The organism is Congregibacter sp., from assembly GCF_965660375.1.
Lineage (GTDB): Bacteria > Pseudomonadota > Gammaproteobacteria > Pseudomonadales > Halieaceae > Congregibacter.
The window spans coordinates 1-40,800 of sequence record NZ_CBFHZO010000011.1; the positions used below are offsets into that span (position 1 = coordinate 1).

General features: G+C 57.2%; 34 protein-coding genes. 19 read left to right on the plus strand and 15 right to left on the minus strand.

Annotated elements, in window-relative coordinates; all coding sequences use genetic code 11:
* Positions 1-492, minus strand: a 492-nt coding sequence (locus ACTG3T_RS00745; RefSeq protein WP_439100349.1) for a hypothetical protein, incomplete at its 3' end; no start/stop codon positions are given.
* A gap of 365 nt (positions 493-857) precedes the next feature.
* Here ACTG3T_RS00745 and ACTG3T_RS00750 point away from each other — a divergent pair.
* The 4 genes from ACTG3T_RS00750 to ACTG3T_RS00765 are packed head-to-tail and all read left to right on the plus strand — an operon-like array spanning position 858 to position 4,559.
* A complete protein-coding gene (locus ACTG3T_RS00750; protein WP_439100350.1) occupies positions 858-1,211 on the plus strand; it encodes a TIGR04076 family protein in 354 nt (117 codons plus the stop codon).
* On the plus strand, positions 1,199-2,242 hold the full coding sequence (locus ACTG3T_RS00755; RefSeq protein ID WP_439100351.1) for an aldo/keto reductase: 1,044 nt from the start codon (positions 1,199-1,201) through the stop codon (positions 2,240-2,242). The genes ACTG3T_RS00750 and ACTG3T_RS00755 overlap by 13 nt, the downstream gene beginning before the upstream one ends.
* Before the next feature lie 11 nt (positions 2,243-2,253).
* The gene (locus ACTG3T_RS00760; RefSeq protein ID WP_439100352.1) at positions 2,254-3,438 is read left to right on the plus strand and encodes a PrnB family protein; all 1,185 of its coding nucleotides are present in this window, start codon (positions 2,254-2,256) and stop codon (positions 3,436-3,438) included.
* A complete protein-coding gene (locus ACTG3T_RS00765; RefSeq protein WP_439100353.1) occupies positions 3,438-4,559 on the plus strand; it encodes an aminotransferase class V-fold PLP-dependent enzyme in 1,122 nt (373 codons plus the stop codon). Before ACTG3T_RS00760 ends, ACTG3T_RS00765 begins: the two co-directional genes overlap by 1 nt.
* Positions 4,560-4,563: 4 nt before the next feature.
* Here the strand turns inward: ACTG3T_RS00765 and ACTG3T_RS00770 are convergent, their stop codons facing one another.
* From ACTG3T_RS00770 to ACTG3T_RS00785, 4 genes are all read right to left on the minus strand, one after another.
* The gene (locus tag ACTG3T_RS00770; RefSeq protein ID WP_439100354.1) at positions 4,564-4,980 is read right to left on the minus strand and encodes a DUF4174 domain-containing protein; all 417 of its coding nucleotides are present in this window, start codon (positions 4,978-4,980) and stop codon (positions 4,564-4,566) included.
* A complete protein-coding gene (locus tag ACTG3T_RS00775) occupies positions 4,977-6,125 on the minus strand; it encodes a patatin-like phospholipase family protein (protein ID WP_439100355.1) in 1,149 nt (382 codons plus the stop codon). Before ACTG3T_RS00775 ends, ACTG3T_RS00770 begins: the two co-directional genes overlap by 4 nt.
* Before the next feature lie 103 nt (positions 6,126-6,228).
* On the minus strand, positions 6,229-8,196 hold the full coding sequence (locus tag ACTG3T_RS00780) for an acetoacetate--CoA ligase (protein ID WP_439100356.1): 1,968 nt from the start codon (positions 8,194-8,196) through the stop codon (positions 6,229-6,231).
* Positions 8,197-8,295: 99 nt separating this feature from the next.
* Positions 8,296-8,436: a hypothetical protein gene (locus tag ACTG3T_RS00785; protein ID WP_439100357.1), complete on the minus strand. Its 141-nt coding sequence runs from the start codon at positions 8,434-8,436 to the stop codon at positions 8,296-8,298.
* A 328-nt stretch (positions 8,437-8,764) separates the two neighbouring features.
* Between ACTG3T_RS00785 and ACTG3T_RS00790 the strand changes: the two genes are divergently transcribed.
* The 7 genes from ACTG3T_RS00790 to ACTG3T_RS00820 all read left to right on the plus strand — a co-directional run bounded on the left by ACTG3T_RS00790 (position 8,765) and on the right by ACTG3T_RS00820 (position 15,121).
* Positions 8,765-9,079 carry a high-potential iron-sulfur protein gene (locus tag ACTG3T_RS00790; RefSeq protein WP_439100358.1) on the plus strand — a complete coding sequence of 105 codons (315 nt, stop codon included), beginning with the start codon at positions 8,765-8,767 and terminating at the stop codon, positions 9,077-9,079.
* A 16-nt stretch (positions 9,080-9,095) separates the two neighbouring features.
* Positions 9,096-9,821, plus strand: a complete 726-nt coding sequence (locus ACTG3T_RS00795; RefSeq protein WP_439100359.1) for an HAD family hydrolase — start codon at positions 9,096-9,098, stop codon at positions 9,819-9,821.
* Between the two features lie 56 nt (positions 9,822-9,877).
* Positions 9,878-10,288: a DUF4149 domain-containing protein gene (locus ACTG3T_RS00800; protein ID WP_439100360.1), complete on the plus strand. Its 411-nt coding sequence runs from the start codon at positions 9,878-9,880 to the stop codon at positions 10,286-10,288.
* 160 nt (positions 10,289-10,448) lie between these two features.
* Positions 10,449-11,663 carry a cation:proton antiporter gene (locus tag ACTG3T_RS00805; RefSeq protein WP_439100361.1) on the plus strand — a complete coding sequence of 405 codons (1,215 nt, stop codon included), beginning with the start codon at positions 10,449-10,451 and terminating at the stop codon, positions 11,661-11,663.
* A 17-nt stretch (positions 11,664-11,680) separates the two neighbouring features.
* Positions 11,681-12,517 carry a ChaN family lipoprotein gene (locus tag ACTG3T_RS00810; protein ID WP_439100362.1) on the plus strand — a complete coding sequence of 279 codons (837 nt, stop codon included), beginning with the start codon at positions 11,681-11,683 and terminating at the stop codon, positions 12,515-12,517.
* On the plus strand, positions 12,514-13,776 hold the full coding sequence (locus ACTG3T_RS00815; protein WP_439100363.1) for an MFS transporter: 1,263 nt from the start codon (positions 12,514-12,516) through the stop codon (positions 13,774-13,776). The genes ACTG3T_RS00810 and ACTG3T_RS00815 overlap by 4 nt, the downstream gene beginning before the upstream one ends.
* 265 nt (positions 13,777-14,041) lie before the next feature.
* Complete coding sequence (locus ACTG3T_RS00820) at positions 14,042-15,121, plus strand: MFS transporter (RefSeq protein ID WP_439100364.1); 1,080 nt, start codon at positions 14,042-14,044, stop codon at positions 15,119-15,121.
* A 22-nt stretch (positions 15,122-15,143) separates the two neighbouring features.
* Here the strand turns inward: ACTG3T_RS00820 and ACTG3T_RS00825 are convergent, their stop codons facing one another.
* Both ACTG3T_RS00825 and ACTG3T_RS00830 read right to left on the minus strand, forming a co-directional pair.
* Positions 15,144-18,200 carry an efflux RND transporter permease subunit gene (locus ACTG3T_RS00825; RefSeq protein ID WP_439100365.1) on the minus strand — a complete coding sequence of 1,019 codons (3,057 nt, stop codon included), beginning with the start codon at positions 18,198-18,200 and terminating at the stop codon, positions 15,144-15,146.
* Positions 18,197-19,276 (minus strand): efflux RND transporter periplasmic adaptor subunit, encoded by a 1,080-nt coding sequence (locus ACTG3T_RS00830; RefSeq protein ID WP_439100366.1) that lies wholly within the window; start codon positions 19,274-19,276, stop codon positions 18,197-18,199. The genes ACTG3T_RS00825 and ACTG3T_RS00830 overlap by 4 nt, the downstream gene beginning before the upstream one ends.
* Before the next feature lie 163 nt (positions 19,277-19,439).
* Here ACTG3T_RS00830 and ACTG3T_RS00835 point away from each other — a divergent pair, with 163 nt between their 5' ends.
* Positions 19,440-22,718, plus strand: a complete 3,279-nt coding sequence (locus ACTG3T_RS00835) for a VPS10 domain-containing protein (RefSeq protein WP_439100367.1) — start codon at positions 19,440-19,442, stop codon at positions 22,716-22,718.
* A gap of 144 nt (positions 22,719-22,862) precedes the next feature.
* Positions 22,863-24,473 carry an AMP-binding protein gene (locus tag ACTG3T_RS00840; RefSeq protein ID WP_439100368.1) on the plus strand — a complete coding sequence of 537 codons (1,611 nt, stop codon included), beginning with the start codon at positions 22,863-22,865 and terminating at the stop codon, positions 24,471-24,473.
* A 58-nt stretch (positions 24,474-24,531) separates the two neighbouring features.
* On the opposite strand, the gene ACTG3T_RS00845 is transcribed toward ACTG3T_RS00840, so the two are convergent.
* The 6 genes from ACTG3T_RS00845 to bufA2 form a co-directional block, all read right to left on the minus strand.
* Positions 24,532-25,743 (minus strand): MFS transporter, encoded by a 1,212-nt coding sequence (locus tag ACTG3T_RS00845; protein WP_439100369.1) that lies wholly within the window; start codon positions 25,741-25,743, stop codon positions 24,532-24,534.
* Between the two features lie 100 nt (positions 25,744-25,843).
* Positions 25,844-26,767, minus strand: a complete 924-nt coding sequence (locus tag ACTG3T_RS00850; RefSeq protein WP_439100370.1) for a PEP-CTERM sorting domain-containing protein — start codon at positions 26,765-26,767, stop codon at positions 25,844-25,846.
* 40 nt (positions 26,768-26,807) lie between these two features.
* On the minus strand, positions 26,808-28,784 hold the full coding sequence (locus ACTG3T_RS00855; protein WP_439100371.1) for a TonB-dependent receptor: 1,977 nt from the start codon (positions 28,782-28,784) through the stop codon (positions 26,808-26,810).
* A gap of 101 nt (positions 28,785-28,885) precedes the next feature.
* Entirely contained in the window at positions 28,886-29,710 is an 825-nt protein-coding gene (locus ACTG3T_RS00860; RefSeq protein WP_439100372.1) for an HvfC/BufC family peptide modification chaperone, read from the minus strand.
* Complete coding sequence (gene bufB, locus ACTG3T_RS00865; protein WP_439100373.1) at positions 29,707-30,579, minus strand: MNIO family bufferin maturase; 873 nt, start codon at positions 30,577-30,579, stop codon at positions 29,707-29,709. Before bufB ends, ACTG3T_RS00860 begins: the two co-directional genes overlap by 4 nt.
* A 98-nt stretch (positions 30,580-30,677) precedes the next feature.
* The gene (gene bufA2 / locus ACTG3T_RS00870) at positions 30,678-30,962 is read right to left on the minus strand and encodes a BufA2 family periplasmic bufferin-type metallophore (protein ID WP_439100374.1); all 285 of its coding nucleotides are present in this window, start codon (positions 30,960-30,962) and stop codon (positions 30,678-30,680) included.
* 263 nt (positions 30,963-31,225) lie between these two features.
* On the opposite strand from bufA2, the gene ACTG3T_RS00875 reads away from it, so the two are divergent.
* From ACTG3T_RS00875 to ACTG3T_RS00895, 5 genes are all read left to right on the plus strand, one after another.
* Positions 31,226-31,522: a BufA1 family periplasmic bufferin-type metallophore gene (locus ACTG3T_RS00875; protein WP_439100375.1), complete on the plus strand. Its 297-nt coding sequence runs from the start codon at positions 31,226-31,228 to the stop codon at positions 31,520-31,522.
* Between the two features lie 26 nt (positions 31,523-31,548).
* Entirely contained in the window at positions 31,549-32,025 is a 477-nt protein-coding gene (locus ACTG3T_RS00880; RefSeq protein ID WP_439100376.1) for a DoxX family protein, read from the plus strand.
* The gene (locus ACTG3T_RS00885; protein ID WP_439100377.1) at positions 32,022-32,552 is read left to right on the plus strand and encodes a sigma-70 family RNA polymerase sigma factor; all 531 of its coding nucleotides are present in this window, start codon (positions 32,022-32,024) and stop codon (positions 32,550-32,552) included. Before ACTG3T_RS00880 ends, ACTG3T_RS00885 begins: the two co-directional genes overlap by 4 nt.
* Before the next feature lie 2 nt (positions 32,553-32,554).
* Entirely contained in the window at positions 32,555-33,196 is a 642-nt protein-coding gene (locus ACTG3T_RS00890) for an NrsF family protein (RefSeq protein WP_439100378.1), read from the plus strand.
* 394 nt (positions 33,197-33,590) lie between these two features.
* A complete protein-coding gene (locus ACTG3T_RS00895; RefSeq protein WP_439100379.1) occupies positions 33,591-35,777 on the plus strand; it encodes a TonB-dependent receptor in 2,187 nt (728 codons plus the stop codon).
* A 57-nt stretch (positions 35,778-35,834) separates the two neighbouring features.
* On the opposite strand, the gene ACTG3T_RS00900 is transcribed toward ACTG3T_RS00895, so the two are convergent.
* Both ACTG3T_RS00900 and ACTG3T_RS00905 read right to left on the minus strand, forming a co-directional pair.
* Positions 35,835-37,481 carry an alkaline phosphatase D family protein gene (locus tag ACTG3T_RS00900; RefSeq protein ID WP_439100380.1) on the minus strand — a complete coding sequence of 549 codons (1,647 nt, stop codon included), beginning with the start codon at positions 37,479-37,481 and terminating at the stop codon, positions 35,835-35,837.
* A 255-nt stretch (positions 37,482-37,736) separates the two neighbouring features.
* The gene (locus ACTG3T_RS00905) at positions 37,737-38,213 is read right to left on the minus strand and encodes a tetratricopeptide repeat protein (protein ID WP_439100381.1); all 477 of its coding nucleotides are present in this window, start codon (positions 38,211-38,213) and stop codon (positions 37,737-37,739) included.
* A 165-nt stretch (positions 38,214-38,378) separates the two neighbouring features.
* On the opposite strand from ACTG3T_RS00905, the gene ACTG3T_RS00910 reads away from it, so the two are divergent.
* A complete protein-coding gene (locus tag ACTG3T_RS00910; RefSeq protein WP_439100382.1) occupies positions 38,379-40,613 on the plus strand; it encodes a winged helix-turn-helix domain-containing protein in 2,235 nt (744 codons plus the stop codon).
* Positions 40,614-40,800: the final 187 nt, after the last annotated feature.

Here is a 40,800-nt window from a genome sequence, read left to right on the forward strand (position 1 = left end):
ATACCATTGGGGCTGCCGCGTGAGCGGCTCGTCTTCTCTCCAGGTCGCCAGTTCGTTCTGCACCTGCGCGAGGATCACCCGGGCGTCTACGTTTTGGTCGCCGAGCAGTACGCCCGTGGAGCCTGCAAGCGCAGTCCGCAAAGACTTTTCTGTGGCCCCGTTGAGCGCCAACCAGCTAGCCAGCTCTGCCTCGCTGAAATCCTCAAACGCGCCGGCGCTGGCGACATCGCCATAGCCAAAGGCGCGAGAGGGATAAAACTCGCGCCAGGCATCGATGTAAGATGAGGCTAAACGCGTAAAATCCAGGCTGGATTTGTTAGCAGGGGGTGCACTGTTCTGCCCTTCCTCCACAGCAGACGCACGCGGTGCTTCTGTTACTTCTAAACCCGCGCTTGCGCTCACCGATACGCAAACAGCAAAGCAGATGGCCCCAGCGAGGGACAGAGCCGATCTGAGCCGGAAAACACTCTTCACCTCTATTCGTATCTTCATGAAGCTATCTCCAATCACCTCGCGTCCGCTCTGCGATCACCATAGAAATTGCAACGCGCCCAAAGGCGAAAACCCGACCTCCAAAGCACACGACGACGATGGTATTCCTTTGCTCTGACCATGAACAGCTGCGGTAACAACGCGGCACCGACAGACTCTTTTGCGATCCGCTATCAACCCGTCGCATACATCCCTCATGCTAAGCTTCGATCTTGTTTTTGTGGCGCTGGGCTTGTCGCTGTAATGCGAACTTCCGCAACGGTGTTCCTCGCATTGCCTAGTTAACAGGAGAGCACTACCCGGCGTGGGGCATCAGTACGCGCGCGCTATCGAGGCCACAGCAAATAACGTGGAAAGGACTTCCCATGGACGACCCAACATTCACTCTCTACGACCTGCGAGTCGAAACCATCGAGGGCGACAAACCCTTTGTCTGTGGCCATGAGCTGGGCAGCGCCTTTGAAGTGCGTGGTGAGAACCTGTTTTTCGAAACAGACAAACCCTTCTCTCTCTATGCACTGTCGGCGCTACTGCCTTTACTGCCAAGCAAGCAACGCCCTCTGAATGAGTTTGACTGGATGGCCACCGATCACGTTATCGCCTGCCCGGACCCCCATTGTGGTGCACGGTTTCGCATCAGTCGCATCGGCAAACAGGTTTTTACCCGCTCCGATACCACCCTTGAACCACTGCCCGAGAACAATCCATGGAAGGAATGATCAAGCGTTACGCCCTGACGGAGTCCTACGAGATTTCCCGAGTCATCAAAGGAGGCTGGCAGCTGTCTGACGGACACAGCGACGAAATCTCCTCGGACCCCGTGGCAGACATGTTCGCCTTTGTGGAGAGGGGCATAAATACCTTTGACTGCGCCGACATCTATACGGGTGTGGAAGCGATGATCGGCGAGTTTGTCGCCGCCAATAACGCCAGAAGTGAACCGTTGCCAATTCGCGTCCATACAAAATATGTCCCGGACTACGACCAACTGGGAAAGCTAAAGAAAACGGATGTGGAGGCGATCATCGATCGCTCCCTGCAGCGCCTCAAGCTGGAACGACTGGACATGGTGCAGTTCCATTGGTGGAACTACGCGGTACCGGGTGCCGTGGAGACCGCCGCGTGGCTCGGAGAATTGCAGCAGGCAGGAAAAATTGAGCTTCTATCACTCACCAACTTCAATACCGCCAGGAGTTGGGAGATTCTGGACGCCGGGGTCACGCTGACCACTACCCAGGTTCAATACTCTCTCCTGGATCCCCGGCCTGAAAAGGCCCTTTTAGCTCTCTGCGCCGAACACAACATGCACCTTCTTTGCTACGGCACCCTCGCCGGGGGGTTTCTGAGTGACCGCTGGCTGGGTCAGCCCGAGCCCAGCTCCTTTGCGAATCGTTCATTGATTAAGTACAAACTGATGATTGATGAGATTGGGGGCTGGGATCTCTTCCAGACCCTGCTGGAGGCATTGGATCGCATTGGCAGGAAACATGACGTAAGTGTCGCAAGCGTAGCGTCGAACTGGGTTCTTGAACAGGCGCAGGTTGCCGCCGTGATCATCGGTTCCCGAAACGCCGATCACGTCGATCGCTACAAAGAGGTTTTTGCATTGGAGATGGATGAGGAGGATCGTAGCGCCATTCAGACCATCAAAGCGCAAATGCAGATACCGGCCGATGATGTTTTTGATTTGGAGCGCGACAAGAATGGCCCCCATGGCAGCATCATGAAATACAACCTCAACGCCGAATAGGAAGCGCCGGCATGAGCGTCAACGCCCAGCGGTACGACGACTGGATACGCACCAGCTTTATCGAGATCAACAGCGAGCTCGAGGAGCTGTACTTCGCCCAGGAGGACCCTGCCAACATCAGCGCAAGCGGAGAGCGGCTTCGGCAACAGCTTCATGATGAGGGCCGCGCGCACATTATCGGACTGCATAACGAGGGCAATACCGACGAGGGCTTTGAAGCGGCGTTTTCCTTACTCGGCAATGTGGGTCTATACATGGGGGCCTGTCGCCGCCACGAAATTACCGAACCCTCGCGGGAACAAAGCTCACCGCTCATCGAAGCCTCCGGTCTCGCGCTGCACATTGGGGCTTCCCTGGGCGTCGCCCCCCGCTTTGCTACCAGTCATCTATCGACGCATAACCTGGCGAGCAACGGCGTCTATCGCAGTTTTACCAAGCTCCCGGACGAGTTTCTCTTTCTCGATTACAACACCCGGGGGATCTTTGCCTTCAAACGCGCTGCGGATGCTTTGGTGCGAACGGTGCCCCTGGGAATCACTCACCCGGTAAGCGGTGATCTGCTGCTCGCTGCCCATCAGGCTCTGGAGGATGTCGTTCGCTATAACGAACAACTTTTTGAGCAACTGGATCCTGCGCGGTTCTTTTACTCGGTGAGACCCTATTACAAGCCCTACCGCGTGGGTAAGAGCGAGTATCGAGGCGCCAATGCCGGCGACTTTGCGGGCATTAATGAGATAGACCTGCTCCTGGGCTTATGTCGTGCGGAAGACCCGTCCTACTCCCAACTACTGGTGGATAAGTTTCTGTACATGATGCCCGAGGATCAGGCACGCCTGCGGGATTGCATGCGCCGGGAGAGCCTGATGGATCAGATTCTCGAAGGTCTCAAGTCACCGAAAGACTGTGGCCGCTATTTTGAGGAAAACGCACGACTGTTTCTCAGGGTTTGTGAGGCCCACGGCCAAACCGCAGCCCAGCATCACAATCAGCTGGTGGAGCGCTTTATCGAAAAACCCTCTTCGGAGCTGGATGAGAAACATCTGACCCATGTGACCGCCAGCGGACCGCCCCTTGAGGTGCTCATGGCCGCGCTGCAGAAACTCAGAGATCTGCGCACGGCGGCGCCGCGGGACGATATTCAAAGCCGCCACAATGACATCGCCTCGATCAGGGCGGCGCTGGGAGATGCTGGCTGATGACAGATGACGGGAAGCTGGGCAAAGGGTGGCCTGACGGACGGGGTTATTTGCTGAATCACTCGGCAGGCCTGCCTCCCCGGAATGCGGCCGCCGCGTTGTCAGAGGGATTGTTCGGCCCCTGGGTTGGCAGTGATGACCAGGTTTGGGGGCATTGGATGAAAGCCTTCGACCGCTTTCGTAAGGCCCTTGGCGAGGTCATCCATCACGACGCAGCCATGATTTGTCCCCAGCCGAGCGTCACCTCGGGACTGAGCCACGTGCTTAATGCCCTACCCGCAGACCCAGCGCGTAATCGACTGCTTATCGCCGAAAGAGCCTTTCCCTCGTTGGGCTTTGTGCTGGCCATCGCGGAGCGCCGGGGCTTTGAGCTCACGATTATCCCCAGAAGCGAGAACACTCTGGACCCGAACGTCTGGGACCGGTACATCGATGAGCGGGTACATTGCGTGGTATTCACGCACGTGCACTCGAACACCAGCGAATGCCATGACATAGCCGTGCTTGCCCGTCTAGCACGCGCAAGCGGCGCCATCAGCGTCGTGGACGTTGCGCAATCTATCGGTGTGCGCCCGGTGGATGCCCGCCGCTGGAATGCGGACTTTATTGTCGGCTCCTGCATCAAGTGGTTATGTGGCGGGCCGGGCGCGGGCTTTATGTGGGTCAACCCCGAGCGGCTGGCCGTCTGCGAACCCACGGAGGTGGGGTGGTTTTCTCACAGCGACCCCTTCGAATTCGACATCCATCATTTTGAATATGCCGGAGATGCCCTGCGCTTCTGGGGCGGCACACCCAGCGTAGCACCGGCCCTGGTGGCAGCCCATGCGATAGAGTCATTGCTGGATATCGGGCTTGGCCGAGTCGAAGATCACAACCGTCGCTTGCTTCAGGATATATGCTCTGAGGTAAATCCCCAGTGGTTAGTATCGCCGGTGGCTCCGGAAGAACGGGGCGGCACCGTGGTTCTTCAGTTAGGAGAGCGACAAGACCAGTTTGCAGACGCGTTACGCGAGGCGGGTTTGCAGTTTGATGTCCGCAGCGAGGGTATTCGCTTGTCACCGCATTTTTACAACGACCGTGAGGATATGGCTCGCGTTCTTGAGTGTCTGCCCCAGTCTTAAGACTTTATTTTCGCGCCTCGGCGCGCCGCATGGGCATGGCATCGATCGTGGCGTAAAGGGCATCAAGGTTTAGCTGCTGATCACGCACTTTGACCCTTCCATCCAATCCAATGAGCAGAACCTCCTGGTCTTCAGGATTTAACTGACGTCGTATGTTTTTCAGCAGGTCTGCGCCCACTCCCTGCTTAAGGTTGGTCTTTGTTTCGCCATTGAAAACCAGAAACCAAATGAGTCTGCGTTCATCGAAGGCCCTCTTACTTTCCTTAAGAAGGTCTTGCAGCCCATCAGCCGCCTCTGGCTCGTAGATCACCAGAATGCGATTCGTCCAGTGAAGCTCACTCAACTGACTAAGCAGTTTGGGCTCTTGAGCGTGCCCTACTGCGCAGACACAGGCCAGAAACAGCAAACATAGATATCTCATTCCCCTGGTACCCCGAGAAAACCGGCGATGTCATCCCGCTTCCACATCGCGTCCCGATAACCCAGGGCAATCAGCGACTCCACAAAGGGTTTGGCAAACAGGAGATAGGACGCCGCAGTAGAGCCGGCCCCACTCTCGGTGCCCCCCGTAGCGCGAAGCAAAAAGCGCACACTGGGATGGAGGGCGTCGATATTCTTTGCAGCAATCACGTCGAGTTCTTCTGAAGGCGAAATCACCTGGCGTTCAATGAAGCGAAGCTTTGAGGCTCCGCCCTGAGTGTCGGGCGGCAGGGAAGCAAGGAGGTTATTGATACGATCCAGTCGCTCGATGTCGCTCTCAAGACTGTCAATAAAGGCGCTGTTCAACAGGTGGCCAATGATCTGTGCCAGGGACGGAGAATGGGCGGCGCTTGTTCTGGGCACCGAATCGGCCGGGTGTCTTTCGCGATTGGCGCTGACACCCACAATAAACAGACGATGAGCCCCCAGATGCAGAGCGGGACTGAGAGGCGCAAGTTGCCGCACCGCACCATCACCAAAATATTCATACTCGATTCGGGTGGCGGGAAACATCGTGGGGATGGCCGATGACGCCATGAGGTGATCGACGTTGAGCAGGGTGCGTCGACCGCTACGCCGGTAGCGCGACCAGTCACTGATATCGGCGTTGGCCTGGTAAAAACACATGGACCGCGCCGACTGGTAACCCGTGGCCGTCACGCAGACCGCATCGAGATCACCCCGGGCGATAGCGCGGTCGATTTTCTCAAAGTTGATGGTGCCTTTGATGAGGTCCCGCAGCGGTGAGTTGTCCAGGAGCGCCACCGGTTTTCCCACGCCTACACCGCGATTCACCAGCGACAATGCGAGGCGACCACCGCTGCGTGCCATGGCGCCCCAGCCGCTGCGGTACACATCATCGGGCGTCAGCCCCATCCACACCGACTCGAGAATATTGACGGCTTCTGCAAAGCTGCCGTCATGGGCCGCCACGGTGACCGCGTTGATAGCCCCCGCCGACGTGCCACAAACCACCGAAAAAGGGTTTTTAGCGCCCACGGGCAACAGCTCGGCAATCGCCTTTAAAACACCCACCTGGTAAGCGGCGCGGGCGCCGCCGCCAGAGAGAATAAGCGCGTTTTTCATAGGGTCTCGCGGGTGCCAGTCGTGAAGCTAAGATACCGGCTGCGGCGAGGGGAAGCTACGTCAGACTACCGATATGGCTGAGAGCTTATGCAAATGCTGCTGGTCAGGATTCAAGCTCGGGACGATTTTTGAACTGACTCAATGACTCAGGGTTTGCCAGGGACTCGGTATTGTCGATGGTCTCCCCGTTCACCACTTTTCGCACGGGAATCTCTGCAATTTTCCCGGAGCGCGTTCGGGGGATATCCGTCACTGCGAGAATTTTTGCGGGAACGTGCCGTGGCGTATTTTCTTTTCGGATCGCCAGACGGATTTCCGTGGCCAGTTCTTCGGTAAGTGTCTCACCTTCTTTGAGCACCACGAACAGTACCACCCGCACATCATCATCCCAGTTCTGACCAATGCAGACGCTATCCATTACGGCATCAATCTTCTCGACCTGACGATAGATTTCGGCGGTACCAATGCGAACCCCACCGGGATTCAGCACAGCATCGGAGCGACCGTGAATAATCATGCCGCCGCTGGAGGTAATTTCAGCGTAATCGCCGTGGGCCCAGATGCCGTCGTAGGATGCGAAATAGGCATCGTGATAGCGCTTACCATCGGGGTCATTCCAAAAGCCGACCGGCGCCGAGGGAAATGGCTTTACGCAGACCATTTCGCCCTTGGCTCCGGTAACAGGCTTGCCCTGTTCGTCCCACACCTCAACGGCCATACCCAGGCCCGGGCACTGCAGCTCTCCCTCGTAGACCGGTAGACACTCGTTGCCTAAAACAAAACAGGAAATAATGTCCGTGCCACCGGAAATGGACGACAGGCAAACATCTTTTTTAACGTCTCGGTAGATATAGCGGAAGCTTTCGTGGGAAAGAGGCGAACCCGTGGAGAGCACTGTGCGCAGCGTTTTCAGCTTATGGGTTTTCGCGGGCTTGAGGCCCTGCTTTTCCAATGCCGAAATGTACTTCGCGCCCACGCCAAACACGTTGATTCCGTCCTCATCCGCAATGTCGAAGAGCGTCTCCGGACCGGGATAAAAAGGTGACCCATCGTAGAGGACCAGCGTCACACCACTTGCCAGCCCACCAACCATCCAGTTCCACATCATCCAACCGCAGGTTGTGAAATAGAAAAGAACATCGCCCGGTGCCAGTCCCCCGTGGAGCTGGTGCTCCTTAAGATGCTGTAAAAGCGTGCCTCCGGCGCTGTGCACAATGCATTTTGGGGCTCCCGTAGTGCCCGAGGAGTACATAATGAACAGGGGGTGGTCGAAGGGTAATTGCTCAAACTGCAACTCGGGCGCACTGCCCGACGGGGTTTGCTGTGCCTTAAGGTAAGCCGGCCAGCTGACGGTCTTGGCCACCGGTACGTCCAATAAAGGAACAACGACGGTCGCAGCGGGGGACAACCGCGACGCGACCTCCGCGATCTTGGCACTGCAGTCGATGGCTTTGCCGTTGTAGTAATAGCCATCGCAGGCAATCAAAACTTTGGGCTGAATCTGCCCAAAGCGATCCAGGACGCCGCTTACCCCGAAATCGGGAGAGCAGGAAGACCACAGCGCACCGATGCTGGCGGTGGCAAGCATTGCGATAACGGTCTCGGGAACATTGGGAAGCATACCTGCGACGCGATCGCCTTTCTGTACCCCGCTTTCGCGAAGTGCTGCGGCGGTAAGTGCTACCTGCCGATGGAGCTCCGACCAGCTGACCTCTCGGCGTTCGCCATTTTCGAGACGCCCGATGAGCGCGACGCCATCGAGCTGACGATCCAGAAGGTTCTCTGCGTAGTTAAGCCGTGCACCGTCAAACCACCGGGCACCGGGAAAACGATCTCCATCAGCCAGCACATTATCGGCATCACGGCTGGCTCGGACATCGGTGAAATCCCAAACGCACTGCCAGAATTCATCCGGTTCTGTGACCGACCAGCGATGAAGATCAAGATAACCTTCGAAGGGACGACCGGAAGGGTATCCGACGCGATCGCCAATGAAGGCTTCGAAGCGACTTAGGGGGCTGTTCGCGATTCTATCGGAGCTGGGCTGCCAAAGAGCTTGTTCCTGGTCCACGCGCCGGCCTTTTTAGCTATATAAAGCGCGCAGCTTATCAGCATTGTTTTAAGTCCCCAATTGTAACTCCCCGATGTCGGAGGCCTTGGCAAGGAGGCCTCAGGAGCGTCGGCTACGAATATCCTGCTCTTCTTCCACCCGGATAGCCTGAGTCTGCAATTTACCCAGCTCCCGAAAGCCAAATAAAAAGACGGATCCGAGAATAATGAGATTCAATATCGGCAATGATGCAACTTCCATTTTCGCAATCCTTCACAGTAAACCTGTGGTGTTGATATGACTTAAGTGCGTGGCGATGTGTGCCGCGGACAATAGTGAATACGCTGCTTTTTTTGTCTCCGGACTCCTGCGTTTACTTAGTGTCTATGTCACGAGTCACGACAAAAGCGCTACAAATATGAGATTTGGGAGAAAGAGAGGCCTGACCCATTCAATGAGATTTGAAACGCAAATGATTCTCATATGCACCAAATTGGTGCAAGGAAGCGTGACAAACCATGAACAATAGTGAGCCAAGCGCGACTCTGCTCACGTAACTCTCTTGAAATACACTTTCGGAGACTTCCCAATGAACAAGCTCAATCGTCGCAATTTTCTTAAGACCACCGCAGTAGCTGGGTCCGGCCTATTGATTGCGCGCTTCAGTCACGCGCAGGAAATTATTACAGAGGACGATGGAACAGCAGTAGCCATGGGTTACGCGGCTGATCACACTACCGTCGATACAGCCAAATGGAGCAAGAAAGCAGGTCCTGATGGCGCCAAGCAGCAGTGCACCACCTGCACGCTGTACCAAAAGATCGATGACGAGTATGGACTGTGCCCCATCTTCGCCGGCAAGCGCGTCCACGCTTCAGGCTGGTGCAACGGCTGGGTGGCCTAAGGTAGGAATAGCGGCCATGAAAGCCTGCCTATTGGGTTCGACCGGCGTTGTTGTCGAAACATCCCGCCTTCAGCGATTGGCCTATAACGCCGCTTTCGAGGAACTGGGGCTGGACCTCTACTGGAACGTGGCAGCCTACTGCTCATTGTTGCAACTGCCCGACGAGTTCCGTCGTTTGGAGCTTGCCCTGGGTGAGGGGGCGCCGATGGGACTGGCAGATGAAGTGCTCGCGCTGCAGCGTAGGCACTTTGCCCGAATCATCGACGGGGGTCTCAAGCCGCGGCAGGGCATCCTTGACGTGATTGGTTTTTGCCAGCGCAATGACATTCGACTCGGGTGGGTGACCACCGAGGACCCGACGCTGACCGCATTGCTTGCGAGCCAGGTGGAGGGCATTGAGTTAAGCAGCTTCGACTTTGTCTGCCATCGTAATGATGTCTCAAAAGAGAAACCGGATCCTGCGATCTACCGTTACGCGCTGCAGCAACTCGGGGAACAGCCTCAGGAGGTGATTGCCATCGAAGACACGGCAAGAGCTCAAGCATCTGCCCTCGAGGCCGATCTTCAATGCTATCTCTACGCCGGGGAATACGCGTTGTTGGAAAACAACGTGTTGGCCACACGGGATATTTACAGCACGGTCAAACGCGCTCACTCCCTTTGGTCCGATGATATGGAGTCTCTGCAGCCGAACCCCGCTCCTTTTTTTGGGGATACCCACGCTTCCAACACGCCGATCTAGGCGAAAACAGTTGGAAGTTGGAATGATCAGCAGCATCAGTCGGTGGCAGTAATGCAATGGCGTCGATAGCTTCGATACAGCTAGGTGCAGCGCAGCTGACAGCAGCGTTTCTCTTTGGAGGAACGCTGCTTTACTCCTCGTCCTTTGCCGCGTTTCTCTTTAAAACGCTCCCGCCCGACGAGGCAGGGGCTTTGCTGCGAAGAGCATTTGAGTCATTTTATCTCTGGCTCATTGCAACGGCTTCGGTTGCCGCTGTGTTGCTGGTGAACATCGACTTGATCGCTTGCGCGGTCCTGGCTGTCGTTGCGCTGTCAACGGTGCCCCTGCGGCAGCAACTTATGCCGGCCATCAATCGAGCGTCCGATGCAGAGGACCGCAAACAGTTCAACCGGCTACACATGTTGTCTGTCGTGGCGGGACTTACCCAGATCGCTGCCATGGCATATGTGCTACTACGCGTTTTTTAGCGTTTGGAAGCAGCTCGCATTCCGCGTCGGATACGTTGAAAAAAAATTCCAACCGGCCAACACTACCCCCTCTATTGCTCTGACATTCCTATAAAGCGGCGGGGTAACCATTATGGACAACTGTCCTGCGAGCGTCCCCAGTAGACAGGCGCTCTAGATCATGGATGCCTCCATGGTGTTTCTGCAGCTGGCGATTATTCTGGTGGCTGCTCGTGCCGCGTCCACCATCGCGGCGCGCTTCGGTGCGCCCAGCGTCATCGGCGAACTCGTCGCTGGCATCATCCTCGGACCAAGTTTGCTTGGGTGGCTTGAACCCACCGAGCTCATTCGCCTGCTCGCTGAAATCGGCATCATTCTCCTGCTCTTTGAAGTGGGCGTGGATACGGATCTGTCGCGCCTGGCCAAATCGGGCTGGCGCTCGGCGAGTGTTGCCGTCGGCGGGTTCTTTGTACCCTTCGCGCTGGGGTTTGGGGTCAGTCGCTATGTGTTTGGGCAGGAATTACTGCTCGCCATGTTTATTGGAGGCACCCTAACCGCCACGAGCATCGGGGTGACGGTGCGCATCCTTCGCGATGTGGGCCGCCAGGACAGTCGCGAGGGCCAGATCGTTCTGGGGGCCGCGGTCATAGACGACGTGTTGGGCGTGCTACTGCTGGCGTTTCTTTATGAGTTCGCGCAAACGGGAGACCTGAGTATTACCAATGTGGGGCGCCTTTCCCTGCTCGTGGGTCTGTTTTTTGTTCTCGCCCCGGTGCTGGCTAAAGTACTCTCGGCGTTGATCAGTCGCTTTGCCGTTAATGACGAAAGCACCGGCGTAGTCGCAACGCTGGTCGTCGCGCTGGTCCTGTTGTTTGCCTGGGCGGCGCATGCCTCAGGGGCCCCGGAGTTACTGGGAGGTTTTGCCGCCGGGCTGGCGCTCTCACGACGCTTCTTTCTCCCCTTTGGGGCGGCCCTGGGTCGGGACCCGAACTTTGCTGATCGGGTGCAGCGCGAGATGCGCCCCATCGTCTCTCTTTTTACACCCATTTTTTTCGTCACGGTGGGTTTGTCATTAGATCTTCGTGAAGTGGATTGGGCTTCTGCGTTCGTCTGGCTGTTTTCCATCAGCCTGACGATTGTCGCTATTCTTGGAAAGATCGCCGGCGGCTTTATGCTCCGCAGGGAACACTGGTTAATGAAGTTTGCCGTGGGTATGGCAATGGTTCCCCGGGGAGAGGTCGGCCTCATCTTTGCCGAACTGGGCCGCGTCGCCGGTATCTTTGATGGCCCGACCTATGCGGCTATCGTATTGGTCATTGCCTACACGACCCTGTTCTCGCCGTTCTGGATAAAAATGTTCTACCGCATCTATGGCGATCAACAGGAATTGCGCTGACACGCCGGGAACCCACCTTGACTGGAAAACTGCTGAAGAAAATAGTGTTGGGAGCGCTGCTGCCCAGCTTTGCTGCGTGCAGTGAGCTGTCTTTTCGGGAAGCGAGACTTCCGGCGGTGCCCGAATCCGCGCAGATCATTATTGTGGGCGAGGTTCACGACAACCCCCGGCATCACCTCACCCAATCAACATACATCCGGGCCCTGCAGCCCACCGCGGTAGCCTTCGAAATGCTCACCGCCGAGCAGGCAGAGATTGCCAACAGCATGTCCGATCGCGGGGATGCCTTGCGCGATGCCATTAACTGGCAAGACAGCGGCTGGCCAAGCTGGGACATGTATCAACCCGTTTTTGAAGCGACGGGGAATGCGTCAATCTATGGGATGGCTTTACCCAGAGATTTTGTGCGCCGCGCCGTCAGCGAAAACGCCAGCTCCGTCTTTACCGGCGACAGCAACGCTTTTCGCCTCAACAGCCCTCTACCCGAGAGCCAGCAGGCAGCCCGCGAGGCGCAGCAAAAGGCCGTGCACTGCAATATGCTGCCATCCGAGCTCCTCGGCGGCATGGTGGAAGCGCAGCGGCTCCGCGATGCCTCCTTTGCTTTGACTGCGTTGACAGCGCTGGAACAGACGGGCGGTCCGGTAGTGGTCATCACCGGCACAGGACACGCCCGTAAAGACTGGGGTATGCCCGCTGCGATCGCAGCGGCTTCGCCGGATACGGTGGTGGTGAGCATTGGTCAATTGGAGAAAACTCCAGCGATCACAGCTGTCAGCGATGTAACAATCTACGACCACAGGCTTCTCGCAGACCCAGTACCCAGAGAAGATCCCTGCCAGGGAATGATGCGGTGAATCGACGGAGTCAGAACTCACAACTATCGCGCTGGCTGTATATGGCCAGCCTCATCCTTGCCGGCGACAGCATTTATTTGCTGGTGTACATGCGCCAGGGCTTTCAGACGAGCATGCAGGAGGTCTTCGATATCAGCTACACGCAGCTCGGCATCATGAATTCGATGTACGGGCTGCTGGCCATTACCGCCTATTTTGCCGGTGGCTGGCTCTCGGACCGCGTAGCGACCCGCACGCTGCTGTCGTTCTCCCTTTTCACCACGGGTCTGGGTGGCTTTTACATGGCGACGATCCCCAGCTATCCCATGCTGCTGGCCCTCCATGCCTTCTGGGGAGTGTCAACGATCCTCACCTTCTGGGCGGCGCTGGTTAAGGCGGCACGCTTGTGGGGCGGATCCGACGATCAGGGACGAACCTTCGGCATTCTCGATGCCGGGCGCGGTTTGGTGGGCGCGGTAATGATGACGGCCAGCGCCTGGGTGTTTTCCCGGTCTGCTCTGGCCGCAGACGGACTGGTCAGCGTCATCCTGCTTTATGCGACGGCTTCAGTGGCTGCGGGGGTCTGCGTGCTTGCCTTTATTCCCGCCGATCATGCCCACGGTTCGCTCACGCACAGAGATGATAACGTCGCCCCCGAGGGACAGCTGAGCGTTGTTGCCAAGATGCCCGCCGTATGGCTTCAGGCACTGATCATTCTTATAGCGTACTGGCTCTATCTCGGTTCCTTCGAGTTCGCCACTTTTGCCGAAAAAGCTTTTGATCAGGATAAGGTCTTTGGTGCGAGCCTCAGCGCGTTCAGGGAATGGCTGCGTCCCATCTCTGCCATCGCGGCAGGGTTCCTGGCGGATCGAATCCGGGCCTCCCGAGCGGTATCCATCGCTTTCATTATTTCTGCACTGGGCTATGCCGCCCTCGCGGTTATTCCCGGCAGGGCTGATCTTCTGTGGATGCTGTGGATTCAGATCTCTGCGGTCGCCATCGCGGTTTTCGCTTTGCGCGGAATCTACTTTGCACTCATGGAAGAGAGCAAAGTACCGCTGCTGGTCACGGGTACCGCCGTGGGCCTGGTATCCACCATTGGATTCACCGCTGATATCTTTGCCTACCCCATGGTCGGGTGGCTCCTAGACACCTACGGCGCTGCAACCGGCTACTCATACTATTTCAGCATTCTCGCCGGCGCCTCGGTGTTTGGCCTACTCCTCACCCTTGCATTGGGCTGGCAAAATCAGCGAACAACTCCAGCGAACGGGTATTGACCCGTAGCGAATTCCGCACTGCAATGATAGACGAGGCGGCTATGGCGATCGCGGCCAACAAGACAGGCAACCAACCCTTCTCCCCTAAATGAGGGCTTATCAGGGTGCGAACATCACCCTATGATGGCATCCCTTTGGCAGATGGACATATCCCCTGAACGTCACTAGCGCCCGACAGCTCGGCACCCGTGAGGTCATTCTGCTCGCGGCAGCGGGCGCCATCGTCACGGCAAACGCCTACTACATACACCCGATTATCGGGCCCGTGGCCGACAGCTTTGCAGTGAGCTACGGACTGGTGGGCCTGGTGCCCGCGCTGAACCAGATAGCCCTGGCATTAGGGGTACTGTTTCTTCTGCCCCTGGGTGATCGCATGAGCAACCGTCGCCTGGCCGTTATGTGCATCGCCGCACAGGTGGTGGCTCTCACGTTAATGGCCACGGTAAAGGACTATTGGCTCTTCATCACAGCGTCGAGCCTGTTGGGGTTTTTTACCATCACGCCCTACCTCCTCCCCGCCTACACCTCAAAACGCGTGCCCATAGAACGCCTGGGCTTTGTCACTGCCGTATTGACGACCGGCGTTATCGCCGGTGTACAGCTCTCGCGGGTAACCTCGGGCGTCATGGGCGAACTGTTGGGATGGCGGAGTGTTTATTGGATGGCCGCAGGCCTGATGGCGCTTTCCATGATCGTGCTGCCAATGCTCATGGACAGGGAAGAGACCTCCGAGCAAAGCCCCGGGGAGAGCTATGGCAAACTATTGACGTCGCTCATTATGTTGGCCACGGAGCATCCCCGGGTCATGGTCTCAGGGATTATTCAGGGCCTCGGCTTCTCAGCATTTTTAAGCTGCTGGCTGGGTATCGGGCTGCATCTCACCAGCGACGAGCTGAATCTCGGTACAGATATTGTAGGTTACCTGGCAGCGTTCTCCGGAGTGGGCCTGCTGGTGACGCCGCGTCTGGGCCGCTGGGCGGATCGCTTTGGTGCCGAAAAGGCACGTTTGCGTGTGGCAAGCATCAACTTTTGCGGAATTTTGACCCTCAGCCTTGCCCAGATTCACTGGCTGTTCCTGCTGCTGCCCATCGGATTAATGAGCACCGTGGGACCCATGGTGGATGTGACCGGCCGCATGACCAGCCTCAACAAACCGCCCGAGGTCCGCACCCGACTCATGACCCTGTACATCACGCTTATGTTTTTGGGTGGCGGCATGGGCAGCTGGTCCGGCGCCCTCGCCTATGATCTAGGTGGCTGGTGGGGCACCGTGGGTCTCACCAGTTTCTACGCGGCCCTGGTATGCGTTTTGTCCTGGCAGCAGACACGCGGGCTCAGACCCTAGGCCCAACATCGCCGATCCCAAATCAGCTTTCGCCGGCGCGGCTTACAAGGCTGGAACCAAGGGCGATGCGATAGAAAACCGGCACCGCTATAAGCGTCAACAATGTGGCAAACAGCAGCCCACTCATAATGCACACCGCCATTTCTCGGAAAAAAGCATCGGTCAGCAGGGGCGACATACCCACAACTGTTGTCAGGGCGGCCAACATAACCGGTCGCAACCGACTGAGGCTGGCCAAGGCCATAGTGGCCAGGGAGCGCTCTCCCTCGTCCAGACGCTTGTCTATCTCATCGATAAGCACAATGCAGTTTTTGATTAACATGCCCGACAGGCTGAGCACGCCAAGGAAAGACGGAAACGTCAGAGGAAGGTCGGTTAACAGCAGTCCGAGGGCCACACCGCAAAGCACCATGGGCACAGTGAGCCAGATTACGATCGGCTGCTTTAGCGCGCCAAACATAAGCACGGTAATGACAAACATAATACCGAAGGCCAGGGGCATGCGTTTGCTCGTAGCCTCATTGGCCTGTTCGTTGGCCTCAAACTCACCGCCCCATTCGAACTGGTAGCCGGGCGGCATCACAATCGCTTCTACTTCCGGGCGCACGCGCTTAAACACCTCATTGACGTTAAAGCCGGGCTGAGGATTTGCCTGTGCCGTCAGCGTGCGTACGCGATCCCGCCGGAAAATAGTGGTATCTCTGGGTTCGATATTAAACGCGGGTACTATCTGCGACAGGGGAACGTATTGCCGCTGTGTGGGACTCCAGATTTGTTTCCCACTGAGTCCTGAGAGATCGGCTCTTTCGGCGGCCGTGGCTCTTGCGACGATAGGCACGAGTTTATCGTCGTCTCTCAACAATCCGATATTCACTCCGAGCATGTTGTAAGCGAGAGCTCGAGAGAGGTCATTACGCGATACCCCCGCAAGCTGCGCGTTGGAGTCATTAAATTCGGGAACCAGTTGCAGGGACTGATCTCTCCAGTCCGTTTTCAGACCCACCAGGTTCTGTTTCAGATACACAGCGCTGACTTCTTCCGCTAACTGCCGAAGCACAGTGGTATCGGGGCCTGACAGTCGCGCTTCGATTTTTGAGGAGCCGGCGGGCGAGAACTCCGCCCGTGTGACCTCTATCTCGGCGTCGGGTTTTTCTGCACTGACATATTCAGCGGCCGTGATCATCAGCTCGTTCAGCTCGCGTACATCAGCCACCCGCATCATCATGCGACCATAGGCGGGATTCGGTTGCTCCGGTCTCAGCGTCGACATATATCGAGGTGAGCCCCGACCAATAAAGCTGGTCACGGCCAAAATCCCATCAATCTCTGCCATTCCTTTTTCGAGAGAGGCTATGTCCCTGGAGGTCGTGAGTATGTCCGTGCCTTCCGGTAGCCGATAATCAACGTAAAAGAACGGTGAGTTGGTAGTGGGGAAGAAACTCGTCTTAACCAGAGTCATGGACCATAGACAGGCCCCGGTGATCGCAACGATGAAAAGTGTACACACCCATGGCCTGTGCAGCCCAAATCGCACCACCAGTGCATAGGGCCGGAAATACCAGGCGCTGTAGAGCTTGCTCTCGTCGACAGCATCAACGGGTTTCAGCAGGTAACTTCCAATGAGCGGTATCACGGTGATCGCCAGAAACCAGCTCAGCAGCAGTGATATCGCAATCACCTGAAACAGCGACAGCAAAAAATGTCCGCTGTTATCGTCCGAAAGACTGATGGGAGCAAAGGCCAGTATCCCAATAATGGTCGCGCCCAATAAGGCATATTGCGTGCGCACGACAGATTGCACCGCAGCGTCCTTGGGCTTGAGTCCTCGGCGCACCCCTACCACCATGCCTTCCGCTACTACAATGCCGTTGTCGACGAGCATGCCCATGGCAATCATGAGCGCGCCCAGAGAGATTCGCTGAAGCTCAATGCCAGCGAAGTTCATAATGGAGATTGTGCCCAGAACCGTGAGCAGGAGTACGAGTCCGACCACAGTGCCCGCACGCCATCCCATAAAGATACAGAGCGCAAAAATAACCGTGAGCACAGAAATTGCCAGATTTTTGAGGAAGGTGGAGATCGCTTCGTCGACTACCCGGTGTTGGCTGTAGACAGCGTCGACGCTAACGCCCAGGGGCAGATTAGCTATTACCTCTTGCATCTTTTTATCCACCGCTTCGCCGACTGCGACGACGTTCTGCCCTTTGGTAATAGATACGGCGACAATGAATACCGGCTTGCCATTGGACCGAATGATCTCCGGAGGCGTTTCGATGGATTCCCGACTGATGCTGACGATATCGCCCAGACGCAGGTTTTCCGTGGAGCCGGGTCTACCGATTCTCAGATTGTAAAGCGCGTCAACGCTGTCGATGGGTGTGGGCTGGGAGATACGCAGCCGGCGTCCATCAAAGACTGTCGATCCCGCGGAGACCACTTGGTTCTCAGACTGGATTCTCTGGCTCAAATCCTGAATCGACAAACCCAGACGAGTTAAGCGGCTATGGTCAATCTCCAGATAAACTGCCTCGTAGGGCACTCCGCGAGTATCGACCTTGGCGACGTTGGGTACACGCTTGAGCTGCGTCGATATGTCTCTTGCCATATCGTATAACTCACTGTCGCTGTAATCCGGCGCCGCAACGGTGTAGAGAATACCGAAAACATCCCCGAAATCGTCTTCGACCAGCGGCTGCCCAGCGCCTGGTGGCAGCCGCATTTCAGCTTCAGAGACCCGTCGCCTAAGTTCGTCAAATATTTGCGGAAGCTCCTCTGCGCCGTATTCCTCCAGCAGATCCACCTGCACCTCTGATCGTCCGGGTACCGACTTGGAGATGATCTTTTCTACATAGGGCAGCTCTTGCAGCGCAATCTCAACCCGATCGGTGACTTCCAGCTCTACCTCTTCAGCGGATGCACCGGGATAGTTCGTTATGACAAAGGCGGTCGCCATAGGAAATGCCGGGTCTTCGAGACGTCCTACGTTCTCGATACCGTGAAGGCCTCCAGCGAGACAAGCCAGTGTTACGAACCAGGCATAAATAGGCTTCTCGACAACATGCTGCGCAATGTTCTTCATGGGTTTTGCATAGGTCTGACGCGCATACCCGCCTGAAGCTGACCTGCGCCTACGGTCACAATTTGCTGCCCCTCTTCCAGACCCGAAAGCACCGGAACTCCAGCCTGACCCGGCGGCCCCGTTTCCACCACTCTGCGGGTCACACTCTGATCGCCCGGCTCGTAGACCCAAACAGCAATCTCATTATTAGGTGTGGCAACCAGAGCCGACGACGGCAGCAGGATCTGTGTATCGGTATTGGCCTGCTGCTGAAGCGTTACCGTCGCTGTCATACCCGGGAGCACTGTCCAGTTCTGCGGCCTCGGCATGGAGAAGGTCACTTCATAGGTTTGCGCCACATCAGAGGCCTCACCACGATTTTCGCGATACTCCACGGGAAATTTTTCACCCTCGGCAAAGGAAAACTCCACCCAGGACGCCACAATCTGCTCGCGCTTGATAGTCGCAACGAGGTTCTCGGGAACACTGATCACTACGAGGAGTTCGTTGAGATCAAGCAGCCTGGCGACGGGGTCGGAAGGCCTGATATTGACGCGATTATCGAGATAGCGACGCGCCACATACGCCTCGAAGGGCGCGTAGATCTTTGAATCCAGCAAGCCCTCCTGAGCACGACGCAAGCGCACGAGCTGCAGCTCATACTCAGACTGCGCATCATCCACTGTGGACTTGGCAATGCCGTTTTCAGCCAAAATCTGGCGTTTGCGGCTTAAATCCTGCTCTGACAGCTGCAGCTGCACCTCAGCTTCACGTACCGCCAGCTCGAAGTCCGTGGGGTCCAGCGCAGCTACCAGTGCGCCCTCTGCAATCGTCTGGCCTTCCTTTATAGGCAGCTCGACCAGGGGCCCTGAAACCTCGAAAGACACATCGATGGACTGCGCCGCCTCAATCCGACCTGCGAATTCATACTGTTGATTCACGATTCCCCCTTCCACAGTCATGATTCTGGCAGGACGGATGCTCTGATCAATCAGCGGAGGCTCACTGCGATCGCCACAGGCCACTATGCCCACTGTCATTGCCAGAAGGACAATCGGGCGCGACAGCGGTGAAGCTGTAGAACAAGGGTGTCGCATAATCAGGGAGGCTCCAGGAGTGGTATCGCTATACGTAAGGTAACAAACTGGCGAGTCAAATATTACAGTGGCTGTTAACCGATCACGAAAAACGCTTCGTAGCTCGGCCAAGAGTATTATGCGAATATTTCGTTCTACGCATTACCCAAACAGGTGACTCTATATGAGAATGTTTAGAAGCATCCTTTCCACAATTCCACTCACCCTTGGCCTCACCTTTGGTGGCGCTGTCGCGGCTGTAGACAATGATCAGACGGCACTCCTATCGGAGGCCACCTTCAAAGGCCTCACCCTGCGCAACATCGGCCCGGCGGTGCGTTCCGGGCGTATCGCGGACCTCGCCATTCATCCCCAGGACGAGAACACCTGGTACGTGGCAGTGGGCTCCGGCGGTGTGTGGAAAACAGTCAATGCCGGCACCACCTTCGAACCGGTTTTTGACGACGAGGGCTCCTACTCTATTGGCGCGGTGGCCCTGGATGCCAACAACAGCAACACGGTCTGGGTAGGCACCGGTGAACACGGCGGTGGCCGCCACTTCGCCTTCGGAGACGGCATCTACAAGTCCACCGATGGCGGCAAGAACTGGACGAATATGGGTCTTGAAGACTCACAGCACATTGGCGAGATCATCGTCCACCCGGAAAACCCGGATGTCATCTACGTCGCATCACAAGGGCCGCTATGGAGCCCGGGGGGCGATCGCGGATTCTTCAAGTCAACGGACGGGGGAACTACCTGGACTAAAACCCTCGGTGATGAGGCCTTCACCGGTGTTACCGATATTGCCATCGACCCCCGAAATCCCGAGCGAATCTATGCCGCCACCTGGCAACACCATCGCACCGTGGCCGCGGTAATGGACGGCGGCGCGAAATCCGCTATCTATCGCAGCGAAGACGGCGGCGATAGCTGGAAACAACTAACCGGGGGACTTCCCGCAGGCAAAATGGGCAAGATTGGCCTGGCGATATCTCCGCAGCATCCAGATGTTGTCTACGCTGCCATTGAGCTCAATCGGCGCAAAGGCGGCACCTGGAAGTCCCTGGATGGTGGCGAGTCCTGGACCCAGCAGTCGGAGGTCATCTCCGGCGGAACAGGCCCCCATTATTACGTGGAGCTTTACGCCTCACCGCACCGCTTTGATCATCTGTACATGATGGATGCTTCCATGAAGCAATCCCTCGATGGTGGTAAAACCTGGGGACCGGTGAACCGTGAGCATCGCCATGGCGACAACCATGCCCTGGCGTTCAAGCGCAGTGATCCGGAGTACCTGCTGCTGGGCACCGATGGCGGGGTCTACGAAAGCTTCGATCTGGCAGCGAACTGGCGCTACATGCCCAATCTGCCGGTTACCCAGTTCTACAAGCTGGCGGTAGATGATGCCGAGCCCTTTTACAACATATACAGCGGCACTCAGGATAACGGCACCCAGGGCGGCCCTTCACGCACCGACAGCGTCAACGGTATTCGCAATTCTGACTGGAGCCTGGTGCTCAATTGGGATGGGCATGCACCGGCCACGGAGCCAGGCAATCCGGATATCGTCTATGCCGAACGCCAGGAGGGCGCGCTGTCGCGCATCGATATGACCACCGGCGAAGTTGTGGATATTCAACCGCAGGCGGGCGAAGACGAAGCCTACGAACGCTTTAACTGGGATGCGCCCATTCATGTCAGCCCTCACGACCCGGCGCGCATTTACTTCGCCAGCCAGCGAGTCTGGCGCTCGGACAACCGCGGTGACAGCTGGCGGGCAATCTCCGGCGATCTCACCCGCAACGAAGAGCGCTTTGAGCTACCGATTATGGGGCGTCAACAGAGCTGGGACTCGTCCTGGGACGTGTTGGCCATGTCCAATTACAACTCCATCACCTCCTTGTCAGAATCTCCCCTGGAAGAGGGGCTGATCTATGCAGGCACGGACGATGGCCTGCTGCAGGTCACCGAGGATGGCGGTAAAAGCTGGCGAAGCGTCGAGGTCAGCCGCATGGGCGTACCCAAGCGCGCCTTCATCAACGATATCAAAGCGGATCTCCACGACCCGGACATCGTCTACGTGGCCCTTGATAATCACAAGTACGGGGACTACGCGCCCTATCTGGTCAAAAGCACCGACCGCGGACGGAGCTGGGAGTCCATCAGCGATGACCTGCCGGAGCGGCATCTGGTCTGGCGCATGGTGCAGGATCATGAGAAGCCCGAGCTGTTATTCGCCGCAACGGAGTTTGGTGTTTTCTTCTCCATTGACGCGGGTGAGCAGTGGATCGAGCTTGAAGGCGGCGTACCCACGATCAGCTTCAGGGACCTTGCCATCCAGCGGCGGGAGAACGACCTGGTAGGCGCATCCTTCGGCCGAGGATTTTTCATTCTGGATGATTACAGTGCCCTGCGCGAAGTCAGCGAAGCCTCCCTCAAACAGGAAGGCTCGCTCTACTCGACCCGCAACGCGTGGCTGTACATCCCACGCTCCGATCTCGATTTTGATGATCTCAAAGGCTCCCAGGGGGCCTCGCACTACGTGGCACCCAACCCAGACTTCGGTGCGGTCTTTACCTACCACCTGAATGAGGGACTGTCGACGCTGAGCGAAGCGCGCCAGGCCGCAGAAGAACCCATGGAGGCCGACGGCAAGAACATCCCGTTCCCAGGCTGGGATGCCTTGGGCAAAGAGGCGATGCAAGCAGAGCCCGCTGTTCTGGTCGTTGTCAGGGATGCACAGGGTAACGTAGTACGCCGCATCGAAGGCCCCAAAGACAAGGGCTTTCATCGCATAGCCTGGGATCTTCGCTACCCCGCTCCCGAGGTAATCACCCTCAACGCCAAGAATGACGATGAGCCCCCCATGGGACTCATGGCTGCCCCCGGCAGCTACACGGCTACGCTCTACAAGCGCGTGGACGGACAGGTGAGCCAGCTCGATGACCCCATCGAGTTCGACGTGGAACGTCTCTACGAAGGTGCCCTACCCGGGGCGTCTGATGAGGATGTCGCCGCATTCTGGCGCGCCTGGGAAGATGCCACGCGGGAAGCATCCAGGCTTGATCTGGAGCTTGCGAACGCCATTGACCGCGTTGACGCCATGGGCAAAGCATTGGCGCTCTCTCGTGCGGATACCGGTGGGCTTGATACGCGCGTACATCAGCTACGTGAGACGCTGCATACGCTGAACGCAGAGATCAACGGCAATCCGGCCAAACTGGAAGTGGGCGAAAAAACCCGCACCACCATCGCCCAGCGCCTCTTTGCCGTGGAGCGGACAGTTTATCGCTCCCTCTATGGACCCACAGAAACCAGCCAGCAGCAGTTGGCGCTTGCCAACAAGGCGATGGCGTCGCTGCGCAAGGAACTGGAAAGCGCGGAGTCATCTATCGAGGAACTCGGTGAGGCGCTGGTTGAAGCCGGCGCCCCCTACGTTGAGGGTGTTCGTCTTAACTAAACCTGGGTAACGGCAATCCGCACTTCATCAAACCCCGCTCTCGCGGGGTTTTTTGTCTCCCTTGAAAGCACTCAACGCTTGACGAACAGCACCCCCAGCAGTCATAACTCGCAGCACAATAACGACAAGACGGGAGCTGACATTATGGGTAACTGGAATTTTGCGGACATCTGGGAAGTCGCCGCCGATGAGCTGGGCGACACCACCTGCCTGATACACGGAGATACACGTCGAAGCTGGCAGGAGTTCGACAAGCGAGCCGATAGCCTTGCGCAATTCCTCATTGACGCCGGCCTCGAACGTCAGCAGGCAGTGGCGCAGTATCTTTACAACGGCAATGAATACCTGGAGTCCATGTACGCCGCTTTCAAAGGCGCTTTTGTACCGGTAAACACTAACTATCGTTACACCGCCGATGAGTTGCTGTATCTCTGGGACAACGCCGATGCTGGCGCAGTCGTTTTCCACGGGGGGTTTGCCGCCACCATCGAAGCGATCCGCGACCGACTCCCGAAGGTGCGCGTTTGGCTTTTCGTCGACGATGGCAGCGGCCCCTGCCCCGAGTGGGCAAGCGACTATGAAACCGTCGCCAGCAAAATCTGCGACCGCGTATTGCCAAGCTGGGGGCGAAGCGGTGACGATTTAAATTTTCTTTATACCGGCGGCACCACCGGGATGCCCAAGGGTGTGATGTGGCGACAGGACGATCTCGCCGTCAAACTGACCGCCACGCTCGGCAACCCTCTCGAAGATGCCGGCAACGCCAGCGATCTGCGCGGCAGCTTTACATCGCCGGGCAGTCGCTTCCTTCCCTCCTGCCCCCAAATGCACGGTACCGGGAACTTCCCCTGCCTGAGCACTTTGTGTGGCGGCGGCAGTATCGTCACTCTCACTAATCGCCACTTCGACCCGGCGGAACTCCTCGATACTATTGAAAGGGAGCAGGTGAATTCTCTGGCCATCGTCGGCGATGCTTTTGCCAAGCCCATCCTTCGCTCCCTCGATAACGAACCCGGTCGCTGGAACCTCAAATCACTGCAAGGAGTCGTTTCATCAGGCGTCATGTGGAGCCAGGAGAGCAAGGAACGTCTCTTGGAGCACCATCCGGGCATGATGCTCATGGACGCATTTTCATCATCGGAGGCGCTGGGCATGGGATCTTCAGTCTCTGCGGCAGGCGCCGCGGCGAGCACGGCACGTTTTGAGATGAGCCCTGAGACCATTGTTATCGACAATAACAACCAGCCGGTAAAGGCCGGTAGCGAAGAAGTGGGTCGTATCGCCGTAGGCGGTCGACAACCCCTTGGCTACTACAAGGATCCGGAAAAAAGCGCTCGTACCTTTCTGGAAATCGATGGCGAGCGCTATTCCTGCCCCGGTGACTTTGCCATGGTGGACGTCGATGGGCGTATTATCCTCCTTGGCCGCGGATCGGTCTGCATTAACAGCGGCGGCGAAAAAATCTTCCCCGAAGAAGTGGAAGAGGCGATGAAAACCCATCGTGATGTTCACGATGCGGTTGCCGTAGGCGTGCCCGACGATACTTTCGGAGAGTCAGTGGTCGGTGTTGTGGAAACGCAGCCCGGTACATCTGTCGATAGCGAAGATCTCATCGCTCACGTTCGACAGACCTTAGCCGCTTACAAAGCGCCACGACATGTCGTTCCCATCGACAGCATTGGCCGCGCAGCCAACGGCAAGGTCGACTACAAACGCTTAAAAGCTGTGGCTACCGCAGCGCTCGGTCGAGATTGAAAGGCAAACACCCACGCTCCCACAAGGCGGTAAGGCCGTAAGGCGGTAAGGCCGTAAGTCAAAGGCCTGTTTCAGACTGGACTATGATGGGGCCTGTCGCGTTTTGGGATTTTTGCCACCACAGCAGCGTCAGTAGCAACAACAGAATCAAGGGTATGCAGGCCAGCAAGAGGTTTTGCCAGCCCAGCCAGTGCAGCACCGCACCCGCGGACAGGGCAGCGATGGCTTGAAACCCAAACACCAGCATCTCATTGAGCCCCTGCACCTTGAATCGCTCCGCGGGAGCGTAAGTCATTGGCAGCAAGGTGGTACCGGCCAGGAACAGAAAATTCCAGCCTACGCCCAACAGCACAAGCGCAGTCCAATAGTTAAGGATGGCGCTCCCCGTTAAGGCCAATAGGACCGTCATCGCATAGGCCAGCAAACCCGCTACTATCACTTTGGCAGCCCCCCACCGACTGATTAGCCAGCCGCTGAAAAACGACGGCAGGAACATCGCCAAAATATGACTTTGGATCACCAGTTTCGTCTGATCCAGGCTGTGGCCCTCGTACACATGCATATGCACAGGTGTAGCGGTCATGATAAAGCTCATCAAACCATAGCCACCCACTGCAGCAACAATGGCCATGACCAGTGTAGGGTTGCCAAGCATCTCCCGCAGGGAACGAACATCACCGGATATCTCGCCGGCCTGTGCTCGGGATGATGGGGCAAATAAAAAAAGTAAAGTACATGCACCACAGATGCCTGCCATCAACAAAAACGTACCGACAAACTCAGCCCCAACTAAATCTCTGCCGCTGGTCGCTAGCTGAGGCCCTATGATGGCTGCTGCCAATCCTCCGAGTAACACCGTAGACGCCGCCTTGGGCACCAGGTGCGTGGGCACGGCCTCCATCGCAGCAAAACGCAGCTGCTGAATGCCCGCCAAGGCACATCCAAAACCGAGGGCGGCACTGCAAAACAGGAGAAAGCTCAGGTCGCTGGCCGCCAGCGCAGCTACCAACGAGGCGACCACTCCCACCATGGTGACAGCCAGGAATACAGGTTTACGGCCAAAGCGACGCATGAGTCGGGTAATGGGAAGCACGCTGACTGCAGTGCCCGATATCATCACCGCAACGGGGAGGGTCGCATAGGCTGGCTCAGGGGCCAGTGTTGCACCCAGTACGCCGCCGACAATCACCATCATGCTGCCAACGCTTACGGCCAGCGATTGGATTAGGGTGTAGAGCCACACCACTCTGGGGAGCGAACTTATTGCCATTTCAGTTCCGCGATTTGAAAGGGTGAACTATACCTCGGCTTATAGCTCGACTTTTTAATGTCGATGTTTTACTTCGAGTCTGCGAAGCGCGGTGAGCGGCTCATCCGCAGGGCGTCGCCCAGGGAAGCGGCGTCATCGCTTTGGGAGTTCTCAATGCTACGCCCGCCGCGGCGAGTTCATCGTGCGCCACCTGCTGCAGCGCCACGGCCTGAGCGCGGGACAGTCCGAGCTCAAAAGCCGCGCACTCTCCGTCTCCAAGCGCCAGGGGATCCACGCCGGTAACATTCCCGAACACCACCAGTGCCTCCAGGTAATAGCCGTAGCTGCTGCCGTGGTAATGATCCCAGGTCCACAGATCGATCTTGTTCACATCAATACCGTCGTAGGGATTGCCGTCTGCCACTCCGGTTCGGATTGCACGATTGAACGCCTTGCCTACCGGATTGACGGCGGCAACGCCAGGCACTTCGCGGGCTAATTGTTCGTAGCCCTCACTCACATCAAGGGCCATCTGCTCGATGGGTTTGCCGGACCAGTGCGACCCCGGCCGGTAGGTCAGGTCTGGCCTTGACCAGGTCGCCGTGACGTAAAAAATCACATCCGGGTTTGTGCGCTGAAGTAAACCGGCGAGTTCTTCCCCGGTCCTTAATAAATTCCTGGAATCACCGGGAGCCTCCGCATCGAGGGTGCTGTAGCTGTGCGCCACCACAACATCCCAGGGTTGAGAGGTGATCTCGACCTGTTTCTCACGAAGATGAAAAGCAAAATCCGCACCGGGGTGAGTCTCGAGAGACACGTCCCAGGCAAGGCCCGCCTGCTCCGTAAAGGCTTCGAACAGCGCGGGCACGCCGCCAACGTTCTGACCGTTCAAATCCGTCACTCTAGCTGCACCCCAAAACCAGGCGGCGGAGCCGTAAGCAAAGGTAAAACTGTTGCCGATAAACAGAAGGGTTTTTTCCTGCGCGGCAGCCTGAGCGACGCTACTCGATAAAAGTAGCAATACCATTGCAGCGCGATATTTCATTCATGAATCTCCAAAACTATGAATGGACAAACGACGACTGCTAAATATCCATCCGCAATGAGACGCTGAGAGCTCTGGGAGGAATGTAGCGATAGGCCCCCGTGGAACCGGCATTCCAGGCAAACTCGTCAAAAACATTGGTCAGCCGTCCTCGAATGACCACATCGTTTTCGGCGAAGGAAAACTGCCGGCGCAGCCCGAGATCGAAAAGCGTATAGGGGTCGATCGTGACCAGCCCCTGGGAATCAGCGTTCTGCTCGCCGCGGCTGGTAACGCCAAGGTCGAAGGACCACCCTGGCGCCCACGGGGGACGATAATCAAGGTTCAGTGTGCTGGAGCGACTAATAGCCCCCGCCGGACTGTCCGCAAGCGCACCGGAGTCCACAGCATCGCCAGTGAGGATCACATCGTAAAAAACCGTACCAAGGACTAACTGCAGCGTCTCTGTTACCGGCCCGGCGACGGAGAACTCAACGCCACGATTGATCTGCATACCCTGCGCACCAAAAAAACGGTCTTCGTCAAAGCCAAAGAAAGGCTTCTCGATCTCAAAGACGCCGGCAACCGCGGTGAGATCACCAAGGGTCATGCGGGCACCCGCATCGATCTGCTGCGTCTGCGCCGCTGGTGGCGCCTCATTCTGATTAATGGCACTAATGGGCGCCACGGGGCTCTCTTCGAAGCCTCTGACGATACCGCCATAAATCACCACCCGTTCACCAATAGGCGCATTCGCGTTGACGTTGTAGAGCACGGGGCTCTCGTCGTCAGCCAGGTCTTTGCTGCCGGGTACGATGACTTTGCGAGAATAATCGGACTGCTGAATGCCAATGTTGAGCTGACCCGCATCCTCCCAGCGAAGGTCGTAGCTTAAACCCAGGGCAATCTGCTCCACAGACTCCTGCGATTGCTCACCCACCTCCACGTCAGGCCGCTCAAAGTACACAGGCTCATCGATATTCGCATCACCAAGATCGATGCCCACGGTGCCGCCGTAATCCCTGCTGCGATCCAGCGCGCGCACATTCACCGTGAGACTATGTCGGCGGTTACCTTCATAAAAATGGCGAGTAATCCTCGCTTCGAGGGAGTCAGACAACAATTTTGTCGATGGACCCAGAGCAGACCGGCGACGCGCTGAACCATCGGGCTGCACGTCTGTGTAAAGCACGTTTGCCTGCTGATCCCATTCACGACTGGAGCGGAACATCCCCAGGCGATACTCCCAGTCACCGGGCCGGTAGTTCGCCAGCACACCCACGTTGTAGCGAGGGCCCGTGAACTTTGCCCAGGGCTGGCCGACAAACTTCAGGGGCGTAACCTCCGGTGGCTCATAGGGCCCCGCCGTGAAGTAGCGCTGGGAGAACTGATTTTCAATCTCCTCCACATAATCAGCAAAGACCGTGACATCCGCATCAGGCTGCAGCGTAAAGCGGAGATTACCCCCGGCACTGGCAGCAATATCGTTGGTACCGTTGCCCTCCTCGTCCTCTTCATAACCCATGCCGAAGGCCGCCTCTACGCCTTCGGCCAGCCGTGCCTGCAGGTCCGCTGCCAGTCGAACACCACCGTAGCGACTGCGCTCCAAAATGACGCTTTGTACGGGTTCCTCCGCGACGCGACGCAAGGAGAAATCGGCAATACCTGTGGGCGCGGGCAACATATAGCCCTGCGCTGCGAGCCCGGCGCGAATCTGCGAGCCCGAAACCAGGCGATCGCTAAAGCCGGACTGCCGATCGATGAAGAGGCCATCTATGCGAATATTGCCGGCCGCGGTGGGACTGAAGCCGCGAACATTGCTGGTGCTGTAGAGACCAATCTGTTCATCTCCCACACTGGATCCAAAGGCGTCTGCCGCGGCACGGACGACGTTCTCGGCGGCGCGCTGAGCGCTGACGCCTTCAGCTAGGACCAGGCAGAGCCCCGCGGTCAGTAGCCGGACGCCAGGCGCTAGCGACGATAAAGGAATAATTTTCGGGACTCGCGGCATGCCTGCTGGGATGGAGATCACAATCACCTACTAAAAGCCTCGGATGGGAATGGGGTTGAGATGGTGGCAGAAGCCTAGGATAAAGCGGCCGCAGCTTCACTGTCGAGTTGTTCCGTCGGCTAGCGGCGCTACTCTCCGTTCGGACCCAGGCTGATGCCCACGAGCAGACCGTGGCTCAACCAGCGGCCCAGCATCGCGCCAGCCTCGCTTGCAGCCGCTGCCTCGCCCAGCTCATCTGCCAACACCGCAAAAAGCTCACCATAGGCGGCTCCTTCCAGCATCGTCGCCAGAGACTTCCCCTCGACGGCAGTGACCGGAAGTACCGCAGGGGTGTAGGCCTGACGCCAAACGACGCAAGCGAGGGACTCGCCACTGCGGAAGTCAACGCCTGTAGGCTCGCTCCTGGCGTCCTTTGCCTGAGTGTTGGCATCACTGTCTTCCTCGAGAAGACTGCGCCAGAGCTTGTCGATGCGATGCTCCATTGACGCCTGCTGAGTGCCGGGCATAAATCTCAGGCGCATCATGGCCCAGTCGTCATCCTCAAAACTTTCAGTCGCTTTAGTAAACCCGGCAGCGTCCAGAGGCGTGGCATCGCAACTGACAAAACACAGATGCATAGCCCACTCCAACCAGGCCAGTTCGCTGACTTCCGGGTCTTTATAAAACAGCTCTTTGAGGGTTTCGGGAAAGCCCTTACCGACGGCATCCAGGGTCCAACTCGACGGCGGGAAGCTGATGACGTGGTGAGCGGCGGCCCGGGCAAAGGCTTCTGCCCCGACCCAACGTGCTGTCCTCGGGTAGGTTTCGCGAAGGGCATCGACCAGACGCGCTCGGTAGGCGTTTCGGTAGATATCCACGCGCTGCGCTTCCATGCCAGCGGGTAGATCCCGGGAGTCGTCCAACAGCATGGCCATAAAATCCTCCTGCTGCGTGGCGAGCGTTGTATTCCTCATGAGGCAATCCGGTCTTCGACAGTAATATCTGGTTCGTGCTGGTGCGCTATGGAATCGGCACTGGCGAGATTTCTGGCAACGGTGAGCTCTCCAAGCAATTCATCCAGCGTTGGGAGCTTATCGTCACGCTCAATCATGACGGCAACCTCGCCCAGAAGAGGCCGGGTCCTGGCGTATAGATCCCAGGTTACGTCGCATACCGGCTGGTCATGGGTATCGATTTTGATCTGGCCGTCGCTATGACCGGCAAGATGCACCTGTCGCACACGCTCCAGGGGCAAACCTGCGATGTACTCATCGGCAGAAAAATTGTGATTGTGAGCACTTACAACGACATTATTGATATCAAGGAGGAGCTGGCAGCCCGTGCGTCTTGTGATAGCCGCAATGAACTCCCACTCAGTCATCTCATCGCAAGGGAAGGTGAGGTAGCTTGAGGGGTTCTCAAGCACCAGTTCTCGCCCAAGAACGTCCTGAGCGTGCTCAATATTTTTGCAAACCACGTCCAGCGCTTGCGCAGTGTAAGGCAGCGGTAGAAGGTCGTGACTATTGTGGGCGCTGGTGCGCGTCCAGCAGATATGGTCAGACACCCATAGCGGTTCGATGCGCTCTGCAAGGCGTTTTAGTCCCTGCAAATAACCATCATCGAGACCATCGGCAGAACCAATGGACATGGAAACCCCATGGAGTATGACCGGCGTATCCCTGCGCACGCTTTCAAGTACGCGCAGAGGATTGCCGCCATCAACCATATAGTTCTCTGAAATCACCTCCACGAAATCGACGGGTACAGACCCCGCAAGAAAATTTTCGTAGTGGGCGCGGCGAAGACCGATCCCATAACCCGCTTTTTCTGTAATGCGTTTCATCGCAGTGATCCCATGTAGGCGATCCGGCGTCGCCCTCTCCTTAGAGCGCAGCCGGACCGCTGGTGCATTGATAGCCTGAAAATCACATTGGCTCAGGATTACTCGCCGCTAAGGTCACCGATGGTGCCGCCACGCGTTAGGCAGGCGCCTGCTTCAAGAGCCTGGAAGCCATGACCCTTACAGGCGTTCATACCTTTACACCCGTTCTCTGTCGTGGCGCAGTCCGCATTACCCGCACAGTCATGGACGCCGTAACAGTGGACAGTATCGCTGCTAGCGATGGCACGGCCGCTGCTGCCTGCAGGCGGCTCTGCCGCAAGCGCTGCGAGAGAGGAGAGTGCGATGGCAGCGGCAGTAGCCGCAAAGACGCTTTGCTTGTTCATGGCTAGTTCCTTTCAGGTAATTGAATTGCTTGTGGTGTTGTCGTTCGTTTTTTCAAAAGTGTTCTCGCGATGGACATAAAGGTATTCGCTACGGCGAGGGTGTTGGTTACAGCCAGCGGCAAGAAAAAAAAGAAATCAATTTTTTCAAAAATCTGTAACCAAATGCGTCGACGGAACGAATTCCAATGCATCTACCGCATAATGATTGCCACAGGGGCATCGCATGCGGGGAGGTTAATCAACTAAAGAGAAAGGAGAACACCATGAAACCACGTAACCATCGACGCGACCTGAGCAAGATTGCTCCCCTGGCCTTGGCTGCCGGCATCGTTGCAGGTATCAATGCAGCCCCCGCCGCTGCGCAGGCCAATGCCATGGAAAAGTGCTACGGCGTAGCAAAAGCCGGTCAGAACGACTGTGCAGCGGGCCCCGGCACCAGCTGCTCCGGAAGTTCAACGCGCGATTATCAGGGCAACGCCTGGAAGCTTGTGAAGAAAGGCACCTGTGAGCGTATCGAGACGCCCAAAGGTAACGGCTCACTGACACCCATCGAGCGCTGAGGCCCATTTCCCGGCAGGAGATAATCATGTTTTCGCCCCTAAGCTATTACGACCGGGTGACCAGTCTCCTTTCGGGCCATTTTTTTAGGGGGACGGCGCTGCTACTCTGCCGTGTCTCCCTGGCCGGCGTGTTTTGGCGCGCCGGGCGGACCAAGGTTGAAGAGGAAAGTCTCTTAAGCATCAGCGGTACCACACGCTTCCTCTTTGAACAGGAGTACAGTGGCGTACCGTTGCCGAGCGAGCTTTCCATGTACCTGGCAACCTACGCGGAGCATGCATTTCCAGTGCTGCTGGTGCTGGGTCTGGGGACGCGTTTTTCGGCACTGGGGCTCTTACTGATGACTATGACCATCCAGTTCTTCGTCTACCCCGATGCCTGGTGGCAGGTACACAGTCTTTGGGCTGCGCTCTCCCTGATTTTACTATCGGAAGGGGGCGGCGGGTTATCACTGGATAGCCTGATAAGTCGCTTCCGACGGGTTCGTTCGAGTGCGCCGGCTTGATTGCTGACGAAGCAACGCTGTCGCGCCTCATGGGTCTTGCTCAGCGAGGCGATAAACAGGCGTACACGGCGCTGCTGACAGAGGTGCAGCGATGGCTGGAGCGATTTTTCAGTCGTCGCTGTGCACCGGGACATGGCGATGATCTGGTACAGGAAGTACTGATCGCCGTACATAAGAAACGCGCGTCTTATGACCCGACGCGCCCTTTTCTGCCCTGGCTGGCGGCCATCGCGCGCTACCGCTGGATCGATCACCTCCGCACGGTGTATCGCAAAGCAGAAGAAGAGCTGACTAATGCAGATCTACCCTTTGCCAGCGAGGAGGAGTCCATTATTGCGCGGCTGAGTCTGGATCGCATGTTGGCCCAGATTCCCAATGCCCAGGCGGAGGTAATTAGCTGGGTCAAGATCGAAGGCTTATCCATCAAACAGGCAGCAAGCAAAAGCGGCATGTCCGAAGCGGCCGTGAAGATCAATATTCATCGTGGGCTGAAAAAACTCTCCGCCCTACCAGAGAAGGCAAACTAGCAATGGATCGCCCAACCAATTCACTGATTGAACAAATGGCAGAGGACCTGCAGCCGGCGAGCCCCCTGAAAATGCGGGACGGTATCCTGCTTGTTATCGCTGCCGTCGTTGGCACCGTACTTGGGGTCGCGTTGCTTCCCGGATTGTGGAGTGGCCTATTCACTGGTGACGCTTCGATGTTTTTCGTGGTCACCAACGGTCTGCTGCTTATTTTGGGCTGCGCAGCCGCCAGCAGCGTCATACAAATGGCCAATCCGCGCGTGGGCAATGAGCATGACGGCCCCCGCTGGGCCTCATTGATGGTCACCGTGCTTCCCATAGCTGCATTTATTGCGCTTGCGGGGCACGAGCATCCCTTGGAACTCGTCACCGATCTCCACGGACTCCAGTGTTTTGGTGCCACAATGCTTGCGTCCTCCCTCACAGCGGTGGCGCTGTTTATGTGGCTGCGCCGGGGTGCACCGGTAGCGCCAGCGACCGCAGGACTGCACCTGGGCATTGCTGCCACCGCACTGGGCTCAGCGGCATACGGACTGGCCTGCCCGTTGGACGGCGCTATTCATCTGGGCCTATGGCATGTGGCACCGGTGCTTGCGGGTGCCTTGATTGGCCGCTTTCTGCTGCCCGCACTGCTTCGCTGGTAAGCCATTGATGACTTGCGGAACAGGCTGATTCAAACCGCAGGAGACTTACCGAGGACCTTTAGCGCAGCCAGGTACGCAAACAAAGGCAGCAACATCAAAATGCCGTACATCACCGGTGCTACGGTCATGGCCGGGCTTTGCAAATTTGATATGCCTCAAGGTTTAAGGCAATTCCCTCATTTCCAATAGCCATCCCCTATTCGGCAGTTTTTTACACCTCTGCCCATCGTCAGACGTTCATCCCCCGCAGCAAATTACGCTGGTCGTTTCCTAAACAACGCAACCGAGTAACAAAAACGTCACAGCGTTGACTTCTCGCCTTCACAATCCGGCCTTTAAATAGCGTCCGGTTGGTTTCTCCCCGTCCTCCCGTTCGTTCTAAAAGGAATTTTGTATGTTTCAGCGACGATTAATCGTTCCCGCCATCTCAATGGCGGTGGCCGCCCAGGTCTCTGCGCAGGCCCTGGAAGAAATGACAGTTGAAGTCGTGGTGGTGACCGCGGAAAGAGTCGAAAAGTCGATTCTTGACGTGTCCACGACCACCAATGTGCTGAACTCTGAGTTCATTGAGCGCGAGAACCTACGCGAACTCAATCAGATCGCAAACTTCATCCCCAACATGCTCATACAGGAGCAGGCGGTGGGTGGCCAGAGCTTCACTATCCGGGGCATCGGCAATGAGGACGGGGAGCAAAAGCTCGGATCCTTCTTCAACGGCCTTAATGTGACCGACAGGAATTTTTCGGGCCAGTTTCTCCACGACATCGAGCGCGTCGAGGTCCTGAAGGGACCACAGCCCACGGCCTTCGGCTCCTTCGCGGTGAATGGCGCGGTTAATGTTGTCTCTAAAAAGGCCAATCTTGAGAAGTTTGAGGCGAGCGTTGGTGCCGGCTATGGATCGTTTAACGAGGTCCGTTTCGAGGGCATGATCAACGTACCCGTCACGGACTGGTTGGCATTACGTTTCGCAGGGTTCTCGGCAGATCGCGATGGCTACTCAGAAAACCTTTCCGGTGAAGACCTTAACGCCCGCTTAGGCACGAACCTGCGTTTTACTGCTTCGGCGGAATACGAGCGATTCAGTGGTGATTTCATCGTGGCTTACGAAGACAATGACGGCCCGGGCATCGGCTTTAACAGCCAGTATTACCGGGAAGATGGCGGTGTCGCTGGCCCGTCATCGCCAGTTGACTTTGGGCCGACGGACACCACGATCGACCGTCAAATCTCAATTTATCAGCTAAAGACAGCGTTTCAGGTGACCGACAACATCAGTATCAACTATAACGGCTACTACAACGACGGTGAGCTGTATGAGTACTTCGATGCAGACGGTGCGCCGATCCAGCTCGACGAACGGGATTACAATTACAATTCAGAGTTCAAGGGTCATGAGTTGTTCTTGCGCTGGGACAGCGACCGGATCAGTGCTTTCGTTGGTTACAACGACCTCGAGAACACCAGCCAATACCCCAACTACACCTTGTACACAGACTTTCGGTACTTTGTTGCACGGGATGTGGCAGATGCGTTGTTCGTGGCTCCTACCGGTTATGCCGACCTGAGTGACGATCGTACCTATCCCGGCAACTACCCCTTGCAGGATTTGCGACAGCAGACGGCCCAATACACTTTGAACAATCCGGCAACGATTAACCCCCTGACCGGTGATCCCGTCCTCGGCGGTCTCGACACCCTGGTTGAATTCAGCTTTCCCGAGGCGGTGAACGACACGACCGGATTCTTTGCCAGCGTCGATTTTCAGGTTACCGACGATCTCACGCTGAATCTCGGTGTGCGTGACGAAGAAACCGAGTTCAACGGCAATCCTGATGACAGCGCAGAGCCTCTTTGGAAGGTGGGCGCAAACTATTCGCTGACGGATGAGTTCAGCCTCTATTACACCTACGCGGAAGGACGAACGCCGCCGCTGAATACAATTGTGATTTCCGACGTCGAGCGCGAAACGGTGTTCAGTCATGATGTGGGTTTCTACTGGGTCACCGGTCAGTTCCAGTTACAGGCAGCGTATTTTAACTTTGACTACGAGAACCTGGTTGTACAGGTGACGGACTCTCAGACTGGTTTGGGCACCACGGCAAATGCCGAGGCAACGAATGTCAGTGGCTTTGAGCTTCAGGGCGACTACACTTTCAATGAAATGCTCGGCGCCTATGCAAGCTTCGGCTCCAACGATGCGAAGTACGGCGCGACTACTGACGAAGGTTTCGTTGCTGACTACGCGGGTAACAATTTCCGCTACTCGCCGGAATTCACCTATTCTCTTGGCGCCCGGTTCACTTGGGAAGACCTGTATGCGGTGCTGAGCTACACCTACATGGACGACGTCTACTTTGAGCCGAGCAACGACCCCGATAGTCGGCAGGAGGCATACGGTCTCTTGAACCTGAGTGTTGAATACAAGCTGACGGACAAGATTCGTCTGGGGCTTTATGGCAAGAACATTCTCGACGAGTCCTACCTCATCGATGCCGGTAACTTTGGTGGCAACGATGGGCAGCCCACGCTCATTGAAGGCACACCTGCCAGCTGGGTCGGAACGATCAACTACGCGTTCTGATTACCCCGTTTTGCTCTGCGCCCAACTCCTCTCGGGCGCAGAGCTTACAAAAATAAATCAGGCAAAGCGCTTCTGACCTTTCTCACAACGCTGCTTCGGTCCAAGGTCGATAGAAAAGTCTTTGCTGAGGACAGTGCTCAGAAAACGATGCTGACTTACGATCGCCTCCGGTGTCAGGGTCACCTCAGTCCAACCTCTGCGGGACGTATCTACGTCGATCAACTCGGGCGAGCTGGCAAGAAGGGCAGAGCTCATCTCCGCTGGCGGCAGCGGCAGGTAAGTTTCCAGTCCCGGACTGCTAATACCGGGTACGCCCACCTCGACACCGACCGCTGTTCCGGCCTTATCGCTGAGGTTCAGCGTCCAGGCATTGTGGGTATCCCCCGCGAGCACGAGGGGATTGTTGGCGTGTTCCAGCATCGCGCTAAACACCCGTTCACGATTGGCGGGGTAGCCGTTCCAGGCATCCATATTCCATGGCATTTTTGCCGCAGCAAGCTGGCCCATGGCTTCGAACCAGCGTCGAGTGCGCACCGGGACATCGATGCCGTCGAGAGCTTCAGGCGGTATTTCAGGAATGACCACCCGACCCATGATTACCTGCTGACCAATAACCTGCCAGGTTGCGCCCCGGCTCTTACTGGCGGCCAATTGATCTGTCAGCCAGGCCTCCTGGTCAGCACCCAGAATCGTGCGTTCAGGATCCCACAGTACATTCTCGATGAACGCTTCGAGTCCGCCGGCGGCCTCGATATCGGCTGAGTAGTCGAACTGTTTGTCACGGCCATGAAGGCGCGTGTCGAGCATAACGATATCGGCAAGATCGCCCACCGGGAACTGTCGGAAGATCGGCGCCTGATCTCCCTCCGCTCCTGTACGGATGGGCATCCACTCATGGTAGACCTTGCGTGCAGCGGCGATTCGCGTTGCAAAGTCGCCCTCGCCCTCATTGTGGTTTTCGGCTCCTCCCTTCCAGGTGTCGTTCATCAGTTCGTGATCATCCCAGACACAGATCCATGGGTGCGCTGCATGCGCCGCCTGCAGATCTGCATCGGTGCGATACAAACCATAGCGCATACGATAATCCTCCAGGCGTAGCAACTCGCTGGCTGGTTCGACGCGCCGGCCCAGCTCCTCGACGGCAACGGGGTTGCTGTACACCCCATCAGCGTATTCGTAGATGTAGTCCCCCAGGTGCAGCACGACATCAACCTCGGAATCGGCGATGTCACGGTAGGCATTGAAATAACCCTGGGGAAAGTTTGAGCAGGAACATACCGCCATGGTGAAAGCGTCGACCGCCCCCATCGGCAGAGTACGGGTGCGTCCTACCGGAGAAAACGCACCTCTCGCATTAAAGCGATAGAAATATGTCTCCTTCGGCTTGAGTCCCGTCGCATCAACCTTCACCGTGTAGTCTCGCTGCTCACTGGTGACGGCGGTGCCTTTATTTACAACGGTCTTGAACTGCGCGTCTTTGGCGATTTCCCAACCTACCGCGAGCGGACCGGGCTTACCATCTCCAGGCAGCACCCGTGTCCAAAGAATTACCCGGTCCGACAGCGGATCACCGCTGGCAATGCCATGGGTAAAGTACACAGGCTCCTCACCATTGACAGAAAACCCTCGAAGCGAAAGCACACCCAGAGTAGCGGCCATGCCTTTTATGACGTTGCGCCGCTTGAATACCGGTTTGTTACTCATAGTCTGTTACCTCAAAACGATTTGATTGCACCTAGCGCAAGGAGATTACGCTGCAATCAATACAGACTGATTACAATGTGATTCGATTGGCGACACGAATGTTTCGAATCTGGGCGCTACGGTGGCCCGGGGGAAGTCACATCAATAAACGCACTTGACGCAAAAGTTTGGAAGAGAAGGAGCGATCACAACAGTGAGTACTCAGTCAGACCAGGCAGATCCAATAACGCAAGGGATCTGCCCGGCCGGGGCAGCTCAGGACTGGGACACGAGGCTCGCGCGGCTGCTCAGGGCACGGTCCAGGTTGCGCTGTACAACGCGGTTGCCCGGGCTAACAAGGCTGGCCTTTTCGAGGTCCTCAATGGACGCCTCAAGATCACCTTGCAGTTGCTTCACTACCGCACGGTTGTTAAAGGCGATTGCTTTATCTACGCCATTGTCCACCGCGGCTTCACAGTAACCGGCAGCGCGCTCCAGCTCACCCATGGCCGCGTGGGCAACGCACAGGTTGACCAGCACGGGAGCCTTATCGGCAGTCAGTTTGGCACGCTCGAGGGCCGTCTCCAGCATCGTGATGCCTTTACGGTACTCACCGGATTCCACTTCACGGGTCCCCGGGACTTCAACCCGGGACGTCTTCAGCTCCATGGCGGTACTGGCAGACGCCGTGTCAACGGCGGTTCCAAAGGCGATAAGAGCGAATGCTGCGGCGACAGGAAATCTCTTGATCATTGTACAATCCTCGTATTATTGATGGGGTTGATTCCCGTACTCCCGTCGTGAGAGTGGCGATAATCCTGTGTTCAGGCCGCCGCAAAGGCCTGATTAAACAAGAAAAAAAGGCTAATGAATTGCTAAGGATTGACCAATCGCTGAGCACCGACCGGAACCATGCGCATGACTGAGGCATCGCGGCCCGAACCCGGGCGCTTCGTGATCGGCGACTTCCAGGTCGACCCCGGGGCCAATGCGCTGCATCACGTCAATGGCGCAACCCGGCACATCGAGCCCAAGGCAATGCTGGTGCTCTGTGCACTATTTGAACGCGCCGGTGATACGGTAAGCCGCGAGGAACTGCTGGCCACGGTCTGGCCGGGCCGGGTGGTGGTGGAAGAAACCCTGACCCGCGCGGTCTCGCAGTTGCGTCAGGCCTTGGGCGACGTTTCAAAACCGCCTGCTTACATTCAGACGGTACCCAAGCGCGGCTACCGCCTGATTGCCTCCGTTGACGGACCGATGCCATCGCAGCAGGAAGCGCCAGCCACCCGCCGGGCACTACCTGCTCGTCGCTGGCTGGTGATCGGCGGTTTCACGAGCCTGGCGCTTCTCGCAGCGCTCACCCTGGCCTTGCTACCGACGCAGGCTCCGGTGGTAGATGCCTCGGTGGCGGTGCTACCGCTGCGCCACCTGGAAGGGGACGATGAAAGCGCCTATCTCGCGGACGGTGTGACCGAGGAACTCCTCAATGCACTGGCCAGCGTGCCCGAACTGCGGGTGCCCTCGCGCCATTCATCCTTTGCCTATCGCGACCAGTCCCTGCCCCTCGCCGACATCGCAGCGGCACTCGATGTACGGCATGTCCTGGAGGGCAGCGTCCAGCGTGCCGGTAGCAACCTCCGCATCAGTGCCCGTCTGGTCGATGTCGCCAGCGATTCAACCCTGTGGTCACAGCAGTACGACGGGGATCTGGACAACATCTTTGCCTTCCAAAAGGAAATCGCTGCCGGTGTGATCGCGGCTCTGGAAGGTACGCTGCTGACCCGGTCAAAGGTCCAGGCGGCGCTGCCCCGCACCGACAACATTGACGCCTATAGCCGTTACCTCCAGGGCAACTACTACTGGATGAACGGCACCACCAGCAACTGGTTCTATCAGGCACGGGATGCGTTTACCGACGCCATACGCCTGGACCCGAACTTTGCCCGGGCACACGCCAGCCTGGCCTACATCTATGCCCGCCATGACTTTCACGACCAGTACATGCCTGCCGATGAGGCCCGCGCACTCGCACTGGAAGCAAGCACAAAGGCCCTGGCGCTGGACAGCAAGGCGGTGGATGCCTACCTGGCCCGGGCGATCCTCGCCACCTCTGCCGGCAACTTCAGCGAGGCCGCTACGCACCTCGAACAGGCACTGGAAATTCGGCCGCGAAACGCCGTGGCCCACAATCTCTATGCTGAACTGAACCTCGCACGCAATGCCCCGGACGCAGCCCTGGCCTCCGCAGCCAGGGCCCTGGAAATCGACCCGCTGTCGCCCTGGGTGAACGTCAACAATGGCATCGTTCACTACTACCGCGGTGAGCATGCCGCCGCCAGCGCTGCCCTGGCTGAAGCGATCCGTATCGCGCCAGACTACACATGGGCCTGGGTATGGCAGGCTGCAGTATTCCATGCCCAGGGTCGCCTGGCCGATGCCATTATCAGCATGGAACACTGCGCGACACTTGATCCCGCGTCAGAGACGAACGCGGCCTACCTCGGCCTTTTATACCTTGAAATCGATGACCCGGAAGCCGCCGGTCGCTGGTTTGAACAAGCCGCAACCCTGCAAGGGGATGGAGACAGTGCCAGACTCTGGCGTCGCCTGGTACCGCTGCTTTATGAGCGTACCGATGACCAACTCCTGGTAGAACTGAGCGCCACCGCGAGCGGCCTGCACAACACGCGGTATTCACTGTTGCCGGCAGTCGGCGCCGCATATGCCAATGTAGGAAGTACTGCAGCAGCGCGAGACCTGTTGCTGGATCGTGCACCAGCGCTGAGTGCATCTTCACCCCGGGTACGACCTCGAAACGGGCAACCCGCGCTGGCATTGCTGGCGCTTCAGGATTCGGCTGATGGCCCCATGGCTAACGCAATCGCAGCAGGAGTCAGCAGCTATCCGGCCTACTTCCGCACCCGGGGTCTGGAAGCCTGGTGGTACTTCCTGCAAGGACAGGATGAACAAGCCGTTGATTCGCTGACCGAAGCCCTGAATATCGGCTGGTTGCCGTTCTGGTGGATGCTGCCGCAGCTATCCGGCGAGGCACCGCAGCTCGCGGCTCTCCGGCAGCGGCTTCGGACCCATGCCGCAGCAGAGGCCGCGCGTCTGCAGCGGCTGACTGCTGAAGCTGGCCATAACAGTTTGTAGCTGGGTAGGACCCCGGGCGGATTGATCATAACGCGGTTGCATCCCGCGGCTCTTCATCATAAAAGGGGGACACCGGCATTCATTAAACTGAATTTGCGAAGTTCGTTTAATGGAGAGAACACCGATGTCCCACGCAGGAAATATATTAGGCCTTCCAGAGCTGGAGGTCGAACGCGTTGATCGTAAC

What these genes read in the sequence shown, in the direction of transcription:
- ACTG3T_RS00775 (WP_439100355.1), bottom strand. Translation starts at nt 6,125, where the DNA reads ATGAAAAACGCGCTTATTCTCTCTGGCGGCGGCGCCCGCGCCGCTTAC.
- ACTG3T_RS00910 (WP_439100382.1), top strand. Translation starts at nt 38,379, where the DNA reads ATGACTGAGGCATCGCGGCCCGAACCCGGGCGCTTCGTGATCGGCGAC.
- ACTG3T_RS00770 (WP_439100354.1), bottom strand. Translation starts at nt 4,980, where the DNA reads ATGAGATATCTATGTTTGCTGTTTCTGGCCTGTGTCTGCGCAGTAGGG.
- ACTG3T_RS00805 (WP_439100361.1), top strand. Translation starts at nt 10,449, where the DNA reads ATGGATGCCTCCATGGTGTTTCTGCAGCTGGCGATTATTCTGGTGGCT.
- ACTG3T_RS00880 (WP_439100376.1), top strand. Translation starts at nt 31,549, where the DNA reads ATGTTTTCGCCCCTAAGCTATTACGACCGGGTGACCAGTCTCCTTTCG.
- ACTG3T_RS00860 (WP_439100372.1), bottom strand. Translation starts at nt 29,710, where the DNA reads ATGAGGAATACAACGCTCGCCACGCAGCAGGAGGATTTTATGGCCATG.
- ACTG3T_RS00825 (WP_439100365.1), bottom strand. Translation starts at nt 18,200, where the DNA reads ATGAAGAACATTGCGCAGCATGTTGTCGAGAAGCCTATTTATGCCTGG.
- bufA2 (WP_439100374.1), bottom strand. Translation starts at nt 30,962, where the DNA reads ATGAACAAGCAAAGCGTCTTTGCGGCTACTGCCGCTGCCATCGCACTC.
- ACTG3T_RS00750 (WP_439100350.1), top strand. Translation starts at nt 858, where the DNA reads ATGGACGACCCAACATTCACTCTCTACGACCTGCGAGTCGAAACCATC.
- ACTG3T_RS00760 (WP_439100352.1), top strand. Translation starts at nt 2,254, where the DNA reads ATGAGCGTCAACGCCCAGCGGTACGACGACTGGATACGCACCAGCTTT.
- ACTG3T_RS00905 (WP_439100381.1), bottom strand. Translation starts at nt 38,213, where the DNA reads ATGATCAAGAGATTTCCTGTCGCCGCAGCATTCGCTCTTATCGCCTTT.
- ACTG3T_RS00840 (WP_439100368.1), top strand. Translation starts at nt 22,863, where the DNA reads ATGGGTAACTGGAATTTTGCGGACATCTGGGAAGTCGCCGCCGATGAG.
- ACTG3T_RS00845 (WP_439100369.1), bottom strand. Translation starts at nt 25,743, where the DNA reads ATGGCAATAAGTTCGCTCCCCAGAGTGGTGTGGCTCTACACCCTAATC.
- ACTG3T_RS00800 (WP_439100360.1), top strand. Translation starts at nt 9,878, where the DNA reads ATGGCGTCGATAGCTTCGATACAGCTAGGTGCAGCGCAGCTGACAGCA.
- ACTG3T_RS00830 (WP_439100366.1), bottom strand. Translation starts at nt 19,276, where the DNA reads ATGCGACACCCTTGTTCTACAGCTTCACCGCTGTCGCGCCCGATTGTC.
- ACTG3T_RS00795 (WP_439100359.1), top strand. Translation starts at nt 9,096, where the DNA reads ATGAAAGCCTGCCTATTGGGTTCGACCGGCGTTGTTGTCGAAACATCC.
- ACTG3T_RS00835 (WP_439100367.1), top strand. Translation starts at nt 19,440, where the DNA reads ATGAGAATGTTTAGAAGCATCCTTTCCACAATTCCACTCACCCTTGGC.
- ACTG3T_RS00790 (WP_439100358.1), top strand. Translation starts at nt 8,765, where the DNA reads ATGAACAAGCTCAATCGTCGCAATTTTCTTAAGACCACCGCAGTAGCT.
- bufB (WP_439100373.1), bottom strand. Translation starts at nt 30,579, where the DNA reads ATGAAACGCATTACAGAAAAAGCGGGTTATGGGATCGGTCTTCGCCGC.
- ACTG3T_RS00785 (WP_439100357.1), bottom strand. Translation starts at nt 8,436, where the DNA reads ATGGAAGTTGCATCATTGCCGATATTGAATCTCATTATTCTCGGATCC.
- ACTG3T_RS00875 (WP_439100375.1), top strand. Translation starts at nt 31,226, where the DNA reads ATGAAACCACGTAACCATCGACGCGACCTGAGCAAGATTGCTCCCCTG.
- ACTG3T_RS00900 (WP_439100380.1), bottom strand. Translation starts at nt 37,481, where the DNA reads ATGAGTAACAAACCGGTATTCAAGCGGCGCAACGTCATAAAAGGCATG.
- ACTG3T_RS00850 (WP_439100370.1), bottom strand. Translation starts at nt 26,767, where the DNA reads ATGAAATATCGCGCTGCAATGGTATTGCTACTTTTATCGAGTAGCGTC.
- ACTG3T_RS00895 (WP_439100379.1), top strand. Translation starts at nt 33,591, where the DNA reads ATGTTTCAGCGACGATTAATCGTTCCCGCCATCTCAATGGCGGTGGCC.
- ACTG3T_RS00755 (WP_439100351.1), top strand. Translation starts at nt 1,199, where the DNA reads ATGGAAGGAATGATCAAGCGTTACGCCCTGACGGAGTCCTACGAGATT.
- ACTG3T_RS00890 (WP_439100378.1), top strand. Translation starts at nt 32,555, where the DNA reads ATGGATCGCCCAACCAATTCACTGATTGAACAAATGGCAGAGGACCTG.
- ACTG3T_RS00765 (WP_439100353.1), top strand. Translation starts at nt 3,438, where the DNA reads ATGACAGATGACGGGAAGCTGGGCAAAGGGTGGCCTGACGGACGGGGT.